The sequence below is a fragment of the Oceanobacter mangrovi genome (assembly GCF_019740315.1).
GTDB classification, from domain to species: Bacteria; Pseudomonadota; Gammaproteobacteria; order Pseudomonadales; family Oceanobacteraceae; genus Oceanobacter; species Oceanobacter mangrovi.
The window spans coordinates 286,174-343,844 of the sequence record NZ_JAHXZR010000005.1; the positions used below are offsets into that span (position 1 = coordinate 286,174).

The window sequence follows — 57,671 nt, forward strand, 5'->3', positions numbered from 1 at the left end:
GGGTCAATGCCAAGGATAATACTCACGACCACTACCGCCCGGAGTGGTAAACATGCCAGGCCAGGCCGGTCATGTCGTTTACCACTTTCAGGGCCTGCCAGTCGTCTGGCAAGCTGATATCCGCACACGGAGACGTCATCACCGCGGCCTGCGCCATACCCTCGGCCGGTTTGCGTTCGATGAAATGGATTTCATAGCCATTTTCAAGCTGGTATTGCGCTGTCACAGCAACGCCGTAACCCGCCGTTGGCCGCGAACCCAGAGCAATACGCACGCGGGTTTGCTCTTCATCCAGAGAAATGCCGGTATTGGCCAAACAGTGCAGATTCTCCACCACCGTCAGCTGGGCTTGCGGACGTTCGACAACCGCCTCCGCTGCAGGTTGGGTATTGGCCTCAGTACCAGCGCAGCCAGTAACCGCCAACAGCATTGCCAGCAACCCACCTGACCATGAAATTCGACCTGACGTCATCACTCTCTCCTTTTCAGACACACTCGCCATCGCGATACCAGATGGCCAAACAGCATTAACGATCAGCGCATGCTAATACAAAGCCCGGCTGTTTTCTTGCCGCATCCATCCCGTTGTGACAGAAACAAAAAAGCCTCCTGAAATCAGGAGGCTTTTACTGTTGGTCAATACCAGTTATCAATACCAGTTAATCAACGCCAGTCAATAAGCGCTGTTTTACCAGAGCCGTCTGGCCAACTCAGTGACGGCCGTTAAACACCAGCACACTGTCACCTTCGCGTTCAACCACATCCGCCATAATGGTATCGCCGGGCATAAATTTGCCTGACAGGATATCCTGTGCCAGCGGGTTTTCGATCCATTGCTGAATCGCCCGTTTCAGCGGACGCGCACCAAACACAGGGTCGTAACCCACATCCACCAGTTTGGTAACGGCGGCATCACTCAACTCCAGCGCCAGCTCACGATCAGCCAGACGCTCACGCAGCATTTGCAGCTGAATATCGGCGATGCCACGGATCTGGTCTTTCTGCAGTGGGTGGAAGACCACGGCTTCGTCGATCCGGTTGATAAACTCCGGCCGGAAATGGGTGCCAACGATTTCCATCACCGCCGAACGCATCATTTCATAGTTGGAGTCTTCATCACCTGCCAGCGCCTGGATCACATCCGAACCAAGGTTCGACGTCATCACCAGTACGGTGTTCTTGAAGTCGACCCGACGCCCTTGGCCATCAGTCAGCTGACCATCATCCAGCACCTGCAGCAGGATGTTGAAGACATCCGGATGCGCCTTTTCAACCTCGTCCAGCAGAATCACTGAATACGGCTTGCGACGTACCGCTTCGGTCAGGTAACCGCCTTCTTCATAACCGACATAGCCTGGAGGCGCACCGATCAGACGGGCAACCGAGTGTTTCTCCATGTATTCCGACATATCGATCCGCACCATGGCGTCCTTACTGTCGAACAGGAAAGTTGCCAGCGCCTTGCACAGCTCGGTTTTGCCCACCCCGGTAGGGCCGAGGAACAGGAACGAGCCGTTAGGACGGTTCGGGTCCGACAAGCCGGCACGGGAACGACGCACTGCGTTGGAAACCGCCTTGATAGCCTGGTCCTGACCGACCACCGAGTCGTGCAGGACCTCTTCCATCCGCAACAACTTCTCACGTTCACCTTCGAGCATGCGCGTCACAGGCACACCGGTCCAGCGAGAGACCACTTCGGCAATCTCGTCTTCGGTTACCTTGTTACGCAGCAGGCTGAACTGCTGGGTGCCCGAGGCTTCAGCTTCGTTGGCAGTCGCCAGCTGTTTTTCCAGTTCCGGAATCTTGCCGTACTGCAACTCGGACATGCGGGTCAGGTCGCCACTACGACGGGCCGCATCCAGCTCCAGCTTGGCCTGCTCCAGTTCTTCCTTGGCCTTGCTGGCACCTTCCAGCAGGGCTTTTTCTTTCTTCCAGACTTCTTCCAGCTCAACGTAGGCCCGACCAGCCTTGTTGATCTCTTCATTAAGACCGCTCAGACGCTGCTTGGCGGCATCGTCCTTTTCTTTCTTGAGCGCTTCGCGTTCAATTTTCAGCTGGATCAGGCGGCGTTCCAGACGATCCATCTCCTGCGGCTTGGAGTCGATTTCCATGCGAATCACAGAAGCCGACTCGTCAATCAGGTCGATGGCCTTGTCTGGCAGGCGGCGATCAGTGATGTAACGCTGGGACAGCTTGGCGGCAGCAATAATCGCACTGTCGGTAATCTGTACACCGTGGTGAACTTCATAACGCTCTTTCAGACCACGCAGAATGGCGATGGAATCTTCCACGGAAGGCTCATCCACCAACACCTTCTGGAAACGACGTTCCAGCGCGGCATCTTTTTCAATAAATTCGCGGTATTCGTCCAGCGTGGTGGCACCCACACAGTGCAGCTCACCACGAGCCAGCGCAGGCTTGAGCATGTTACCGGCATCCATCGAGCCTTCGCCCTTACCGGCGCCGACCATGGTATGCAGCTCGTCGATAAACAGCACGATGCGGCCTTCTTCCTTGGATACGTCTTTCAGTACGGCTTTCAGACGCTCCTCGAATTCACCACGGTATTTGGCACCCGCCACCAGCGCGCCCATATCAAGCGACAAAATACGCTTGTTTTTAAGGGTATCCGGCACTTCGCCGTTCACAATACGCTGAGCCAGACCTTCCACCACGGCGGTTTTACCCACCCCTGGCGGGCCAATCAGTACCGGGTTATTTTTGGTACGGCGCTGCAACACCTGAATGGTGCGACGAATCTCGTCATCACGACCAATCACAGGGTCGAGCTTGCCCGCTTCGGCCCGTTCGGTCAGGTCGATACAGAATTTATCCAGCGACTGACGGCTGTCTTCGGCATTGGCGTCCTTCACGGATTCACCACCTCGCATATCCTTGATGGCCTGTTCAACCGCTTCATCGGTCAGACCAATTTCTTTCAGGGCACGACCAACCGCGCCCTTGTCTTCCAGTGCTACCAGCAGGAAAACCTCACTGGAGATGTACTGGTCCTTGAGTTTCTGGGCCCGCTTTTCAGTCAGGTTCAGCAATCGGCCCAGTTCCGCCGACAACTGAATCTGGCCGTCCGGGCTACTGACCCGCGGCTGATCCTGCAAAATAGCCTGCAGGGTTTGTTCAAGCTGGGGCACATTGGCACCGCAACGGCGAATCACATCCTTTACAGAGCTGTTGGCCTGTTGCAGCAAGGCCAGCAGCAGGTGCACGGTATCAATCTGGTTATGATCCTGCCCCAGAGCCAGACTTTGGCTCTCTGCCAGCGCGTTTTGCATACTGGTAGTCAAACGATCCATACGCATAGGTCATTTCTCCTGACACTTAGGGCTCCGGGGCGGCAGACGGGTCTTGAGCTTCCTTGTCTGAAGCTTTTTGGGGCTGCCTGCTCAGAGCATCAATTCGATAGTCTTTATCTGGGGTCGACTTGAATATCTTTCAAGTTTAAAAAAATAAAATTTAGATTTTCTAATTCAAGATTGGCAAAAGCGCATCGCGAAGTCCTTGATTCAGGTATACTTTGCGCCATTCTCTGACCAGCTGAAACACTCACGCCACTTTCTGGAATGTTATGTAGTGCCTTTCAGCCTGATTTAAACCCTGGAACATCATTTGAGCCACGAATTACGTATCGGCGCCCTCTACCTGTTGCTTGGCGAGGCCCTGCTGGCACTGATGGGTGCCATCATCAAATATTTATCTGACGATCTTTCGACCGAACAGGTGGTGTTTTTCCGCAACGCCTTTGGGCTGCTACTGCTGTTGCCTCTGATCGCCCGCTCTGGCCCTGCCATTCTCAAAACCAGCCATTGGCACTGGCATCTGATGCGCGGCGTTGTTGGTGTGGCTGCCATGTATTGTTATTTCTGGGCGATTGGCAACATGCCATTAACAGAAGCCTTTCTGGTGAAACTGTCGAGTCCCTTCTTTATGCCATTGCTGGCACTCTGGTGGCTGCGAGAGCCCGCTGGCAAGTATAGCTGGCTGGCACTGTTGATTGGCTTTGCCGGTGTTGCGGTGATTCTGCGACCCGGCTCGGCGGACGCCATGACCTGGGCAGCACTGGTCGGCTTGCTGGGCGCCTTTCTGGCAGCGCTGGCCAAGGTCACCATTCGCCGCATGTCCGCCACCGAACCGAGCCAGCGTATTGTGTTTTATTTTGCCCTCATCGCTGCGCTGATTTCTCTGCCACCTGCCTTGCTGAACTGGCAACCCATTCCCGACTCCGCCTGGTTCGGCATTGTTGCCATGGGCGGCGTCGCCACCCTTGGCCAGCTGGCGATGACCAAGGCTTACCGGATCGCTCCAACCGGCAAGGTCGGCGTCTACGTTTACAGCGCGGTAATTTATGGTGCACTGATGGGCTGGTGGTTTTGGGATGAAGTACCAACGCTGGCCACGCTGGCAGGTGCTGCGCTGATTATTCTGGCCGGGCTGGTCAATCTGTGGTCGCCCAAACAAGCCGCCGGGAAAAACTGACAAGTTTCTTGTTAACCCGGATGCAGGCCCTGATGCAACAGGGCCAAAGATGTCATTTATCGAGCCAGTTAAAAGAATACGGCACAAATAGAGCTGATTATTGCCGTCTGTTTAATTATACTTTCGTCAGATTGGTAAACAGATGATTAGTATTCAGCTCATGTCCCGAATCGACACCCTGCAAACGTTCGTTTCCGTTGTTCGCGCTCGCAACTTCACGTCGGCTGCCGACGCCCTTGGCGTGACGCCATCCGCCGTCAGCAAACAGATCAGTGGCCTGGAAGAGCGCCTTGGCGTGCGCTTGCTGAACCGCACCACCCGTTCAGTCAGCCCGACTGAAGCCGGACAGATGTTTTACCAGCATTGTGAAAACATCCTCGAATCGATTTCCGAAGCCGAAAAGCTGGTGACCGACTTCGACGTTACACCACGGGGCCGGTTACGCATTACCGCTATGTCGAACTTCGGCCGTCGCGAACTGGCGCGGATGTTTAATGACTTTTCGGAAAAGTACCCGGACATCAGCTTCGACCTGCATATTTCCGACCGGCCACTGGATATCGTCAAGGAAGGCTACGACTTCGCCTTGCGTATCGGCACACTGGAAGACTCCCGCCTGATCGCCAAGCCGGTTGCGCGCCAGAACATTGTTATCTGTGCTTCACCCCAGTATCTGAAACTGTGGGGTACTCCAACCACACTGGAAGACCTCAACCGCCATCGTATTCTGATGGTCACCAACGCTGAATTCGCCCGCATCAACTGGCTGCGTCAGTTCGAGAAAGACCATGGTTTCACGCTCTCCAGCGTTGAGCGCAAGCTGTCGGTAAACGACATCGACCTGGTCTATGAAGCCTGTCTGGCAGGCATGGGGATTACGGCGATTCCAACCTATATTGCTGATCACCATCTGCAAACCGGTGAACTCGTACGACTGTTCAGTGACGTTGAAATTCCGGTCCGCACCATCAAGGTGGTATTCCCGCAGAACCGTTACCTGGCCACCAAAAGCCGCGCCTTCCTCGACTTTATTACCCAGTACTTCGACGATCTGGGCATCAGTACTGACGAGTCATAAGCCGGCTCGCCAGCACTTCCCTGACCGCGCCGGTTATTCCACCGGCGTCTGATCCGGCGCACAACGCTGATAGAACAGCGCCGGAATCCGCCCCAGTTTACGAGCACCGTAATCAAAAAAGACAATCCCGGTCTTGGCTTCAGCCACCAGCTTGCCATTGTCTTTATTCGATACCCGATACACCACATCACAGCCGTATTTGTTGAAATCGGTAAGGCCGATATCAAAGGTTAATACTTCGCCAATAAAAGACTCAGCCCGGAATACCACCACCAGATCGGTCACCATCAGGCCCAGACCGTCTATGTCCAGTTCCGCAAAATCAAAATGACGCAGGTAACGCAGCCGCGCTTCGTGCAGCAAACTAACCATACGGTCGTTACCCAGATGGTTGCCGTAATTGATATCGGACACCCGAATGTCCAGATCGACACTGAAATCCAGCGTTTCCGGCAGCTCCAGTTTTACTCTCGCCATCGAGCGTTCTCCTTGTTGTTAATGCAGATTCACAGGCGGAATTATTTCCGAATATTCCAATCAAACCACAATTGTCGCGTATTGGTTCAACTTCAGAACCGTTAACTGGCTATAATCAGATACTTGGCACTGCTGTAGGGCTGTTTTATTGTTTGTTCTGATAGCTGATCAAACGAGCGTCACCCGACGGTCACCAGCAGGCAGCAAGCCCGCAGACAACGAACCCTGAAAGACCACTCGATTCATCGGACCCGGCTGTAAATTATGTTTTCAAAGTGTTCCAAAGTACTCGCCAGCACCCTGCTACTGACACTCAGCCTGATGGCACCACTGCAAGCGGCTGCCCAGATTCCCGACGTCAAACCGGGCACGCCGTTTACCCCGCTGGAGCCGACCCGGGTACAGGCCGTCACCACCCAGCAAATTCTCAACAACCTGTTGCGGGGCCATTACGAGTTACAGCGTCTTGACGACAAGCTGTCGGAAAAGGTCTACGACCTATACCTGCAGGACATGGACAGCACCCGCAGCTATTTCCTCCAGTCCGACATCAACGAATTCAGTGCCAGCCGTGACCAGCTTGACGACATCCTGCTGCGTGGTGATCTGAAAGTCCCGTTTGCCATGTACAACCGCTTTGAGGAACGGGTCAACGAACGACTGACCTTTATGCTCAGCGAGCTGGAACACAACGCTGCCAACTACAAGTTCGACAGCAACGAACGCCTCAATCTGGATCGTGAAAATGCACCGTGGGCCAAGTCCATTTCCGAACTGGATGATCTCTGGCGCAAACGTCTGAAGAACTCCATCCTGAACCTCACCATGAGCGGCAAGGACCTGGATGCATCACTGGAACTGCTGAAAAAGCGTTACCAGAACCAGCTTAACCGGGTGCATCAGAGCACTCCGGAAGATGCCTTCCAGACCATCATGAACTCCCTTACCCGTTCATTTGATCCGCATACCCAGTACTTCTCACCGCGCAACACCGAGAACTTCAACATCAATATGAGCCTGTCACTGCAGGGCATTGGTGCCGTACTGCAAAGTGAAGATGAATACACCAAGGTGGTGCGTCTGGTCACTGCCGGTCCGGCGGAAAAAGCCAAGAACCTGCATCCGGCTGACAAAATTGTCGGGGTTGGCCAGGGCAACAGCGGTGAGATTGTCGACGTGATTGGCTGGCGTCTGGATGAAGTCGTTGACCTGATTCGCGGCCCCAAAGGCAGCACTGTGCGACTGGAAATCATCCCATCTGATTCCAACGGCGGTAACAGCAAGGTGATCTCGATTGTGCGTGATGAGGTCAAACTGGAAGAACAATCGGCCCAGAAAGAACTGCTGATCATCAACGACGGCGACAAGCAACACCGCATTGGCGTGATCGACATTCCAACCTTCTATGTCGATTTCCAGGGCAAGATGGAAAACCGTCCGGACTACAAGAGCACCACTCGTGATGTCTCCCGCCTGATTCGCGAACTGCGCACTGAGGGTATTGAGGGCCTGATCATCGACCTGCGTAACAACGGCGGCGGCTCATTGGAAGAAGCCATCAGCCTGACAGGCCTGTTTATTCCGCAAGGCCCGGTCGTTCAGGTTCGCAGCGCTCGCGGCAATGTTGAAGTGCTGCCTGATGAAGATCCAAGCCTGCTGTACGACGGCCCGATGGTGGTGCTGGTTAACCGCCTGAGCGCTTCGGCTTCCGAAATTTTTGCCGGTGCCATGCAGGATTATGGTCGTGCCGTGATCGCCGGTGGCCAGACCTTTGGTAAGGGCACCGTACAGTCCCTGCGTCCGCTGCGTCATGGCCAGCTGAAAATCACCCAGGCCAAATTCTATCGGGTGTCCGGTGACAGCACCCAGAACCAGGGCGTGCTGCCAGACGTGACCTTCCCATCCCTGTTCGACAAGGACAAGATTGGTGAAAGCGCGCTGGACGAAGCCATGCCGTGGGACACCATCCGGCCGGCCCAGTACGTCAAGGACCAGGCCATCAAGTCGGATATTCCGATGCTGCAGCAGCTGCATGAAAAACGTACCGAGAACGACCCCGACTTTGTTTACCTGCGCGAACAGAAAACCCTGATCGACGCCATGCGCAAACAAACCGACGTTTCGCTCAACCGCAAGATTCGTGAAGAAGAACGTGATGCCAACGAATCCGAACGTCTGCAGCTGGAAAACAAACGCCGCAAGGCCAAGGGTCTGCCACTGATGACGCTGGAAGAAGAAAAGGCAGAAGCCGAAGCTGAGAACAATGGCACGGCCGACAGCAAGAAAGACAAGCCAGAAGATGATGCCCTGTTGACGGAAGCAGGCCGGGTATTGCTGGATTATGTCGCTATCGGTCAACAGCAGGCGGCAGCGCGTTAACATAGATACTGTTAACGCAGATGCTACAGCAAGGCATGCCTTGCCCCTACACAGGTGTGTTTAAACAACAAATCAGGGGCGGAGAACTTTACTAATCGCCATCCATAAAAATGCCGGGTCACCCCGGCATTTTTATTTGTCTCTCAAAGCAAAGCGGCTCTCAGGCCAACAGCACCTGGCCCTCTTCCACTCGCACAGACCAGGTTTTCAGGCGTACCAGCGGATCTTCAAAACACTCACCAGTGAGTAAATCGAAGTGTTGTTTGTAGAGCGGCGAAGCCACAAACAAACGATCACCCCTGGAACCCACAATCCCGCGCGACAGTACGTTGGCGTTGCCAAACGGGTCGTGGTTGCTGATCGCAAACACATCGTTTTGACCACTCAGACGGAACAGCGCTACCTGTTCCCCATGATACAGCGCACACACGCCGGTATCTGGGGCGATATCGTCAACGGCACAGACGCGGGTCCATTGTTTTTCAATTGCATTCATCATCATATCTCCAGAATCTTGGGTGTCTGCCGCTGTTATTTACCAGCCAGCGCTTGTTTGTCAGCCGGTGGCAGCTCTACCAGTTCAATCCGTTCGGCTTCGGTAGCCGGACGACGCTGGCCGCGTTCACGGACGTAGTAGAGGTTGCTGTCAGCTTCATCAGCATTGATAAAGTGCTGGAAGCGCTTGAGCTTGTCGGGGTTTTCCAGCGTGGTTTTCCATTCGCACTGGTAGCTACCGACAATGCGGGTCATGTTGTCTTCAAGCTCGGTGCAGATGCCCAGGCTGTCGTTGATCACCACTTGTTTGAGGTAGTCCAGACCGCCTTCCATGTTTTCCATCCACACCGACGTACGCTGTAAACGGTCACCGGTACGGACGTAGAACATCAATACGCGGTCGATGTACTTGATCAGGGTTTCATCGTCGAGGTCTGTGGCGAACAGGTCAGCATGACGTGGACGCATACCACCGTTGCCGCAGACGTAGAGGTTCCAGCCTGTTTCTGTGGCGATAACACCAATGTCTTTCGACTGGGCTTCAGCACATTCACGGGTACAACCGGATACGGCGAACTTGATCTTGTGTGGTGCCCGCAGGCCCTTGTAGCGATCTTCAATGGCGATAGCCATGGAGACCGAATCCAGTACGCCGTAGCGGCACCAGGTTGAACCCACACAGGACTTCACCGTACGCACCGACTTGCCATAGGCATGACCGGTTTCAAAACCCGCAGCTACCAGCTTTTGCCAGATTTCCGGCAGCTGGTGCAGCTGGGCACCAAACAGGTCAATACGCTGACCACCGGTGATCTTGGTGTAGAGGTCATAGTCGCGGGCAATTTCGCCCAGCACGATCAGCTTGTCCGGAGTGATTTCACCACCGGCAATGCGTGGCACGATGGAATAGGTTCCGTCTTTCTGCATATTGCCAAGGAAAATATCGTTGGTGTCCTGCAGGCCGATATGCTCGTCTTTCAGCACGTATTCGTTGTGGAACGAGGCCAGAATGGAGCCGATGGTCGGTTTGCAGATTTCACAGCCATGCCCATGACCATGGCCTTCCAGTACCTGTTCAAAACGGGTGTAGCCCTTGACCCGAATGATATCGGCCAGCTCGCGACGGGTGTGGGCAAAGTGCTCACACAGATCAGTATTCACTTCCATGCCCAGCGACGCCATTTCAGCGTCCATCACCTGCTTCACCAGCGCCGCGCAACCACCACAGCCACTGCTGGCTTTGGTTGCAGCTTTAAGGTCAGGCATGGAGCAACAACCACCCTGCACAGCCTTCTGGATGTCACCCTTGCTGACGTCGAAGCAGGAACAGATCTGGGCAGTTTCCGGCAAGGCAGAAACCCCCAGGCCAACCGGCTCGGCACCGTCAGTGGCAGGCAGAATCAGAGCAGCCGGATTCCCCGGAATATCCATGTCGTTGAGTTTCAATTGCAGCAGCGTGCCGTAGGCCTCGACGTCGCCGACCAACACCGCACCGAGCAATTTTTTGCCATCGGCAGACACGATCAGGCGTTTGTAGACTTCTGCAATATCGTCATTGAACACATAGCTCTGGGCACCAGCGGTCAGACCATGCGCGTCCCCGATCGAGGCAACGTCCACGCCCAGCAACTTGAGCTTGGTGGACATATCGGCGCCCTGAAAAGACACTGCTGATTCTTCGTGAGTAAGCAGGTTGCTGACGATGTGGTTAAACGCCACCTTGGCCATCTGATAGCCAGGAGCCACCAGACCATAAATCTTGTTGTCCCACAGCGCACATTCACCAATGGCATAGATGTCATCGTTGGAAGTCTGGCAGTAGTCGTTCACGACGATGCCGCCACGCTCACCAATATCCAGGCCAAACTGACGCGCCAGCTCATCCTGCGGGCGAATACCGGCAGAGAACAGGATCATGTCGGTTTCAAGGAATGAGCCATCGGCGAAATTCATGCGATAACGGCACTCTTCACCCGCCACAATCTCTTTCGTGTTCTTTTCGGTGTGAACCTGCACGCCCAGCTCTTCAATCTTGCGACGCAGCAACTTGCCACCGCCCTCGTCGAGCTGTACCGCCATCAGCCGTGGCGCAAATTCCACTACATGGGTTTCCAGCCCGGCCTGCTTGAGCGCATTGGCCGCTTCCAGACCCAGCAGGCCACCACCGACAACAACGCCGGTTTTGCTGACTTCAGCCGAAGCAGAAATGGCTTCCAGATCGTCAATGGTGCGATACACCAGACAGTGATCCTGATCTTTACCAGGAATTGGTGGCACAAAAGGAAAAGAACCCGTCGCCAATACCAGTTTGTCGTAGCCCTCTTTACGACCACTGGCAGTAGTAATGATTTTGGCGTGGCTGTCGATTGCCACCACCTTGTCGTTCAGCGTGTAAACAATACCCTGAGACTGATATTCGGATTCGGTAACAAGGGCAAGATCGGCTGCGCTATAGCCGGAAAAATATTTACTCAGCTGCACACGGTCGTATGCGAGGCGAGGTTCTTCAGAGAAGGTAAGGATTTCGAATTCGGATGCGTGGTCAGAAGTAACCAGCGTATTGATAAAGTTGTGGCCAACCATACCGTTGCCAACAACGACAATGCGTTTCTTGCTCATGAGGGTGTCTCTCTATCTGGTCATAGGGCGTATTTCTCCTTTTGTGCATCATTGCGACTGACCACTTCCCCACGCCGTTGTGAGAGAGGGCATCGAAGTCACCCCAGCAATCGATATGCCAGATTGTTTTGCAGCCTCACAAAAGCCGCTTCAGTGGCTAAACGATAGCGCCACAAGCCTTGAATTTACTGGCCTGGCGAGCACTTCACCCAAGATAGCGGCTGTTTTACAGCCGTATCCCGGCTCGACATTCGTTCAATAAATGTACGAATATTTTTGCCCAGCTTTCAGGCAGAGCCATGATTCCAGGCACCACACAAGTGCAAACGGGCATCAGTCTGAAAATCACAGAGCTTGTCGCTGCGGCTGCATGGTTCAATATGAAAGGCGGCTTAAAGCCAGCAAGATCGGCGACCCGTCGGGTCGTCTGTCTACCGGGTTGGAACGGATATCAGAATTAAGTTGGCACCGATATTGAATAGAAAATTTGTAACGATGACTGTCGATGTCAACGTTGTGCTCTCAGCGTACCATCGTGGGTACCGCTTTTTCCTGTTTAGTATTTAACTGAGCATTGGCGCTCACCAGTTTTACTGGTGGGCGCTTTTTTTTGGCCGAATGACAAGATGAACAGCCCTATGAACAGCAGCATGCAACCGACCAGTCTGACCAAAACCACCTGCCCCTACTGCGGTGTGGGCTGTGGCGTGAACATCAACCAGCTGGCAGATACCCTGATGCCAGTCGCAGGCGACAGCCAGCACCCGGCCAACTTTGGCAAGCTGTGTGTGAAAGGCTCATCGCTGCATGAAACCGTCGATAGCGTCGACCGGCTGCTGCAGCCACAGATTCATGGCTCGCCTGCCAGCTGGCCGGATGCACTGGATCTGGTCGCAGGCACCATTCAGCGCGTCATTGCCGAGCACGGCCCGCAGGCAGTTGCCATCTATGCGGCGGGCCAAATCCTCACCGAAGACTATTACGTCGCCAACAAGCTGATGAAAGGATTTATCGGCAGCGCCAATCTGGATACCAATTCGCGGCTCTGCATGGCCTCTGCGGTGGTGGCCCACAAACGCGCCTTTGGCAGTGACACCGTGCCCGGTTGTTATGACGATCTTGAACAGGCCGACCTGCTGATTCTGGTCGGCAGCAATGCCGCCTGGGCCCACCCGATTCTGTACCAGCGCATGGTGGCCGCCAAACAGGCCCGACCGGACACCAAAGTGGTGGTAATCGATCCGCGTAAAACCGCCACCACCGACCTCGCTGATTTGCACCTGGCCATCAAACCCGGCTCCGACGGCCTGCTGTTTAATGGTCTGCTGGCCTGGCTGGCAAATAACTACGCCCTCGACCAGCAATATATCGAGCGCCACACCGAAGGTTTTGCCGAAGCCCTGCAACAGGCTCAACAACTCCCCACCGATCTTGATCAGCTGGCTGAGCTACTGGAAATTGAAGCCGACGACCTCAGAGTTTTCTTCGACTGGTTTCTGCAATACCCCAAAACCGTGACCTTCTTTTCCCAGGGCATCAACCAGAGCAGTACCGGTGTCGACAAGGGCAACGCCATCATCAACGTCCATCTAGCGACCGGGCGGATTGGCAAACCCGGTGCCTGCCCGTTTTCCATCACTGGTCAGCCCAATGCCATGGGCGGCCGTGAAGTGGGCGGTCTGGCCAATCAGCTGGCCGCCCATATGGATTTTTCGGCCGCCGACATCGACCGCGTGCAGCGTTTCTGGAATGCCCCCAATATGGCCACGGCCCCTGGCCACAAGGCCGTTGACCTGTTTAATGCCATCCAGAGCGGCGAGATCAAATTTCTCTGGGTGATTTCCACCAACCCATTGGTGAGCATGCCGGATGCCGATGCCGTCAAAGCGGCACTCAAACAATGCGAACTGGTGGTGGTTTCCGACTGCATGGCCAATACCGATACCACCGCTGTTGCCGATGTGCTGTTACCGGCTGCCAGCTGGGGCGAGAAAAACGGTACCGTCACCAACTCCGAACGGCGGATTTCCCGCCAGCGCAGCTTCCTGGCTGCGGCAGGCGAAGCCAAACCGGACTGGTGGATTCTGACTCAGGTGGCCGAACGACTGGGCTTCAACGAAGCCTTCAATTATCAGCATCCTGCAGAGATTTTTGATGAGTACACCCGCCTGACCGGCTTTGAAAACAACGGCAGCCGCGACCTGGACCTGTCGGGCCTGAGTGGTATGAGCCAACAACAATACGACCAACTGACACCGATCCAGTGGCCCGTCAACGCCAGCTGGCCACGCGGCCGGGCACGGCTGTTCGACGACAACCACTTTTTTACCCCCAGCCACAAAGCCCGTTTTGTCGCGATCAAGGCGCAGCTGCCCGCCAGCCGCCAGCAGGATGGCGAACTGATCATGAACACTGGCCGGGTACGGGATCACTGGCACACCATGACCCGTACCGCCAAATCTGCCCGACTGGCCCAGCATATCCGCGAGCCCTACGTCAGCCTGCATCCAGCCGATGCCGAACGGCTGCGTGTTGAAGCAGGCCAACTGGCGCGCGTCAGCAACCCTCGTGGGGCAATTCTGCTGCGCGCCCAGATCAGCAGTGACCAGCGTCCCGGCGAGGTGTTTGTACCGATGCACTGGACCAGCCGTTACGCCAGCCAGGCACGTATGGGCGTCTTGATCGACCAGACCACCGACCCCTTATCCGGCCAACCCGAGCTGAAATACACAGGTGTGAGTGTCGAACCGGTGGCAATGCAATGGCAGGGCATGATTCTGAGCCACAAAGACCTGGGACCGATTCCCTGCGACTACTGGGCCTATGGCCTCAACGATCTGCAACATGGCTATGAAATAGCGGGTAACCAGTCGCTTGATGAATTGATCAGCTGGCTGCAACACCAGTTCGATGAGCAGGACTACCCCGCTCTGCAATGGCAGATCAGCCGCGATCCGGCACAACAGCAACTGCGTATCAGCGCCATTCATAACCAGCGCCTGCAACTGGTGCTGTTTACCCATCGCACGATGACATTTGAAAGCCGCCAATGGCTGCTCGATTGCTTCCGACTCGACAGTCTCGATGCTGCCAGCCGTAAATCCCTGCTGGCAGGGCGCCCGGCCGAAGGCATCATTGATCAGGGCCGGATTGTCTGCTCCTGTTTCACCACCGGTGAAAAAGCCATTCAGGCGGCCATTGCGGAAGGCTGCGACAGTGCCGAAAAGCTTGGCGCACAGCTCAAATGCGGCACAAACTGTGGTTCCTGTGTGCCTGAGCTGAAAGCCCTGATCAGCGAATACCGCCACACAACGGCCTGATCCATCACAGGCAGCAGTAAACCCGGGCCTGAGGGAGTGGCCAGTTTATCCGCCTGTCGGATAAACGGTCTTCAGCCAAAGGCCCGAATTCCATACTATCTGCCAACAGATGCTGACACGTGGCAACACGCTGAAACGCACAGCTAACCGAGATCGGCAAGTCCCTCATCCATTGGTGGCTGCTGCAAATGATTGACCCTGCTCTGGTTGAACACCTATTCAATCAAAGCTTGCTGGCAATGAAACGCGAGTTATGTCGAAATCCGAAGCACCTGAACAACTGATACCCGACGCAGGCCACACCACTTTGCAGGCCTGCCTGCAGGATCAATAAAAGGATCGTCATCATGGCAGAGACAAAGACCGGCACCCCTGATGCTATGCAGGAGCTGGTCAACATAGGCATTGCGCTTTCAAGCGAGCATAACTCAGCCCGCTTGATGGAACGCATCCTGTTTGAGGCCAGACGCCTGACGGCGGCAGATGGTGGAACCCTGTATCTGCGTATCAAGGACTCCCTCAAGTTTGTCATCCTGCATACCGATTCACTGGGACGTCATCTCAACAACAGCAACGGCCAGACCATTAACTATTCGCCGGTGCCGCTTTATATCAACGGCCAGCCCAACCTTAACCAGGTCGCCAGTCGGGCAGCCTTGACCGGCAAGACCATCAATGTCGAAGATGCCTACGATACCGATGAGTACGACTTTTCCGGCACCATCGTCTTCGATCAGGAACACAACTACCGTTCAAAGTCGTTTCTGACCGTACCGCTGAAAGACCACAACGGCAGCTGTATTGGCGTGATGCAATTGATCAACGCCACCGACAAAAACGGCAACGTCGTCCCTTTCGGTACCAATATCCAGCCCGTTATTGAAGCGCTTGGCTCACTGGCAGCCGTTGCCCTGGGCAACCAGCAACTGCTGGAAAGCCAGCGCTTGCTGCTTGAGAGCATCATTCTGGTGGTGGCCCGCGCGGTGGACGCCAAGTCGCCCTATACCGGCGGCCACTGCCAGCGGGTACCTGTGCTGGCCAAACTGATTACCAGTGAACTTTGCCAACAACGCTCCGGCCCCTTTGCCGATTTCCACCTCACTGAAGAAGACTGGTACGAACTGCACATCGCCGCTTGGCTGCACGATTGTGGCAAGATGATTACCCCCGAGTATGTGGTCGACAAGGCCACCAAGCTGGAAACCATTCATAACCGTATTCATGAAATCCGCACCCGCTTTGAAGTGCTGAAACGGGATGCGGAAATCCGCTGTCTGAAAGCCATTATCGAACACCCGCAAGACAAACAGACGCTGGAAGCTGGCCTGGCAACCGAACTGGCACAGCTGGATGAAGAGTTTGAATTTGTCGCCCAGTGCAACCTCGGCACCGAGTCGATGGGCGAAGCCGCCCGTACCCGGCTGCGCCAGGTCGCCCAGCGTCAGTGGCTGCAAACCCTCGACGACCGCATCGGCATCTCACTCGACGAACAACGCCGTCTGGCGGCTTACCCTGCCGAGCCACTGCCGCGCATGGTTCCACTGTTGCAGGACCGGCCCGACCAGCGTATTCCGTGGGACCGCTACCCGGAAGCCGCCAATCCCAACAACCGCTGGGGGTTCAAGGTTGAGGTGCCAGACCACAAGTTCAATCTCGGAGAGCTTTACAATCTCTGCACCGATTACGGCACTCTCACCGCCGAAGAACGCTTTATCGTCAACGATCACATCGTCCAGACCATTGTTATGCTGGAACAGTTACCCTTCCCGGATCACCTGGCCAGAGTGCCGGAAATCGCTGGCGGTCACCACGAAACCATGCGTGGCGACGGTTACCCACGCCAAATCCCGGCCGGAGAAATGTCAATTCCTGCCCGGGTCATGGTGGTTGCTGATATTTTCGAAGCCCTGACCGCCGCCGACCGCCCCTACAAACCAGCCAAGAAACTCGATGAGTCATTGCGGATCATGGCCAACATGTCCCGTAACGGTCACATCGACCCGGAAATTTTTGCCGTTTTTCTGCAGGAAGAAGTCTTTCTCGAATACGCCCGCCAATACCTCAGCCATGACCAGATTGTGCCAATCGACATCGCAGCTTTGCTGAACCAGGCCAAACCATCTGGCCAGCCCGCCACCGCCAAACCCGCCTGGCGGCGTTGACGCCAGCCGGGTGTAACGGCAAACACTCGCTGCGCCGACTTGCGAGCGCTGGATTACTGACTATAAATTAGCCACAACTGTCGCAGCACAGTAACGTCCAACTCAGATGATGTCACATGCAGTGACTGCTGAACCCGCTCCCTTCAGGCAAGAGGATAGCCGCATGTGGTACAACGACGTTTACACACTGAATCCGGATGCCCTGCTGCTTTCGATGGGCAGTAGCGCGGCTGATAACAGCCACCATGGCGCCAGTACCCGCCACTGGTTGAGTGAATCCGTCGGGCTGGCCATGCGCGCAGGCTGGCTAAGCGGTCAATACGGCTGGCGCTGGCTAGAGAACAATGCCATGGTCACCCCGGCAATTGGCCAGTACTGGCAGAATCTGATGATGGCCCCCGTGCGCCGCTCGGTGGCTGCCGCCCTCAGCACCCATCAAAGCAGCGACCCATTTGCCCAGACCGACCTTTGGCTGGAATCAGCCTATGCCTGGCAGCTGCGCCAGCTGGTAGCAACCTTTGCCAGAGCCGGTGAATTTCAGCTGCACAGCGCCCAGTCCAGCTATCGCAGCAGTAGCTGGCAAATAGTCCCCATATTGGCCCAACTGGCACTGCTGGAGCACAGTTACCACACCGTCGGGCCGAGCCGTTTGGCAGCATTAAAAGAAATGTTGAAAGTCATCCTGATGTGCCTGACCGGCCAGCCACTCAGTGAACAAGCATTGCCGTATCAGCGCCGTAATAGAGAGACCGATGAGACCGAAGATTTCGACGCTTACCTGCAACGTATGGTGGCCACCGTCAATAACCTCTACCAGTGTGATGCCTTCGACCTCAAGCAGTTTTCCGAACACTCCCCGGCCGCCAGACTGGGCGCCTGCGAATACCGGCTGGTAGCGGGTTCCGAATTACAAGGCTGCACACTGCGGCATTACCTGCCACTGCCCGGTGTTACAGCAAGCGGCCGGGTGCTGTACCTGTCCAGCCCGCTGATAAACAAGCCGGAGATTTTTGATCTGGCAGCTGGCAAATCGCTGGTCGAATGTTTTCTGCAACAGGGTCATGACGTTTATCTGGTGGATCATTCCGGTGTTGCTGCTGGACAGTCTCCTGACCTCCGGTTTTTCGCCAAAACCCTGCCCGACCATAATCTGCAGCTGATTCGGCAACAGCACCCTGATGCTCCGCTAGCGGTCGTTGGCTACTGCATGGGCGGTACCCTGATGCTGCCCTATCTGGCGCGCCGCCAGCAGGAAAAACAGGCGCAAGGTGAAAAGCTCGATATCGACAAGCTGGTACTGATGACAACACCGGTACAATTTGACGATGAATCCAGTGGCCACAAGGCCATGCGCGATGTGATTCGCCAGCAATACCTGCCCGACCTTATGACGGCCCTGTTCAGCGACAGCAACATTCCATCGGAAGTCATTGAGTCCGGCATGCACCAGATTCAGCCCGGGGTGGAATATTCAGTCACCGCCGGTTTTTTCAGCCGCGCCGAAAGCCGTGAACAAATTGACGATGCCGCACCTTTCCTTAACTGGCTGTTCCACGGCACCCGCTTCCCGGCCAAAGCCAATCGTCAGTGGATCGAACAGATATTTATCGGCAATGAAATTGCCACCGACCAGTTCTGCCTGCCCTCCAGCGTTGCTGAACTCGATGGCCAACCGGTAGCCATGTCGGCCCTCAGCAACTCGGGTTTGGCAATCTTTGACTACCGCGGCCAACGTGATCCAATCGCACCGGTTGGCTCCTGTATCGCCAGTGAGAAATGGGGCTGTCTGGAAGACAACCGTTGTGCCACCGGCCAACCGCTGAACCGTACGATTGAACGTAACATGGGGCATATTTTTGTGGTCAGCCGCAAACACCTTGCCGATTTTATGGAACAGACAACCGCTTTCCTGCAGCCAGGGGAGTAATCTGTTAGATGGCTGAACAACGCCAGCCGGGCTGATTTTGGCCCGATCAGGGAAGGATTTTGGGTACAGTTTAATGGTTAAACAATGGAGAAGTGGCTGTGTGCTGGCCGCGGTTATGGCAACACTACTGGTCGCTCTTGTGCCAGTAGCATCGGCAAACCAGCTGGCACTGCAAAACAGCCTGCAGCAAGTAATAAAGGCCGCAACCGACAGTAGGTTATACCCCGAGCCCCGACAAGGACAAAAGGAATTTCAGCAGCAACTGCGGGATTACCAGAGCCGATATCTGCGCTACAAACAAAGCAGCATTCCCTCTCCCGCACAATTAGGCCTGCCGCTATCAGTCGCCCCACAAAAGCGCGATCAATCCCGCTCAATAGGAGCACAGGTCTATACGCAGCTCAGCAATCGGGAATACGTCAGCCTCAACAACCTGCTTGAACAGCTGAACAAAGACTCGCTGGTAGACCCTTCACTGGACATCCAGCCGTATCGCTTTTTCCGGGATATTAGCAACGATTTCAGCTCGCAAGATTTTCAGAACTGGATAATCTCCAGCCCGGATCGGGTTCACCCCTATATCGCCAGCGCCTATTACCACTACGGTCTGGCCTGGCAAGCACGCGGCACACGCTCCATCCAGGATACCCCGACCAGCGCTATTCAAAAGATGCAAACGCAATTACAACTGGCTGCCGAGGCCGTGAAGAAGGCCTATACAATCAATCAGGCAGTGCCGGATATTTATTGGCTGAGAATCCGCATCTTCACCATGAGTCCCCAATTGGGCGATCCAGAACAGGCCAGGCAGATGGGCAGACTACTGTTCCCCAGATCTCCGGTACTCATGAAAGCCAGCCTATGGGCAGACAAGCCCAGATGGGGCGGCTCATTTATACAAATGCTTGATACCCTGGAGGCCAGTAAACCGAACTGGCCAAAAGCCCCATGGCTAGCCGGTTTTTATGGCGATATCTGGTATGAATTGGGGTTTATTGCCCAGCAAGAGAAACATTATCAGGCCGCCGAACACTTTTACCAGCGAGCACTTGAATATCGCGAAGACCCGGAATACCTGCTCACCTATGCCAGGATGCAACGGCGGCTGAACAATATCCCGGCGTCCTTGTCGTTGCTTGACCGAGCCCTCTCCGTTGACGAAACCCTGGCGGATGTCTGGCTGCTAAAAGCCAAAGTACTGATGACCAGCCAGCAGCTTGATCAGGCGCTGATGACCACGGAAACCATCCGGCAAATATTACCCGCGGATCGCAATATCGCCTTGTGGACCTTGCAACTGGAAAACTACCTGTTTTATCTGGCGATCAGTCAGGCCCAGTCGCAACCAGAGCAGGCCATTGAACATCTACAACAGGCGTTGCGGCTTCACCCGCAGGATCTGCGGGCCAAGGCCTGGCTTATCGGCATCAGCCAGCGGCACGGAGACACTAACGGTGCCCTGCAACAACTGCAGCAATTACACGCACAAGACCCCGATAGCATCGACGTAATCCGCATCACGGACTACCTGCTGGCCGAGCAAGGCCGCTTCGATGAAATCCTGCCATTCTGGGATCGTTACATCACTCGTCATCCAAACTCAGCCGATGCCTACCAGGAACGCAGTGGCACCCATTTTCACCTGCGCAATCCAGGCGCTGCCAAAGCCGATCTGACACGAGCTTGCGATCTGGGCCTGAGAGAGAGTTGCATGCAATTACAGCGATTACGGGATCAGGGGATCAGGGGATCTGACAGTCATCGTTCTACTAAAGGACCATTGAATGCCGCAATTCAAGACATTGACTCATAACTAACAACAAAGAAAATAAATCTCACAAAGTGGTAACACCAGAGTTACAAATAGTGTTATCTAGTTCACATTATTGCCGTGTGGACTATCAGGATAGCGCTTATGGATATCAAACGTCTGAGACTGAACGAGCCCCTGCAAATGGCCTTGCAGGTACTCAAGCTGCAGCTCGAGCTGCACGACGGCCATGCCATTCGGGTAAACCGCAGCGTTGAAGAAGTGGTTGACTTGTTGGAGCAGGCACTGATTTCGCGTTCAGAACCTGTACTGTTGGCACTGACCCGGCTGATCAGCCTGATGAACGAAAAGCAGATTATTATGTTTGAGATGCTCGGCGTGGACTTTTCACCACTGAAGCAGTGGGCCCGCAGCCAACAGACGAATCGTAGCCAAATTGTCTCTCAGCCACTACATTATCGCTAAACCACCTTCCCGACACTGAATAGCCCTGTCAGCGCTATTCAGCCCCTTTGGCCAAAACATGTTTTTTGGCTCAGGCGTATTTTTTGAATACCAGAATGCGATTATTGGCTGGCATGGCAATATCTTTTACCAGCCGCAGTTTTTCCTTGCGAGCCGCCAATACGACCTGTTCAAAATCCTTGATGCCAGCTTCAGCATCAACATCGGCTTTCAGCCATTCGTCCAGCGCCTTGTTGCCGTCACTGGTGAACTTGCCTTCATAATTGTAAGGACCGTAGAGAAATGCCAGCCCGGAAGTGCGTAATACCCTGCCCATACCGGCAAACATCGAACGCAGTTTTGGCCAGGAAATGTAGTGGGCAACGTTAGCAGAAAAAATGGCATCCACCTGTTTTACCGGCCAGAGATCCTGTGCCACATCCAGTACCAGCGGCGGCAGGAAGTTGGCTTGACCACTGCGCAGACGACGGGCATTGATCACTGACAGACGCTCTGCCAGCTCGGATGGCTGCCAGGTAATGTTTGGCAAACGCTGGGTAATAAAGACCGCATGCTGGCCAGTACCACTGCCAATTTCCAGCACCACGGAATGGGCTGGCAGCTCGGCCTCCAGCACCTCGGCGATTGGCTGCTGATTACGCAGACATGAGTCCGCCACCGGTAAATCGGCGTCATCAATGATCTGGAATTCAGGAAGGTGGTCAGCCGGGGTCATAAGGTTGTTACCCTGAGGTGGTACGTTTCAAAGCAGGCGGCAGAGTATGTCACAGGCCCAGTCTCAAACAAGTAGCGCCATGGCCTTTTGAGCCAAATAATTAGCCAAATTGCCGCGGACTGCTCCAGCCAGTAGAATCGACGCAATTTTCTGAAAGTAACCGGATTTGACAGGCCACCATGCGCGCAACTGAATTTTTACTCGCTACTGAAAAAGAAACTCCGGCCGACGCCGTTGTCGTCAGCCACCAGCTGATGCTGCGGGCCGGTATGATCCGCAAGCTGGCCGCCGGTCTGTATACCTGGATGCCGCTGGGCCTGCGTACCTTGCGCAAGGTTGAAAACATCGTTCGTGACGAGATGAACAAGGCTGGCGCGCAAGAAGTCCTGATGCCAGCAGTGCAGCCGGCAGAACTGTGGGAAGAAACCGGTCGTTGGTTCCAGTACGGTGGCGAACTGCTGCGCGTAAAAGACCGTCACAACCGTGACTTCTGTATTGGCCCAACCCATGAAGAAGTCATCACCGACATGGCCCGCAACCAGCTCAGCAGCTATAAGCAGCTGCCGGTTAACCTGTATCAGATCCAGACCAAGTTTCGTGATGAAACCCGCCCACGCTTTGGTGTAATGCGTGCCCGTGAATTCATCATGAAAGACGCCTACTCGTTCCACGCTAACGAGGAAAGCCTGCAGGACACCTACGACAAGATGCACGCTGCCTACTGCAATGTGTTCAACCGTATGGGGCTGGACTTCCGGCCAGTAATGGCAGACACCGGCTCCATCGGTGGTGCCAAGTCACACGAATTCCAGGTACTGGCTGATTCCGGTGAAGACGATATCGTATTCTCCAACGGCAGCGATTACGCCGCCAACGTCGAACTGGCCGAAGCCCTGCCACCAGTCGGCGAGCGCGCAGCGCCAACCCAGGACATGCACGTCGTCGACACGCCAAATGCCAAAACCATCGCAGCACTGGTTGAGCAACACGGCATCGCCATTGAAAAAACCGTCAAGACCCTGATCGTCCGAGGTGAAGCCGATGAAGACGGCAACTATGAGCTGATCGCCCTGCTGGTTCGCGGCGACCATGAACTGAATGAAATCAAGGCCGAGAAAATCGACGGCGTTGCTTCACCATTCCAGTTTGCCAACGAAGAAGAAATGCGCCCGGTTGTGGGAGCAGGCCCTGGCTCTATTGGCCCGGTCGGTCTGAACATGCGCATCATCGCTGACCACGCCCTCAGCATCAGTTCCGACTTCGGCGCTGGCGCCAACATTGATGGCAAGCACTACTTCGGCATCAACTGGGAACGCGACCTGCCACTGCCAGAATTCGCTGACCTGCGAAACGTAGTTGCCGGTGACCCAAGCCCATGTGGCAATGGCACCATCGAAATCAAGCGTGGTATCGAAGTGGGCCACATCTTCCAGCTCGGCACCAAGTACTCCGAAGCCATGAAGGCCACCGTGCTGGATGAAAACGGCAAGGACCGCACCATGATCATGGGCTGTTACGGCATTGGCATCAGCCGCGTGGTCGCTGCCGCTATCGAACAGAACCACGATGCCAACGGCATTATCTGGCCTGACGCCATTGCGCCGTTCCACATTGGTATCGTGCCGATGAACTACCACCGTTCCGAAGCCGTACAGCAAGCCACTGACAAGCTGTATGCCGAGCTGGTCGCCGCCGGTTATGACGTCTATCTGGATGACCGCGACAAGAAGACCAGCCCGGGGGTCAAGTTCGCCGACATGGAACTGATGGGCTTCCCGCACCGTCTGGTGATTTCCGACAAGGGCCTGGAAGCGGGTACCGTGGAATACAAGGCCCGTCGCAGCGACGACAAGCAAGATATCGACGTTGACGGCCTGATGGACTTCCTGCAGCAACAGGTGCAGTGCTGAACGCCCGTCACTGTCTGACACTCTGCCTGCTGTGGTTGCTGAGCAGCCACAGCCTTGCAGAGGCTATGCCCAACCCTGACCCGGAACTTCGGCAGGCGTTGCTATCGGCGGTGTCGTCCGCCGAATCCTTCCCCGATCGTTTCGACGCCGAAGTCTGGCTGATGGACATGCAGTCCCGTCTTGACCAGATGAAATGGATCAAGCTGAAAAGCAAGGCCAAACGCGTCGAGTTTCTCAAGCACGTCCATCAGGAAGCCAGCCGCGCCGGTATTTCGCCGGAACTGGTATTGGCAGTAATTCAGGTAGAAAGCGCCTTTGACCGCTTCGCCGTCTCCCGCGTTGGCGCCCAGGGCTATATGCAGATCATGCCGTTCTGGAAACAGGAAATTGGCCGCGACGACGACAACCTGATGGCGATGGCCACCAACCTGCGGTATGGCTGCACTATCCTCAAGCATTACCTCGATAAGGAAAAAGGCAATTGGATCCGGGCGCTGGCGCGTTACAACGGCAGCCTTGGCAGAACCGTCTATCCAGAGAAAGTGATGGCAGCCTGGGAAAAATACTGGTTCGTTAACTACTAATAACCCTCAAATTAAGCACCCTGTTGCAACGCTCTGATGCCTGCTGCGTTGCTATATCGACAGAATTCGCCAAACCCGCCGAACAAATAGACAAAACCCAGATAAAAGCTCCCCTTTCAGCCCTTCACTGCCAATATTTTCGAAAAAATAGAATCTATTGATTCAATTTATCCAATTTTATGAAAAGCACTACTGCTTAATACTCCCCGGCACCGAATAACACCGCACCTGGTTACCCAAATTTCTGAAACTCCAAGGAGTTATTTATGAGCAAAGTTCTGGTTCTCTACTACTCTTCCTACGGCCATATCGAAACCATGGCTAACGCAATCGCTGAAGGCGCCGCCAGCGTTGCAGGTACTGAAGTCGTAATCAAACGAGTACCAGAGTTGATGCCTGAAGACGTCGCAAAAGCGGCTGGTGTGAAACTGGAGCAGCAAGCAGATATTGCCACGCCAGCAGAACTGGCCGACTACGATGCCATTATTTTTGGTACCCCGACCCGCTTCGGTAATATGGCCAGCCAGATGCGTAACTTTCTGGACCAGACCGGCGGTCTGTGGGCCGAAGGAAAACTGCAGGGAAAAGTGGGTTCCGTATTCACCAGTACTGGTACCGGTGCAGGAAACGAAACCACCATTACATCGTTCCATAACACCCTGATGCATCACGGCATGGTCATTGTCGGAGTCCCTTATGCGATCCCGGAAATGTTTGATATGTCTGAAGCCCGCGGTGGCTCACCTTATGGCGCAGGTACAATCGCTGGTGGTGACGGCTCACGTACTCCATCGGAAAAAGAAATCACCATCGCAAAATTCCAGGGTCAGCACGTTGCCACTATTGCCGCCAAACTGGCATAAGCGACAACGCCCTGAGACCATCCGTAACAGATACTGATACGAGTGGTATTGCTGCCACAGCACCTCCCAAATAAAAAAGCAGCCAGGATGGCTGCTTTTTTATTGTCCGGGAAAACTTCAGCACCCGAACTTTCAACCCGCCCCAACTTTCAACCTGTTCAATGGCAGCCCGCACTTTTTACGCAGTATGCAAAACGACGGATATTAGCAAGAGCCGGATTCCGAAGTTAACCAACCAAACTCAAATTCGCTCAGAGGCAAAGGCTTTGAAAACAGAAAACCCTGCATTCGACCAACCCCGAGGCTAACGCAAATATCTCGTTGCAGTTCAGTCTCTATTCCCTCTGCCACTGTTTGATAACCCAGAGAATGAGCAAATGAACAGATGGCCTTGAGCAATCTGGCATCACTTTCCTGTTGAATTGATGACACGAACGTCCGATCTATTTTAAGGATATTAAACGGGTAATCCTTGAGATGAGCCAACGACGAATATCCTGTTCCAAAATCGTCCAGCGACAAATTAACCCCAAGATTCGCCAATGCTGTCAGCTGATCCAGCACCACCAGACTGTTCTCCAGACAGCTTTCCGTCAACTCCAGTTCGAGCCTGGCAGGCGGTATCTGGTAATGCTCCAGACAATAATGCAGATGGCTGAGCAAGCCATGATCCTTAAGCTGACGCGCAGACAAATTAGCCGCGATAGAGAACGTCAGTGAACGGGAAAGTCCATATTGCTGTCGCCAACGCCCGAATTGCTGGCAAGCCTTTGTCAGAACCCAGCGCCCCATTTCATTAATAAAGCCGGTTTCTTCAGCGATGGGAATAAACTCTGCCGGGCCAATCAGACCTCGCACCGGATGATTCCAACGCACCAGCACCTCAACACTGGACATCTCACCCGTCGTACCATCAATCAGCGGCTGGTAATAAAGCTCCAGTTGATCCAGATACAGCGACTTCTTTAAATCATTTTCCAGCTGGATGCGGTTTTCCATCGCCGAGTGAAAACGCTGGGAATAGTACTGCACCTGATTACGCCCCAGCTCTTTGGAACGGTACATGGCGACATCCGCTGATTTCATCAGCTCGACCGGATCACTTCCGCACTCAGGGTAGACAGCCACGCCAATACTGACCGAAATATCCACTGGCGCACCATTGATCACAACCGGATCTGCCAGCGAGTCAAACAGACGTTTGACCAACAGGCGAATCTGATCAACACGCTCCAGATCGTGCACCAGGATGGCGAATTCATCACCGCCCAACCGACACAAATTGTCACCATCACGAATCGACAGCTCCAGCCGGCGGGCAACCTTGACCAGGTACTCATCACCCGCGACATGCCCCAGGGTGTCGTTGATATTTTTGAACTTGTCGAGGTCGAGCAATAACAACGCCAGATTGCGGCCGTTGCGCCGGGCTTGTGGAATCGCATCTTGCAGAGCCTGATCAAAGAAATAGCGATTCCGCAAACCGGTCAGGCTGTCATGCTCGGCCAACTGGCGCAATTGCAGATGGCTTTCCGATATCCGTCGTTCCAGTTCGTAACGTTCGGACGCCAGTAGAATCGAACGTTTCAGCCGTATTCCACTCAGCTCCCCTTTCATCAGAAAGTCCTGCGCACCCGCCTCAACACATCGCAGCGCCAACTCCTCGTCATTGCTATGACTGACCATCACCACCGCTGCCGAGAAGCCTTGCAGACCACGCAGCTCCCGCAGAACCTCGATACCATTGGATGGTGGTAAGCGATAATCGAGCAGAATGACGTCGTACTGTTTATCCCTGGCCCAGGCGATTCCCTCTTCCGGAAAGCCGGTCTGATCAATCTGACCGATGCTCAGTTCCGATTCTTTCAACGTGCGTATTGCTGCCATCCGGTCGATTACATCGTCGTCGATGATTAATATTTTCATACTGGTATTCTGCAGTCCTGATAAGCCACTAACTTCATCATCTGGCTGACAGCGACGTGTCGGCTCCAACCACGCCGTCGGTACTGTCCGTGTCCTTTGTGCTTAGCCTGCGAGGCTTGATTTCGCTGGGCCAGTCAAACACAAATGAGGTGCCTCGTTTACCGTCGGATTGGACATAAACATGGCCGTCGTAGCGCTCAACAATTTTCTTCACAATCGCCAAACCCAGGCCACTGCCTTCCACCTCATCTCTGGGCTTGAGGGTATGAAACAATTCAAACACGGCATCCTGATATTTTTGGGGAATTCCCGGCCCATCATCCGATACCGAAAAATAGTACTTGCTGTTGGCCGCCCAGCTTTTGACCTTGAGGGTGCCAAACGCCTTGTCGTGGTGCTTCAGGGCATTGGCCATCAGATTGCGCATGACCTGATCAAAAGGCGCTGACAGGGTTGTGATTTCTCCAACCTTGTCGTCACAAACCAGCGAAAAACTTTCTGGTGGGGCCAGCAGCACAAAAAGCTCCCTGATTCTGTCTGCAATGATGAAAGTTTCTGGCTTGCCCTCATCGCGGCCAATTCGGGAATAGCCCAACAGGCCATCCAGCAAGGATTCCAGCCGCTGGATACGACCTTTCAGCAGATCCAGATAATCCCGGGTTTGAGCCGACAAGGTGCCTCGAAGATCGTCTTCAATCCATCCCGCCAGCTGGCCTATGCCACGCAGCGGCCCCTTGAGATCATGGGAAGCCACGAAAGCGAACTGGTCCAGTTCCTTATTGGCTTCCAGTAATTCGTTGTTGCGTTGCTGCAATCTCTCACGCGCCAATTCCAGTTCTTGCTGGCGGACTCTTAAATCCCTTGTCACCTGATGTGAATAATCAATAGCGTTTTGGCGACTCCGTCCCAGGACAACGAAGATCAGCAACAACATGCTATCGATGAGAATACCGCCTGCCAGGATGAACCAGGGTTGCACGTGATTTTGCTGATTCCGAAACAGCGTCGAAGACTGCACCACAAAGGTCCACTCACGACCATACAGTTCAATTGTCTGGCGGGTTGTGAACAAGGGGCTGGCATCGTAGTTTTCGGAGCGCTCAGTCAGCTCGTTGTAAAGCTCTACCTCGCCATCAGCAATACTGAAGTTCACCTGCCGGTTGCTGTTGGCCAGGGTCCCGCCCATCAGCTTGTGCATGATAAAGGGTGAATATACCAGGCCAAGAAAGTTGCCCTTACCGTAAAGCCGTTCCCGGCTGTCCTGGGAAAACCAGGGCGCATAAAACAGGAATCCAGGCGTTTTACGAGTGTCCTGGACCAGAGTAATTGGCCCGGTTATCTGTACGCTGGCGGTCTTGCGGGCCTTGAGCGCGGCGTTATAGCGGTTCGCTTCATGAGCAACGTCCAGGCCAACCGCTTTTAGGTTGTCCGACTGAGGCTCGATGTAGGCAATGGGCCAGAATTCAGGGTTTGAGTGTTCAGGGTGAATCGTATAATCCGGCATTTCAAGGCGCAGCCAGGACAGGTAAGCGTCTTTCTTGGCGGGAGGTACATAGTGAATCACACCGATACCGTTAATACCGGGATAACGATCCTGAATGTGCAAGGTATCGGCAAATTTTTTCCAGTCAGAGCGGGTAAACTCATCTTTGACATTGAGGGTTGCGACCCCCGCCCACAGCGCTTCTTCGTATTTAGCCATGCGCTCCTGCACCAGATCGATAATCTGGCTGGCCTGATATTCAAACAAGGCTCTGGACTTTTGCTCCGCGTTTTCCGCTGAAATGTACCAGGCACTGACAGTGAGGATCAGCGATAAAACCAGTACAGCCCAATGGTACCAATGCAAGCGTCCCGTTGATGGGACATCACTGGCGAGCGGCGCTGGCGAATTTTGCATCAAGACATACCTGCCGGTGAATAGCTGCTGTTAATCCCAGACTAGTATGAAAACCGCCGGATACCAACATTGGGCAGTATAGGCGCCAACAGGCGAGCTGGCGGCCTGAGGTGCCACCAGCACTGTGGATGTGACATTTAAAAAGTACGGTGGCTGGTTGCCAGCAATCACCCCGCAGTATCAGGATTATTGCCCGATCAGTCGTCGGAAATCTCAATGGTCGGCATGTCGGCCGCAGCTACTCCGCCACGAGCCAGCGCCACGGCCATCCGCCGTGCGGCATGCCGATACATCATGGCGACTTCCGAGCTGTCATCCGCAGCCACAACCGGTGTACCCGCATCAGCCTGTTCGCGAATATATTTGGCCAATGGCAAGGAACCCAACACTTTGGTGTTGTAGGTTGCCGCCAGCCGGTCGGCGCCGTGTTCACCAAAGATATGCTCTGCATGACCACAGCTGGAGCAAATGTGCATGCTCATGTTTTCAATCATACCAAGCACCGGAATGCCAACCTTGCGGAACATCTCGACGCCTTTTTTGGCATCCGCCAGCGCGATGTCCTGTGGCGTGGTCACAATCACGGCACCGGCAACCGGGAATTTCTGGCTCAGCGTCAGCTGGATATCACCCGTGCCCGGCGGCATGTCGATCAGCAGGTAATCCAGTTCGCCCCACTGGGTCTGGTTCATAATCTGCATCAACGCACCGGCAACCATGGGGCCACGCCACACCATCGGGGTGTCTTCAGTGACCAGGTAAGCCATCGACATGGTTTTGATGCCATGGGCTTCAATCGGCACAAACCACTTGTTATCAATGGTTTCCGGCCGGGTACCATCGGCTACGCCAAGCATAATGCCCTGACTGGGACCATAAATATCGGCATCCAGCAGACCGACTTTGGCGCCGTCCTTGGCCAGCGCCAGCGCCAGATTGACGGTGGTGGTCGACTTGCCAACACCGCCTTTGCCGGAAGCAATGGCAACAATATTTTTCACCCCGGCCAGCGCCTCACCACCGTCGTGGCTCTTGTGGGAATCCACATGCCAGCCGATGTTAACCGTCGCGGCGTCACAGCCGTCGAGGTTTTCCAGTGCAGTTTGCAGCAGCTGGGCAACCCCGCCCTTGAGGAATTCGGAGGGATAATCCAGCTCCAGCTCGACATCCACCCGCGTCCCTTCGATCTGCACCGAGCGCAACGCACCGGCACTCAGCAAGTCAGTTTCCAGATAAGGGTCGGTGTAACTTGCCAGGGCGCTTTCCACCTGGGCTTGGGTCAGTTGGCTCACAGAATTCTCCATCAGGCGACAGCCCTGGGCGGGCTGCCGTTACAAAATCAGTTTCGAGGTTATGGTGGCGGACGGTGAGGATTCAAGTCCTGCCGGAATATTTCCGTGTTGGGCAGTCAGGTATACGCCGCAAGCCGGCAAGTTTGCCCGCTTCAGCCAAGCGCCTGAATCACCGGCGCCGCCGCCAACAGTGCCTGGGTATAAGGGTCCTGCGGCTGATTCATCACCTGATCACACAATCCCTGTTCCACCAGTACGCCGTTTTTCATCACCGCCACCCTGTGGGCCAGATGCGGAATGATCGACAGGTCATGGGTGATAAACAGATAACTGAGGCCCATTTCCCGTTGCAGCTCCAGCAGCAACTCCATCACCTGCCCACGAATGGAAACGTCCAGCGCACTGGTTGGTTCGTCACAGATGATCAGCTCTGGCTCCACGGCAATCGCCCGGGCGATGGCAATACGCTGGCGCTGACCACCGGAAAACTCGTGCGGATAACGATCCAGATGCTCGGCCGCCAGCCCAACCCGCACCAATAGCTGGCTGAGTTTTTCTTCCTGGCGGCTTTTACGCTGACCTGACGTTTCAGCCAGCCCCAAGCTGCGCATGCCTTCGGCGAGAATCTCGCGGATCGTCATACGCGGGTTCATCGACGAAAACGGGTCCTGAAAAATCACCTGAATACGTTTTCGATAAGGCAAAAACGCTTTTTGATCCAGTTCACTGATCGCCTGACCGTCAAAGCTCACCCGACCTTCGGTCGCTGCTTCCAGCGCCAGAATCGCCCGCCCAACGGTGGACTTGCCCGAGCCGGACTCACCGACCAGAGCCAGGGTTTCGCCTTTATGAATGCTGAACGACACCCCATCCACAGCCTTGGTGTAACCCGCCACCCGCTGCAAAATACCCTGGCGTTGTGGAAACCAGACCTTGAGGTTGTCGACTTCCAGTAACGGCTGTGGCTCGGTGATGTGAGGCCGGAACTGGCGTTTGGGCAAGGAATGAATCAGCTGCTGACTGTAGTCGTGCTGCGGCGCGGCAAAAAATTCCTGACAAGGGCGGTATTCCAGAATGTCGCCGTGACGCATCACCGCCACCCGATCGGCCATTTCCGCCACCACGCCCATATCATGGGTAATCAGCAACACCGCCAGCCCACGAGCCCGGCGCAACTGATTCAGCAGTTCAAGAATCTGCTTCTGGATCGTCACATCCAGCGCGGTAGTTGGCTCATCGGCAATCAATAAATCCGGCTCACAGGCCAGTGCCATGGCAATCATCACCCGTTGTTTCTGACCGCCCGACAACTGATGCGGATACCAGTCGAGCCGCTGCCGGGCGTCCGGAATGCCGACTTCTTCCAGCAACCCCAGCACCGCCTGCCGACGTGCCTGGCCGCGCAGTTTTTTGTGCAGGGTAAGCACTTCGCCAACCTGCTGTTCGAGGGTTTTGACCGGATTCAGTGCCGACTGCGGCTCCTGAAAAATCATCGCCGCCCGAAAGCCCCGCACCCGGTTCATTTCGCTTTCGCTGAAGCTGAACAGTTCGTTATCACCAAGGCGCACGGAACCAGCCGTAATTGCCAGCGCATCCGGTAACAAACGCAACAGCGCCAATGCCGTCAGGGATTTACCGGAACCACTTTCGCCGACCAGCGCCAGAATTTCACCGGCATCAATATCAAAGCCGATGCCTTTCACCAGCGACCGCGCCGGGCTGGCGTCCGGGCCAGTGCTGGCGGGCAATTCAATGGTCAGGTTGAAAACATGTAACAAGGCCATTTTTACCCCACAGTCCTTGGATCAAAGGCATCACGCACCTTGTCGGCAAACAGATTGGCCGCCAGTACCAGCACAAACATCATGCTGAAGGCTGCCGCCACCGACCACCACACCACCGGCTCCCGTGACAGCTCGGCCCGGGCTTCGTTGATCATGTTGCCCCAGCTGGCCATCGACGGATCGACACCCACGCCTATGTAGGAAAGAATCGCTTCCGCCAGCACAAAGCCGCTGAAATCCAGCACCAGTGCAATCAGCACAATATGAGTGACGTTGGGCAGAATATGCTTGCCGATAATCCGGCCGTTACTGACGCCAAAGGCGCGCGCGGCCTGCACATAATCAAGCTGGCTGACCTTGAGGGTTTCGGCCCGCAACAGCCGACACAGGCCTGTCCAACTGGTCATGCCGAGAATGAAACACAGCGCCAGGAACTGGAAGTCCGCGCGCTCGGCAGTGAGCTGGAATTGTTCGGGATGGGTTTCGATATAAACGTCGATCAGCAGCACCGACGCGGCGATCAGGAGAATGCCCGGAATCGAACTCAAGGTGGTGTAAACGTACTGCACCAGATCGTCAACCCAGCCCTTGAAATAGCCGGCGGCAATGCCAAGACCGACCGCCAGTGGCAAGGTTAGCAGGGTCGCCAGAGTGCCAATCAAAACGCCGGTTCGCACCGCTTTAATGGCCTGAAACAGCACGTCCTGGCCGACCTTGTTGGTGCCCAGAATGTGGTAATAACCTCCCAGCTGCATCACCCAGGTGCTGACCAGCACCAGCGCGCCAAGTGTCAGCAGAATGCTTTTCCACGGCAGCCAGGCACTGGCTTGCAGGCCTTGCCCACTGGATAAACCCAGGCCCCAGCGTAAAACCCAGATCAGCAGCCACAATGCCAGCGTCAGCAAGGCCCCCACCACCAGAGCATGCATGGTGCGCTCAAATATATCGGCGCTGGCGGGTTTACCGGTGGGCAAATGACTGCCTGCGTGTTCCAGCCGTGGAAAATCGCGAACCACCTGACCACTGTCCAGGGTGCGGTTTTCTTTCGCAAACGAATAGATGGCAAATGGCTCAGAGTAGGTTTTCTCGTCGTTGCCCCGCAGGTCCTGCAACGTCAGATCCAGCAGGCTGTTGACTTCCTGGCTGTAATGCACCGTATCCGAACCTTCCAGCTGTTGTAATGGCAGCCGGAAGTGCACCGAATCCAGAAGAGCGATGGCCACATAAAACACAATCACCAGAAAGGAGGCGCTGCCCAGAGGTGAGACAAACACCTTGCGCCAGCGTTTACGTGTCACTGCATCACGCGCCAGATTGATAAAAAAGATCGCCAGCGTGACCACCAGCAAATAGATCAGCCAGTCGCTCCAGAGAATCGTCAGTTTGAAATCAGCCATCACGACAACCTCACGCGAGGATCAACCAGGGTGTAGGAAATGTCGGTCAGAATCAGCCCAACGATGTACAGCAGCGAACCCAGGAATACCATGCTGCGAACGATGGCAAAGTCCTGTGCCTGAATGGCATCGAGGGTATAACTGCCCAGCCCGGGAATGCCAAAGAAGGATTCAACCAGCAAACTGCCCATAAACAGCGATGGAATCACCACTACCACGCTGGTCAGAATCGGAATCAGGCCGTTAGGCAAAATATGCCGGAACAGTACAGTCAGCTCCGGCACGCCCTTGGCGCGGGCGGTACGCACATAATCCTTGCCCGCTTCTTCCAGAAACAGGGTGCGGTACAGCCGGGTGCCGCTGCCGATGCCCCCAATAACGCCAATAATCACTGGCAGAATCAGGAATTTGGCGGCATCCAGCCCTGCCAGATAGCCGGAAATCGGCACCAGATTCCACAGTTTGGCAAACAGGTACTGGCCAGCAAACACATAGAAAACACCGGAAATCGACATCAACACCACACAAGCCACCATGGCTGCGGTGTCAAACAGACTGGCGCGGAACATCACCACAAACAGCGCCAGCGCAATATTCACCGCCAGGCCGATCACAAAGGTTGGTAATGCCACCGCCAGACTGGGCCACATGCGCTGATAGATATCGGCGCTGATCGAACGGCCTTCATCCGACTTGCCAAAGTCGAGGGCAAACAGGCGAATCGACTTGTCGAAGAAAATGGTGTCTGTGAGTAACCCCTCACTTCCCTCACGGTCGTTCAGGAACAAGGGTTTGTCGTAACCCCGCTGGCTTTTCCAGGCTTCAATGGCTTGCGGATCAACGTACTTGTCGCCCAGCTGCACCCGAGCCATCTGGTCGGGGGTATTGACCATAAAAAATAGAGCAAAGGTCAGCAGGTTAACGCCGATCAGAATCGGAATGGCGTAGAACAACCGCCGGATAATATATGCCAGCATCAGCCTTGCCCTCCGTTGCTGTCGGTCGTTTGAGAAGAATTGGCTGGCGCGCCTGACGACCGTTTGAAAGCATCCATCACACGATAATTCTGTCGTTGCCGATAGGCCCGGTAACCTGGAATCATCAGCACCAGAATCACCAGTGCCACCAGAATCAGCGGCCACAATACCGGCTGATTACGTTGTTCGCGCAGCTCGGCCCGCATGTCGGTGTCGATCTTGCGATATTTCAGCGTCGCCGCACTGATGCCATGGGGTTTGGTATTTTTCACCCAGGGGTTGTCGAGCACGTAGGAATGCAGATGCAGACCCGAAGCCCAAGGTGCATCGTGCTGATAGATGGCTATCATGCGTTTGATAATCGCCAGTCGCTCCGGTGAATCCGGCATCAGCTTCATTTGCTCAAACAGCCGGTCGTATTCCGGGTTATGGTAATTGCTGGAGTTGACTCCGGCCCCGCCCGTCACCACCTGACCGTTCTTGCTGTACAGCAGGAACAGGAAATTCTCCGCATCCGGGTAGTCTGCCGACCAGCCCCACTGGAACATCTGGGCGTTGCCGGTGACCATTTTTTCCTTGAAGCGATTGTAGTCAGAGCCACGAATATTGAGCTGAATACCCAGCTTTTTGAATTGTTTGATCAACCAGATTTGCTGGGCACTGGCGGCGCCACCGCCAGTTGGGGTATCCAGATTCAGTACCAATGGCTCACCGGTTTGGGCGTCACGACCATCCGGATAACCGGCCTCGGCTAACAGCTGTCTGGCAACCTCAATGGATTTTCGTACCGGCGCACCCGGCTCGCTGGCACCCTCCTGACGAATGTTCGGGTCCCAGTCAAAGACATAGGAATTGATACCGTCCTGGCCTTGCTGGTAACCGAAAATCCCCGGCGGAATCGGGCTCTGGGCGGTTTCACCACGACCGTTGAGGAAGATCGAGATACGCTCTTCCTCGTTGTAGGCGATGGCAATGGCTTGTCTCAGCTTGCGGGCTTTTTCCTGCGCGACCGGGTCGGCTGGCTGATCCGAGTCCGGCAGCGGCTGGCCGCCAACAATCGGGTCGAGCATGTTAAAGCCGAAATAGTAGGTCACTGGCAGCACCTCAACGTTGAGTTTGATGCCCAGTTGTTTGAGTTCATCGCTAAGATCCACGCCAGTGGTGCCAATCGACACCGCCTGATCAAAGCTGTCACTGCTGATCCCCGAACGGTCGTAATAGCCTTGCAGGAACTTGGTCCACAGAGGAATGGATTCTTTTTCGAGCCGGAAAATCACCTCATCAATCATCGGCAGGCGTTTACCCGCGTCGTCCAGCAAACCGGCTTCGGCGTCGCCCGGTTCACCTTCTGTGGGGTAAAAATCGTCGCGATAATTCGGGTTACGTTGCAGCACAATGGCTTCATTGGGATCGTTCAAGGTCATCATAAATGGCCCACTGCCAACCGGGTGCCAGTCCAGCGTGATATTACGATCCGCCAGCCCGGGTTGATGATAAAACTCGTCCACCAGTTCAGGCACCGGCGCCAGGAACCGCATTGCCAGCCAATAGCGGAATTGTGGGTACTTGCCCTTCAGCTGAATACTGTAGCGATACTTGTCCAGCAGTTTGACGCCACTGAAGTCATAGTTGTCCAGATTCAGCCAGCGGGTTTGCTGATAACGCGGCTCATCGGCCAGTTGTTTGCGGGCCGCGGTCACCTGTTCGGCAAATTCATTCATGCCAACAATGTATTCCGCCAGCAGGCCGCGAATCGGCGATAAATTGGCCGGATCTGCCAGTCGTTTCAGCTGGTAGACGTAATCAGCCGCCACCAACTCACGGGTGTCAGACTCGGTGAAATCATCCAGCGTTTTAAAAGCCGCCGAGTCTGCCGCACTGGCAAACCGGTAGCGCGGTTGCGTGTCCTCACCCTGCTCTGATGAAGCCTGAGTGGCAAAGGCCGGATGCGGCTGGTAATAGGTCCCAGGTTTGAGCGTCAGTACGTAGGTGCTGTAAACCAGCTCGGGCGAATCTTCCGCCACCGGATTGCCATTGATGTCGGAATACACCACTTCCGGCATCGCCGTCAGGGTATTCGGCACCAGTTCGTAAGGACGCTTGAGATAGTGGTATTGCAGCGGCGGATCATAGATTTGATCAATAAAAACGCCTTCGTCAGCACTGTAGGAACGTACCGGGTCGAGATGTTTGGGGCGCTCGGAAAAGCTGGAATAGGCGATGATTTTCTGGCTGTCTTCGCCAGCCGGATGGGGGCTGTTCAGTGTAGTATCCGAGCAGGCCACCAGCGACGCCAGCAGAGCCAAGGCGATTAACCGCCTACCTGGCTGGCAAACGAACTGGTAACCACGGCTGACCTTGCAGCAAATATCCTTGACGATAGGCTTCATAAACTCCGCTGTTTCATCCCCAACGCGATGTTTGTCAGTGTGCCAGCAAATCAGATCGAGACAAGCCTTGCCATGCTGGACCAGGCGATGTGACCTCAGCAATGCCGCCTTATTCCCCAAGCCCGTCAGACACTGATGGCAAAGCGGCAACCGCCCGTTAAAACCGTCTATTGGTTCACAGTTCCGGGTTTTACTCCAACATCGCGGCTTGATTAGTATTCATCTCATCATGTGGTGGCCTGTATGGCGATATGATCCCGGCCATCCGATCAGCGACCCGCTTTCGCTATCTAACACTTATTAAGGAAGTATGATTGTGTCTAATCCGGCTGCCGCACTGCAACAACTCCACAAGAACCTTGCCACGGTCGTGCAATGCCAGCCGCAATCGCTGCTGTTTACCCTGGCGACGCTGTTGTGTCGCGGCCACCTGCTGATTGAAGACGCCCCCGGGCTGGGTAAAACCACCCTCGCCAAGGCGCTGGCCAAATCGGTACAAGTGGATCTCAAACGCCTGCAATGTACGCCGGATCTGATGCCATCGGATATAACAGGCGTTAGTGTCTACAACCAGAATAGCCATGAATTCCAGCTCATCAAAGGCCCGGTTTTCACCAACCTGCTACTGGCGGATGAAATCAACCGCACTACCCCGCGCACCCAGTCGGCATTGCTGGAAGCCATGGCCGAGTCTACCGTCAGCATCGACCGCGAGATTCATGCCCTGCCAGACGTGTTTATGGTAATCGCCACCCAGAACCCGCTCGAGTTCAGTGGCACCTACCCGTTGCCGGAAGCCCAGCTCGACCGTTTCCTGATGCGTATTTCACTGGGTTATCCGGACGAACAGCAGGAACTGAAAATCCTGCTGGGCCAGCAAAGCGGCCATCCGCTGGATCGTATCGAACCCGTGATGACCGAAAAATCCTTGATCGCACTGCAAAAACATTGTGAAAAAATCCCGCTGGCAGAAAACCTGCTGGGCTATATCAACCAGCTTGTGCGCGCCACTCGTGAACACCCGCAGGTACAGCTGGGTGCAAGCCCGCGCGGTGCGCTGGCACTAATGCGCACTTCCCGCGCCATGACGCTGTTGACCGGTAAAAAGCAGGTCACGCCCGCCATCATTCAGATGCTGCTGGAACCGGTCTTGAGCCACCGACTGATTTTCCGCGATCCGCGCCTGAATCAGCCGGAAACCCGTGCCGAGTTCTGGCAAAAGCTGATTGCCAGCATTCCACTGCCCGACCAGAACCAGGCTCCAGCCGATATCAGCGCGACCAGCGAAGCCGTCTAATGGACAGCCCGCAGGCAAATCAGGCAACCGGCCTGTTAATCCGCTATCTGGGCGGCCATCGACTGTTGCTGTTATTGGCGGTCGCTAGTTTTCTGGTGGCCTGGAACCGCGGTATTGCGCTGTTATACGGCATGTTCACGCTGGTTATTGCGTTATGGTTGGTAAGCTGGCTGATGCCCTTGTTGACCCTCAACAAGGTGCAGCTGACATTACGCCAGCTGGGCGAAACCACGGTCGGCGGCAAGCTGCGGCTGGAATACCGCTTTGAGCAAGCCGAAACCCTCGCGATGCTGGAAGTCGAAGCCTTGTTACCGTTTGCTGAACTGCAGCCCAGCCAGCGTTTGGCCGTGGCTGCCGCAGGTGATCGCCTGGAGCTGGAGTGTGAAGTCCACCAGCGTGGCGAATTCACCGTCAGCCAGGTAAGAGTCGGCTGTAGCTGGCCGTTTGGTCTCAAAACCCATTACCGCATCATCGATATCGAACCAGCCGTCATACGGGTTTACCCGGAGCGCTTTCGCATTCGTCAGCTGCCCGACTTCGCCAGCCAGATGGACGATATTCACGAACACCAGTTCGCCAGCCAGCAATTTGCCGAACACGAATACGCCGGTCTGCGTGAACACCGCCATGGCGATCCGCTGCGCAAGATTCACTGGGCCGCATCAGCCCGGTACCAGCAATTAATGGTGAAGGAATTCGACAGTTACGCCGATGCCGAATTTTTGCTGGTACTCGACACCCAGCCAGCTTCCAACCTTGGTGAAGCCCCCAGGTGCAGCTTTGAACTGGCAGTTTCGATTGCCGCTTCGCTGATGCAATGGGCTCAGCACCATCATATGCCGATGCGACTGATTGCCGGAGGCAGTCGGCCGATCGACTGCTCAGTCGCCAGCCACAGCGGTGGCACATCCGACTATATGGCAGCGCTGACAGCCGTTCAGGCCGATGGCCTGCAAAACTATCAACAGGAGTTCGACCGTGCCTTGTTACTGGCCGGGCAACGCGTCATTGGCATCAGCATCCGTAACAACAGCCAATTGCCGGAGTTACCGGCCTGGCGCGGTGCCCATCTGGATATTCGTCTCGAAGACCAGAGTTTTATTTATCCGCTGCAAAGCTATCCCGAAGGCTGGCAAAGCCTGCAGGATCAGCACGCAGTGATGGCCATCAGTGCCAACAGTCAGATGGAGGCGCTGTTTCGCCATGCCGTTCGAGTTTCCTGACAACCCTGCCAGCAACCTGGCTCGCAACGCCAATCTGAGGCTGGTGTTATGGCACAGCCTGCAGTTCAGCCTCGGCGTTGCTGGCGCTGCAGCGGCATTGAGCAATGTTGGTCTGGCACTGTTCGCTGTGCTGATTACCCTGCCTCTGACGCTGGCAACACTGACCATTGGCAGCCGGGCAGACGGCGAAAACGCCTTATTGACCACCTTTGCCAATGCCATCGCAGTCAGCGGCATGCTGTGCTTTGTGGCACTGTTATTGATGCTGTCGCTGCTGCCAGCACTGCTGGTATTGCTGTGGTTTGCCCAGCTGGCGATCAACCTCACGACCCGTAAGCCGCTGCAGCTCTACTTTGGCTTGCTGTCCGGTTTTGTCGCCCTGATGTTGGGTGCTGCGGAAACCATTAGTGGCAGCTATATCCTGTTGTTGGCGGTCTGGGGCTTCTGCATCAGCCAGCTGCTGCCGCAGTTATGGGTGCAGGGACGGGCCAGCAGTCTGCTGCTGATCAGCAATCAGCGCAGCACACCATCGGTGCTGAAACCGGCGCTGCTGGTGGTAGCGATTGCCGGACTGATTTATCTGCTGATGCCTCGACTGCCCGCCGCCAATGTCGGCGGTCGGCTGGCACATTCCAGCCAGCCACAACAAAACGCCGCCTGGCAAAGTCAGGCCGGTTTGCAGGACGGTACGGAAAATCAGAGTGATGATCAGATCAAGCGCGACGACAAGCTGTCAGAAGCCTATCAGGATGGCCCCAAGCCACTCTGGCAAGGCGATCATGACCGCCGCAGCGAATACGATTACCCCGGTTTTCGGGAGAGCTTTTCACTGGCAGAAGCCGCTGACAGTCGGCGTCAGGGCGATGGCCAGGATCTCAATGCCCTGATTGCAGTCATGCAGGCTCCGCACGGTGCGTATTTGAAAACCCGCACGTTCAACTATTTCGACGGCAGCAGCTGGAGCGTCAAGGGCGACCGTTTCCATAAATACCAGACCGACATCTCGGGTCATCTGGTGCTGCCGACAGCAGCACCTGCCGGCCCGGAAGCCGAGCAATACAGCCAGCAACTAACCTTCAAACAAACCATCAATGCCTGGATTCCTGCGGCGGGCGACCCGCAGGAAGTCTGGTTACCAAGCAATGTTATTGCGCTCGACCGCTGGAACCACCCGGTTGCTCCCGGAGCACTGCGGGCTGGTGACATCATCACGGTCAAATCCAGCCTCAATACCGTTTCCGGACGTATTGCCAACAGCGCTCCGCCGCCAGACTTCCGTGACCAGCAGTTGCCCCAGGATCTTGACCCCAGAGTGATTCAGCTGGCCTATCAAGTCACCAGCGGAGCCAGTTCACCACTGCAAAAAGCCGAACTACTGGAGCAACACCTGCGCAACAATTACCAGTACAGTTTTGACTCAATTTTTGCGTCGCAAGGGGTTACCCCGGTGGCCGAGTTCCTGTTTGAAAGCCGCCAGGGTCACTGCGAATATTTCGCCAGCGCCATGGCCATCTTGCTGCGTAGTCTGGAAATTCCGGCGCGACTGGTCACCGGCTTTTCCGCCACCACACAGAACCCGGTTACCGGCTATTTTGAAATTCGCGGGCTCGATGGCCACGCCTGGGTAGAAGCCTGGATCAATGGCCGCTGGCTGACGTTTGAACCGACGGCGTTTTATCAACTGCCCAGCCCCCAATCCGATAGCGAGCTGCAATCCAGTGCCGATCTGATTGATCACTACGTGGAACAACGCCAGCGTCAACAGGCGGCCACAGGAGCAGCTGGTTTTTCGATTTCCGCCATGCTGCGAGGGCTTTGGCAGATAATTTATCTGGGTTTGCTATTGCCTGCTGGAGTGCTGATCAAAACCCTGTTCTGGTTTTGGCCCGCCTGGCTGCTATTGGCTGGTCTGCTGGCAGCCAGCTGGATCTTCCGCGACCGGTGGTGGCCACAGAGCTACAGTCGCTGGATTCTCTGGCGTTTGCAGAAAGGTAAGCCAGCTGCGCGTCAGCATGAATTGCAGTGGAGTCAGCAGTGGCTGGAGCGGTTGGCAACCTTGCTGAAACAACCCCGTCAGCGCGGCGAGCCGGTAGAACAATGGTTGCAGCGCTTAAAAGTGACGACGGGCGATAGTGCCAGCGAGGAACTGGAGCAATGGAGCCGGTTCTACAACCAGCACTGGTATGGCACTGAAGGTGCCGATGTTGAAGCGGCCAACGCCAGTGCCGCATCCATACGGGCACTGGCGTTAAAACTGGCAATCCGGTTACAGCAAAAAGTGGCCGGTTTTAACAGCACCAAACGACGTTAACAGCCATGGGGCCCGCATGCCGGGACCCGGCAATGTTCGTGAGCGCTCAGTCTTCAATCACCCGACCGCGGTAAACACGGCGGGATTTTGGCTGGCTGTCAGCCGGTTTGGCTTCCACAGCAGACGCGCTGGCTGCGGTTGGTGCCGCCTTGCTGCCGCGATAAACGACCTTGTCAGAAGCTGATCCGGCGGCAGCACCACCGACATCAAAACGGCGGCTGCCACGATAGGTATTGGCGCCGTCAGACAGCACAAAACCCCGCGCCTGAAGTTCATTCAGAACCGCTTCAGACAAATGCTCAACAACGGTATTGGCGAGCTTGATCAGCTCCGGCTGACCGGAATGAAAAGACAAGTTAAGGATCGCCGCCATCCCGGCAGGTGCATCGCGCCAACGAATCTTGTTGCCGGTTTGCAGTTCAAATTTGAGTGCCAGATTGGCCATATGATGATTTGCAGCTGCGGACACATCAACCATTGCTATCTCCCTTTACCAAGTAACCACACTAGTAGCATGTCTATTCTGTCAGTCAGGGCGCCATTGTTGTCAAATTTTAGCCAGAAACAATATCTCTGAACACTTGCTAACCAACATTTCAGACAATTCCTGAATAACCATATATGGAATCACAAATTTGATTGATGCCAGTCTGGGAACAGTAAAAGTGACCTGGCTATCATGCCAATCCATCTGGCAGACGATAGAGTCGCTATTTGTTACAGCCACAGGTGATCAGTAATCATATGCTTATTACCAAAACAACTTAAAACCACCAATTCCATGCTTGAGGGAAATAATGCAAGTTTGGGATAATGCGCCCCCCTATTTTTCCCCTGGCTGTTTTTTGCACACATCAAACAGCCACGACCCGGAGCCCTGAATGACTGAGTATCTGCTGATTCTGGTAAGTACCATTCTGGTGAACAATTTTGTGCTGGTGCAGTTTCTCGGCCTGTGTCCGTTCATGGGTGTATCCAACAAACTGGAAACCGCTATTGGTATGGGCGCAGCCACCACCTTCGTGCTGACGCTGGCATCACTGTGCAGCTATGTGGTGTACAACTACCTGCTGGTGCCGCTCGATCTGGTGTACCTGAAAACCATCAGCTTCATTATGGTCATTGCCGTAGTGGTCGGTTTTACCGAATTGGCTATTCGGAAAACCAGCCCGATGCTGTATCGGGTTTTGGGTATATTCCTGCCGCTTATTACAACCAACTGTGCAGTTTTGGGTGTGGCCTTGCTGAATATCAAACGCGATAACAACCTGATCGAATCCATTCTGTATGGTTTTGGCGCTGCAGTTGGTTTTTCGCTGGTAATGGTGCTGTTCGCCGCCATGCGCGAACGTATTACCGTTGCCGACGTTCCCAACCCGTTCAAGGGTTCCGCCATTGCCATGGTGACTGCCGGACTGATGTCGCTGGCATTTATGGGCTTTACCGGCCTGGTCAGCATCTAATCCGACAAACGAGGCTCCTTCATGACCACTGTCATTATTGCTGTTAGTGTGCTGGCCATTCTGGCGCTGATTTTCGGTGCCGTACTGGGCTTTGCCGCTGTTCGATTCAAGGTAGAAGGCAACCCGATTGTCGACCAGATCAACGATCTGCTGCCACAGACCCAGTGCGGCCAGTGTGGCCATCCGGGCTGTAAACCCTACGCCGAAGCCATTGCCGCCGGCGACAAGATCAACAAGTGCCCGCCGGGTGGTGAAAGCACGATTCAGGCACTGGCCGACCTGTTGGGCGTGGAAGCTGAACCGCTCGATGCCGAACACGGTGCCGAAGCCGCTGGCCCGAAAGTCGCGGTGATTCGTGAAGATGAATGTATCGGTTGTACCAAGTGCATCCAGGCCTGCCCTGTTGATGCCATTATTGGTGCGGCCAAACAAATGCACACCGTGATTGCCGATGAGTGTACCGGTTGTGACCTGTGTGTTGAGCCCTGCCCGGTTGACTGTATCGACATGGTGGCCATTCAGCCGAATACCAGCAGCTGGTACTGGCAGACTCCCAAATCCGCTGTCGAGCTGATTGCGACCGACAGACAGCCTGCCAATTCCGACCGCTCATCCAGCCAGGATGACGACGACCCCGGTGACAATTCCACTGACGACGATTCCAATGACAACTCTGGCAAGGGGCAAGCCGCATGACCCATCTGATTCAGCTACACAGCTTTGATGGTGGTATTCATCCGGCCGAGAACAAGCAGCAAAGCACCCGCAAACCGGTGCAAATTGCACCCCTGCCAGCCGAACTGGTGTTGCCACTGGGCCAGCATATTGGCGCGCCAGCCGACCCCTGCGTCAGCGTTGGCGAACGGGTTCTGAAAGGCCAGAAGATTGCCGAGCCACACGGTTTTGTCAGTGTTGCCCTGCACGCACCAACATCTGGCGAAATCATTGCGATTGAAAAACGCGCCATTCCGCATGCTTCCGGGCTGCAAGATCTCTGCATGGTGATTCGCCCCGACGGCGAAGAACGCTGGATTGAACACCAGAGCCTGCTGACCGAACTGACGGTTGACGACCTCACGGACATCGAACCTGCCAAAGTGGTTGAACGTATTCGCGACTGCGGTATTGCCGGCATGGGCGGTGCGGGTTTCCCAACCTCGGTGAAACTGACCGTCAAGCGTGACGAACAGGGCAGCACCCCAATCGACACCCTGATTCTCAACGGTGCCGAGTGTGAGCCCTACATCACTGCCGACGACATGCTGATGCGCGAACGGGCAGACGAAGTGCTGCGCGGCGCCCAGGTCCTGCTGTACCTGTTGAATGCCGAGCGTTGCATGATCGGCATCGAAGACAACAAGCCGGAAGCCATTGCCGCCCTCAATGAAGCGGCCAAATCGTTGAATGAAGAACACCACATCGACGTGGTGACCATTCCGACCAAATACCCGTCAGGAGGTGAAAAGCAGCTGATCCAGATTCTGACCGGCAAGGAAGTCCCTTCTGGCGGCATTCCGGCCCAGCTGGGCATCGTCTGTCAGAACGTTGGTACCGCAGCAGCAATTTACCGCGCGGTTTACCACGGCGAACCCTTGATCAGCCGTATTGCCACCATCACGGGTGACGCCACCCGTGAGCCAGGCAACTGGGAAGTACTGCTCGGCACGCCGGTGTCACATCTGTTGCAGCTGGCGGGCTATCAGCCGCAACAGCAGCCACGGGTCATTATGGGCGGTCCGATGATGGGCTTCGCGCTGCCGCATACCGAACTGCCAGTCGTCAAAACCACCAACTGTCTGCTGGCCCCTTCCGAACAGGAAATGCCGGTCAACCAGATGGCAATGGCCTGTATCCGTTGCGGCATGTGTACAGAAGCCTGTCCGGCGCAACTGCTGCCACAACAACTGTATTGGTTCAGCCGCGCCGAAGAATACGACAAGGCCGAGCAGCATCACCTGTTCGACTGTATTGAATGCGGTGCCTGTTCCTACGTTTGCCCAAGCCAGATTCCGTTGGTGCAGTACTACCGTCACGCCAAGGGCGCCATTCGCGAAGAAAAGGCTGCCCAGGCCAAGTCTGAACGCGCTAAAGAACGCTTTGAACGCCGCCAGGCCCGCCATGAGCGTGAGCTGGAAGAGAAAGAAGCCAAGCGCAAGGCGCGTGCCGAAGCAGCCGCCCAGTCCGCCGCTGCCAAAAAAGCTGCTGGCAGTGATGACGCAGCCCCTGCTGCTGGAAACGCCAGTGCAGTCAGCGCCGATGCGCCGACAACCAGCCCGCAGCTGGAAAAACTGCAGAAGCAATTGACGGCCACCCAGACCGCCATTGCCAAAACGAAGGAAAAACTGGCCGAAGCCCAACAAGCCGTTGCGGCCGGTGATGAAGCCATGCAGACCAAGGTTGATGCCTTCACAGCGGCGCTGGAAAAATCCCAGACCAAGATGAAAGACATCGCCAGAGACATGGCCGCCGAGAAAAAAGCTCTCAAGGCTCAGGCGGCGGCACCCGCTGGCAACGCAGAAGGCGGCCCGGACAAGGGCGACCCGAACAGCCCGGATCGTCTGAAGCGCAAGTGGGAAACGGCCCAGGCTCGACTGGATACCGCGCTCAAGCGTCTGGCTGAAGCCAAAGCCGAGGGCCTAGACACGGTTGAGACTCTGCAAAGCGGTATCGACAAACAGCAGGCCCGTGTTGATGAAGCCAAAGCCGCTTACGAGGCGGCGTTGCAGGCTGAGCAAGACGGATCATCAGCCCCAGACGCTGCCGCCACCGAACAAGCCCCTGCAGCGGCGGATAGCGCTGCCGAAGCTGACTCGCTCAAAAAGAAAGTCCTCGCCCAGCAGGATCGCCTTGCCAAGGCCACTGAACGCCTGAACATGGCACAACAACAAGGTCTGGATACCGTTGAGGCGCTCGCCAAAGGCGTCGACAAGCAACAACAAAAGCTCGACGAACTGCAGCAGCAGCTGGCATCACTGACAGAAACAGCGGCCGCCTCGACCGCCAAAACCACTGAAGACGGAACCGTATAATGGCCTTGCTGACCTTATCGTCCCCCCACGCCCACGGCAGCAACAGCACCAGCAAAGTGATGCTGACCGTTATTCTGGCGACCTTGCCGGGTCTGGCGGTCACCACCGGCCTGTTTGGTTTTGGCACACTGGTGAATCTGCTGCTGGCTTCCGTAACCGCGCTGGTGACAGAAGCCTTGATCCTGAAAATCCGCAAGCGCCCAATCGGCTTTTTCCTGCGTGACTATTCTGCCCTGCTGACTGGCGTCCTGCTGGGGCTGGCTTTGCCACCGTTGGCCCCTTGGTGGATTACCGTGGTTGCCACCGCCTTTGCGATTATTTTTGCCAAGCAACTGTACGGCGGTATGGGCAACAACCCGTTCAACCCGGCAATGGTCGGTTATGCACTGGTGCTGGTGTCGTTCCCGGTGCAGATGACAACCAACTGGGCGGCCTCCAGCCAGATGGGTGTGGATCCAGCCGGTCTGGGTGATGCCTTGAATGCGATTTTTGGTGGCCATGTCAGCGATGCCTTTACCGGCGCGACGCCGTTGGATGCCTACAAACACCAGATTGCGGCCAAAACAGCCGAAGAAGTTTTGAAAGACAGCACCTTTAACGGCTTCCTCAACGGTGGCTGGGCCTGGGTCAACCTGGCCTATCTGGCTGGCGGCATTTTCCTGATATGGAAACGTATCATCAGCTGGCACATCCCGGTATCCATGCTGACAGCGCTGGCTCTTTGCTCACTGCTGCTGGGCTGGGACTCCGATATGTACACCCCGCTGTCACTGCATTTACTCAGCGGCGCCACCATGATTGGGGCCTTCTTTATTGCTACCGACCCGGTATCTGCCGCGACCACCCCGCGCGGGCGGCTTATCTATGGCGCCGGTACCGGTATTTTCCTGTATCTGATCCGTACCTGGGGCGCTTACCCCGACGCGGTCGCCTTCTCTGTGCTGCTGATGAACTTTGCCGCCCCTTTTATTGATGCCTACACCCAGCCACGTACCTATGGTCACGCCAAAGCGGCTCGCGGCCTGAAAAAACCGGGAGCCAAATAATGAAAGAATTACTGGCTTCGATCCGTAAAAACGCCATTGGCCTGGGGCTGTTTGCTGTGGTTACCGCTGGTGCCATTGCGGTTGCCCAGGTTGGTACGGCCGATCGTATTGAGCACAATCTGAAGCTGGCCCAGGCCAAAGCGCTCAATGAAATTGTACCGCTGGGCAGCTACGACAATGACCTGCTGGCCGACACCGTAGCGGTTGATGAACGCTTCAACCAGCAGCTGTTAGGGCCGATTGGTGAAAAAGCCCGCATCCATATCGCCCGTCAGGATGGCAAGATCAAAACCCTGATTTTGCCGGTGGTTGCTCCTGATGGTTACACCATGGAAATCGGTATGCTGGTTGGCGTCAACGCTGATGGCACTGTTGCTGGCGTACGGGTTATCAGCCATCGTGAGACACCCGGGCTGGGTGACAAGATTGATCTGAAAAAGTCCAACTGGGTGAGCGAATTTGAAGGTAAGTCACTGGCTCAAACCGGTGAAGACAAATGGGCGGTAAAAAAGGATGGCGGCGTCTTTGACCAGTTCACCGGTGCCACCATTACGCCTCGCGCAGTAGTCGGTGCGGTAAAACACGCGCTGATGTTTTTCCAGCAACACCAGACCCAGCTGTTGAATCTGCCACAGCCCGTTCACGCTTCGGAGGCGAACTGATATGGCCAAGTCATTACAGGATATTTCCCTCGACGGTTTGTGGAACAACAACCCGGCACTGGTGCAGCTGCTGGGCCTGTGTCCACTGCTGGCGGTGACCGGCTCGGTGGTTAACGCACTGGGCCTGGGGCTGGCGACTACGCTGGTTCTGACCGGCTCCAACTTTTCCGTCTCGCTGATTCGCAATCACGTGCCCGATGCGGTGCGCTTGCCAGCATTTGTGATGATCATTGCCTCATTTGTGACCGTTGCTGAATTGCTGATGCAAGCGTTCACATATGAGCTGTACGCGGTGTTGGGCATTTTTATTCCACTGATCGTAACCAACTGCTCCATTTTGGGCCGCGCCGATGCTTTTGCCTGCAAAAACCCGATCATCCCCTCGGTTATCGATGGTTTTATGATGGGTCTTGGCTTCACAGTGGTGCTCTGTCTGCTGGGGGCCATGCGGGAGATTCTTGGCCAGGGCGTCGTCTTCTCCAACATGCAGCTGCTGTTTGGCCCTGACGCCGAACACTGGAAAATCGTGTTGTTCAGCAACTACCCGGACTTCCTGTTCGCTATCCTGCCGCCAGGCGCTTTTGTGGCCATGGGACTTTTGATTGCACTGAAAAACGTCATCGACAAGCGCATCAAGGACGCCGCCGCCCGAGTTGAAAAAGTACCAACCGAAGCGGTCAGCAAACGGGTACGGGTTACGGGCAAAATCAGCTGATTATCAATTGGCAATTAACTGACGTACATCAGCGTCCGCTGCACTGGCAGCGGGCGCGCTGCTTTCAAACTGATCACAATTCAACCAGTGTTACGCTTTTCCCCAGCCCCACGCACCGGCATTACACACCCTGACACACTATTGCCCCAATAAAGAGCACAGCTTTCCTACCATCAGGCCCTATTCCCGAAAATCCCCTGAAGAAGATCTGCTTTTCAGAAGAATCTTCTATAAAAATCTTTTTTTTATTCTTTTATTCCGTTTGAGCGCCTAATTTCGCTGCTGATTTCGTATTGGCACTTTCCTTGTATTTAAACCGCTGCATAAGAACCGATGACAACACCTTAAAATATACAGGGAGCAACACTTATGTTGAAAAAGCTGACGACCGCAGCCGCAGTTCTGACCATGGGTTTCGCAGCAACTGCACAAGCTGGCACGCTCGACGACGTGAAAAAGCGTGGCACACTGACTTGTGGCGTAAGTACTGGTTTGGCCGGTTTCTCTCAGAAGGATGAGAAAGGTAACTGGAGTGGTATCGACGTTGACGTTTGCCGGGCAGTTGCTGCTGCCGTATTGGGCGACGCTGGCAAGGTTCAGTACAAGCCACTGACTGCCAAAGAGCGTTTCACCGCGCTGCAGTCTGGCGAAGTAGACATGCTTTCCCGTAACACCACCTGGACTCTGACCCGTGACGCTTCTCTGGGTCTGAACTTTGCCGGTGTTAACTATTACGACGGTCAGGGTTTCATGGTTTCCAAGAGCCTGGGCGTGAAGAGTGCTCTGGAACTGGACGGTGCTGCCGTTTGTATCCAGGCCGGTACCACCACCGAGCTGAACCTGGCTGACTACTTCCGTGCCAACGGCATGAAGTACACCGCCATCACTTTTGATACCTCTGACCAGACCCGTCAGGGCTTCGAAAGCGGCCGCTGCGACGTGCTGACTTCCGACCAGTCCCAGCTGTACGCCCTGCGTATTGGTCTGCAAAAACCAGAAACAGCGATTGTTCTGCCAGAAGTAATCTCCAAGGAGCCTCTGGGCCCGGTTGTTCGTCAGGGTGATGACGCCTGGTTCAACGTTGTGCGCTGGTCTCTGGCTGCCATGATTGAAGCTGAGTACCTCGGTATAACCTCCAAGAACGCTGCCAAGCTGGTAACTTCCGGTTCTCCTGAACAACAGCGTCTGCTGGGCAACGGTGGCGACTCTGGCGACAAGCTGGGTGTCAGTGCTGACTGGGCCAAAAATATCGTTACCCAGGTTGGTAACTATGGTGAGTCTTTCGAAGCGAACGTAGGTTCTGGTTCTCCCCTGCAAATCGCTCGTGGTCTGAACGCCCAGTGGAATAAGGGCGGCATCATGTACTCCAACCCAATTCGTTAATTCGAATTAAAAAACCGCTATCTCACCCGCCACGTTCTGTGGCGGGTGCATCCATCAAGAGAGAACTATGACAAACGCAACCAGCTCCTCAGCAAAAGGGCAAGGGTCTGCCCCGGCGTTTTATAACAATCCCCATAATCGGGCCATCTTCTACCAGGTCGTGCTGGTTCTCGTCCTCGGTTACTTTATCTACACCATCATCAACAACACTCTGATCAATATGGAAGATCGGGGTATCAAGACCGGCTTTGACTTTCTGACGACCACTGCCGGTTTCGATATTTTGATGTCATTGGTGGAATACGACGCCAGCCATACCTATTTCGATACCTTTATCGTCGGCCTGCTGAATACGATTCTGGTCAGTATCATCGGTATTTTTTTCGCCACGATTATTGGTTTCATCATGGGGGTTGCGTACTTCTCCCATAACTGGCTGATTCGCAAGCTGTCGGTGGTTTACGTCGAAATTTTCCGCAATATTCCGCTACTGCTGCAAATTTTCTTCTGGTACTTCGCGGTGCTCTCAGCACTGCCCAATGCCCGTAACAGCCTCAGTCTGGGCGAAGCCTTGTTCCTAAACATTCGTGGTTTCTATATGCCCAAACCACTCGAAGAAGCAGGAGCCTGGGTGGTTTATGCGGCCATTGTGGTGGCGATTATTGGTACCTGGTTGTTCCTGCGCTTTGCCCACAAGAAACAGGATCTCGAAGGTACCCAGCTGCCAACGTTCTGGATTTCGCTGGCGATTCTGTTTGGCTTGCCGATTCTGGCAACACTGGTTATGGGAGTGCCCTTCACGCTGGAATATCCTGAACTGAAAGGCTTTAACTTCCGTGGTGGTATCACCGTGATTCCGGAACTGATGGCACTGGTGATTTCGCTGTCGATCTATACCGGAGCCTTTATTGCCGAAGCGGTGCGTGCCGGTATCCAGTCGGTTCCGAAAGGCCAGACTGAAGCGGCTCGCAGCATTGGCCTGAAAGAAGGCAAGATCATGAAACTGATCATTGTGCCTCAAGCCATGCGCGTGATCGTGCCACTGCTGAACAGCGAATATCAGTCGCTGGTGAAGAACTCCACCCTGGCAACCGCCATCGGTTACCCGGATCTGTTTACCGTGTTTGTGGGTACCTCCCTCAACCAGACCGGTCAGGCCATCGAAATCGTATTCATGACCATTGCGGTGTATTTCGCCGTCAACATGTGCATTTCGTTTGTGATGAACCTGTTTAACCGCCGCGTCGCACTGGTAGAGAGGAAATAACCATGACTGATACCACTAGCCGTTTCGGCAAACCGGCGCGGATCTTCCAGCCTAGCGCGGCCCAACCAGCACCGATCAAGTCTACTGGTGCCTATGCCTGGCTGCGCCAGAACCTGTTTTCATCTGCGCTCAACACCATAGTCACCATCGCTATTGTGGCCTTTCTGGCGACGATTATTCCGCCGATGTTCAACTGGCTGTTCCTTGATTCAAACCTCAGCGGTTCGACCCAGGCCGACTGCACCGGTGATGGCGCCTGCTGGGTGTTTATCAAGGTGTGGCTGCAACCACTGCTGTACGGCAGCTATCCGGATGGCCAGATCTGGCGTATCAACCTCTGCCTGCTGTTGCTGTTTGTGACCCTGGCAGCGCCTTTCTGGTTGCCACACCGGATGCGCAACAAGGTCGATATCGCCATGCTGCTGGTACTGCCTTTTGTTGCCATCGTGATTCTGGACGGTCGTTTGCTGGGACTGGAATACGTTTCTACCGACTACTGGGGTGGCTTTGCGCTGAACCTGTTCCTGGCCTCTGCCAGTATCATTCTGGGTATGCCACTGGGTTTCCTGTGGGCACTCGGTCGTCGCTCGCAAATGCCAATGGCACGCAGTATCTGTGTGATTCTGATCGAGTTCTTCCGCGGTACCCCAGTACTGGCGCTGTTCTTCATGGGCTCGGTGATGTTGCCGCTGTTTTTCCCGGAAGGTACTACGGTGGACAAGCTGTTGCGGGTCTGGATTGTACTGACGCTGTTTATGGCCGGTTACATGGCGGAAGTGTATCGCGGTGGCTTCCAGGCCATTCCGCAAGGCCAGTATGAAGCTGCGGCTTCGATTGGTCTGAGCTTCTGGCAAACCACCCTGCTGGTGATTCTGCCACAGGTAATCAAGGTCTCCATGCCGAACATTCTGGCAACAGCAGTCATGCTGTTCAAGAACACCACCTTCCTGATGATTATTGGTGTTTTTGAAGTTCTCAGTACCGCCCAGAACGCCCTCACCAACTCTAACTGGCTGGGTGGCTTCTCGACCGAAGCCTATCTGTTTGTAGGCATTGTGTACTGGATCTGCTGCTTCAGCATGTCCTCGGTCGCCTCTTATATTGAACGCAAACTCGACACCAGCCATCGCTCCTGAAGCAGGGACTATTTTTATGACAACTGAACAAATTGCATCGGCAGCTGACAGCTCAGAGGAACACATCATCACCATCCACAACCTCAACAAGTGGTATGGCGATTTCCACGTCCTCAAAGACGTAAACCTCAAGGTGAAGAAAGGCGAACGTATCGTAGTCTGTGGGCCTTCCGGCTCTGGCAAGTCGACCATGATTCGCTGTATCAACCACCTCGAAGAGTTTCAGCGTGGCACCATGTTCGTGAATGGCATCGAAATGATTGATGACGTCAAGAACATCGAAGCCATTCGCAAGAACGTCGGTATGGTGTTCCAGCACTTCAACCTGTTCCCGCATCTGACCATTCTGGAGAACCTCACCATTGGTCCGATCTGGGTGCAGAAGAAGCCCAAGGACGAAGCAGAAGCCATTGCCATGAAGTACCTGGAGCGGGTCAAGATCGCCAACCAGGCACTGAAATATCCCGGCCAGCTGTCTGGTGGTCAGCAGCAGCGTGTGGCGGTCGCCCGCTCACTCTGCATGTCACCGGAAATCATGTTGTTCGACGAACCCACCTCCGCCCTCGACCCCGAGATGGTGAAGGAAGTACTCGACGTCATGGTGGAACTGGCCGAAGAAGGCATGACCATGTTGTGTGTGACCCACGAAATGGGTTTTGCCAAAAAAGTCGCCGACCGGGTGATCTTTATGGATGGTGGTGAAATCGTCGAAGAAAACACCCCTAATGAGTTCTTCGACAACCCTCAAACCGACCGTCTGCAACTGTTCCTCAGCCAGGTGCTGCAGCACTGATCAGTGGGGCATTTGCGACAAGGCAAATGTGACCAATTGTTACAAAACGGCCCCTCGGGGCCGTTTTTGTTTGTTTCGCATCACAACAATAGTTTGATCCATGTCACATAATGTCCTTTCCTTGTCAGTTTTATTACAAAACCGACAACCCAAAAAAACATAACCCTTTGATTTAACAATAGTTTTTCATTGGAACGATTCATGCTTAATCTAAAGTATGAAGGTCATATGATCAGATGGGAGATGATTCTATGCAGCAATTCCAATGGGTAGCCGCTTTCGAAACCGGTATCGATGTTGTCGACTCACAACACAAGCGTATCTTCGAGTACCTGAAAGAGGTCGATAACGCAATCAAGCTGCAGGACAATGACGCTATCAAGGCCGTTGCCAAAGCGCTGATTGACTACTCCATTTCACACAACGCTTTTGAAGAAACCCTGATGGAGCGCGCCAAGTACCCGGTACTGGCTGCCCACTCCAAGGTTCACGAAGCCTTCCGTGCCCGTGCCCTGAGCTACGACAAGCGCCTGGAAGCCGGTGAAGATCCGATCAAGGTAGCCAAGGAAGTACGTTCAGACATCGGTCTGTGGCTCACCAACCACATCCAGCGCGATGACAAGGACTATGTTCCTTACGTGAAAAAATCCCTCGAAGGTGGCTTTGTCAGCCGTATGATCAAGCGTTGCTTCGCCTGATCAGATTGACTTGACCCTGTCGCAGGCCAACCCCGCTATCAGGCGGGTTTGGCCAGCTTCTGAATCCCCAACCCCACCACAATCAGCAGCAGCCCGGCGATGGTCGCCATATGAATGGGCTCACCCAGAATCCGGCTGATAAAAATCAGCGAAATAAACGGACTGAGAAAAATCAGTGAGCTGATGGCTGCCGTACGCTTGGTCAGGTTCATGGCCGATTGCCACAACAGGAAGGTGATCCCCATTTCGAACAGACCAATGTAAACCGATGCCAAAATGCCTTTGAACAAGTGTGGTTCGATCCACTCACCGGGACCCAGCTCCCCCACATCGGCCGCTGGAAATGGCGCACCATCCCAGACAATTGAGATCACCAGCAATAGCGGAATCGCCAGCATAAAACTGGCCCACAGGCTCACGGCCGGTTCCAGTTGCTGGCGCTGCTGGGCTGCACGGGTATTGAGAATCCAGTACAAGGCCCACAGCAAGGTGCTGATCAGCGCCAGCGCAACACCCGGCAGAGAATCAAATTCCAGCCCCAGCGGATCGCCTTTGGTAGCAATCACCAGCACGCCCAGATAAGCCAGCAGCAACGCCAGCATGTCGCGTGGATACAGTTTATGGCCCAACAAGGGCACCGCCATCAGGCTCATGGTAATCGCCCAGGTGTAATTAATCGCCTGCGCCTGCTGGGCGGGCAACAGGTCATAAGCCTGAAACAGGATCAGGTAATAGATCACCGGGTTGATCAGCCCCTGGCGACAATAGCTGAGCCAGTGCTGTCGAAACGAACGCAGCGCCAGCCCCAGCTGCTTGCGTTGCCACAGCACAGCCCCCAGCACCAGCCAGGAACTGATCACGGCAAAAGTCAGCATCCAACGTGGACTCAGTTCAGCCAGTGCCAGCTTGAAAGCAGTCGCCACCGTCGACCATAACAGCACCGCAGACAGGGCGAACATTACCGCCCGGCGTTCGTTGTTCATCCCTTGCAAACTCCTGCTGACAATAAGATGGGGAAATAGAAAGCCAGAACATGAGATGGATTCCAGGTGGAATCGTTCTGACGAGGCGAGGTTAACGGGACATTAAAACAAGGGCCAGCGGGATTTGGCGGCATTCTGAACAGCCGCTGCAAAATAAACCTAACGCCTGCTTCAGGAACAGAAAACAGGCGTTTTGGCTAACAGGCCAGTGACCTGCGAAGCCTGTAATGGCTAACTTGCCGTGAGCCAATCATGAGCGGCTTCCAGATCCTCAAAATGGGCTATTTCACCAGCGATAAACCAACTGCCGATTTTTGCTGCCCAATCCTGCCAGGCACCTTCGCCGACCATGGCAATGCGCTCAAACTCCCTGCCATATTTCATGCCCAGTTTGAAATCATCCCAGGCAGCCCGCAGCTCCCAGCCATCAAATTCGCGCAGGTCCACCAGCATCCGGATATGAGGATCTTCGACCGACGCAATGCTGTTCTCCAGAATCGGCGTCATGACTTCGTAGTCGTTGTGGGTCAGCTTGCCAATGGCGGTTAATACCACCCAGAAGCGGTCACCCTTGCGCTGAATGCCCAGCGAAATACCGTGAGTTGTTGAATCAGACATAATGGCCTCCTCCCTGCAGGTTTCGATTTCATGGGCAAGAATGTCTTGCCCATGGTTTATTCAAGCACTCTGGCTACCAGGCATATGGCCACAGATCAACAACACGGTTCAATCTGCTATCCGCGCCAGCCAGGCGGAAATCTCTGTTTACCTCAGGCCCCACAATCCATCAGCAAGACATCTGCTGATTTGCCGTACACTGATCCTAACCGTCACGATAATAACTGAGGCAGCGTATGAGTGAATCAAGCTACACACCACCCAAAGTCTGGCACTGGGATGCCGAAAACGGTGGCAAATTCGCCAGTATCAACCGCCCCATCGCTGGTGCCACCCACGAGCAACCACTGCCCGTCGGCAAGCACCCCTTGCAGTTGTATTCCATGGCGACGCCTAACGGGCAGAAAGTCACTATCTTGCTGGAAGAATTACTCGAAGCCGGAATCAGCGCAGCGGAATACGACGGCTGGTTAATTACCATCCTCAATGGCGAACAGTTTGGCTCCGGCTTTGTTGAAGTGAATCCGAACTCGAAGATTCCGGCACTGATGGACCACAGTGTGAATCCGCCACAACGGGTGTTCGAATCCGGCGCCATCCTGATGTATCTGGCCGAAAAATTTCATGCCTTTATTCCAGCCAGCGCCTCCGGCCGGACTGAATGCTTCAACTGGCTGTTCTGGCAGATGGGCAGTGCTCCCATGCTGGGCGGCGGCTTTGGCCACTTCTATGCCTACGCGCCAGAGAAATACGAATACCCGATCAACCGTTTCACCATGGAAGTAAAACGGCAGTTGGATGTGCTCGACCGTCATCTGGCCAACCATACCTTTATGTGTGGTGACGATTACAGCATCGCTGATATTGCCATCTGGCCCTGGTACGGTGGTCTGGTATTGGGACGCCTGTACGATGCGGCTGAATTTATCCAGGCCGACAGTTATACCCACGTCAAACGCTGGGCCAAACAGATCGACGCTCGCCCGGCGGTGCAACGCGGGCGGCGAGTGAATCGAACCTAGGGTGATGATATTCCGCAGCTGGCAGAGCGTCACAGCGCTGAGGATTTTGCCAATCCGTCTGGATCCTGAAGCAAGTTCAGGAAGACGATGGTCCAGGCAGAGCGGGCGTCCTGCCCGCATTTGGCTTGCTGGCAAGGCATGCCTTGCCCCTACGACAATCGATTTTTATAAAACTGCGTGGAATCCGAACGGTGATTAAGACAACGCCTGCACTCCGGGACTCATTCGCTGGTTAAAAAATTACGCCCGCTGACGGAGCCAGCGTCCAGCGCATCATCCGCCCCTGAACGGTCTTTCAGCCCAACGCCAGACAACTCCAGCTTGCGCGCTTCGCGCAGCAGATACATCAGCTTGGCAACCGCATCCGGGTACACCAGGCCGGCCTGACGGACGTTGGAAATACAGTTGCGGGCAGCATCGGTCAAACCAATGCCGGGGTTCCAGGTCAGATACAGCCCGAGGCTGTCGGGGGAACTCAAACCCGGCCGTTCGCCCACCAGCAGCAATACACAACGAGCATTTAACAGCTCGCCCACTTCATCGCCAATGGCAACACGTCCCTGCTGTACCAGCGTCAAGGGCGCCAGCGACCAGCTCTGACTGTCGGCATCAAGCGCTTTGGTCAGCTGCTGCAAGAACGGCACAGTATTCTGCTGAATCGCCAATGACGACAGGCCATCCACAATCACGATAGCCAGATCATGAGGTTCGGTTTCAACACCAGCAGACGCCTGCTGCTCCATAAAGTCTTTCAGTCTTGCCACGGAATCGGCATTGAGCCGACGGCCATAATCCGGCCGTTGCAAATACTCGGCACGGTCGCTGGCACGGCTGTGCAGAATCAGGCTTTGGCCCTGCTGCTCAAGCCCGGCCTGCTGTAATTCAGCCACCAGCTCATCGGTGTCTAACGGTAGATGCACAGCATCCTGCGCCTGCGCGTGGGCCAGCTGAAAGGCCAGCAAATGTGCCGTTGGAATACTGATCCCACTGCGGCCCAGGCCAATACGAGCATCGGTGAAGTCACGCAATTTACGCCAGGGATTTTCAATCACCAATTTCGATAGCACTCCGGATACCTGATCAGAATCAGACATGGGTACCTC

45 protein-coding genes (2 of these 45 only partly in view) are annotated in these 57,671 nt (G+C 55.0%); 26 read left to right on the top strand and 19 right to left on the bottom strand.

Features of this window, described 5'->3' with window-relative positions:
* The 3 genes from ruvC to clpB all read right to left on the bottom strand — a co-directional run.
* Nucleotides 1–26 carry the beginning of a crossover junction endodeoxyribonuclease RuvC gene (gene ruvC, locus K6123_RS12935; protein ID WP_221798349.1) on the bottom strand. The gene continues 538 nt to the left of window position 1, outside the view, so 26 of the gene's 564 nt are visible here — the first part of the coding sequence; its start codon is at nt 24–26; the stop codon falls past the left edge of the window.
* A 5-nt stretch (nt 27–31) separates the two neighbouring features.
* Entirely contained in the window at nt 32–472 is a 441-nt protein-coding gene (locus K6123_RS12940; RefSeq protein ID WP_221798351.1) for a protease complex subunit PrcB family protein, read from the bottom strand.
* Nucleotides 473–710: 238 nt separating this feature from the next.
* A complete protein-coding gene (gene clpB / locus K6123_RS12945; protein ID WP_221798353.1) occupies nt 711–3,317 on the bottom strand; it encodes an ATP-dependent chaperone ClpB in 2,607 nt (868 codons plus the stop codon).
* A 307-nt stretch (nt 3,318–3,624) separates the two neighbouring features.
* Here clpB and K6123_RS12950 point away from each other — a divergent pair, with 307 nt between their 5' ends.
* Nucleotides 3,625–4,491, top strand: a complete 867-nt coding sequence (locus K6123_RS12950) for a DMT family transporter (protein ID WP_221798356.1) — start codon at nt 3,625–3,627, stop codon at nt 4,489–4,491.
* 160 nt (nt 4,492–4,651) lie between these two features.
* Nucleotides 4,652–5,569 carry a LysR family transcriptional regulator gene (locus K6123_RS12955; RefSeq protein WP_221798358.1) on the top strand — a complete coding sequence of 306 codons (918 nt, stop codon included), beginning with the start codon at nt 4,652–4,654 and terminating at the stop codon, nt 5,567–5,569.
* A gap of 33 nt (nt 5,570–5,602) precedes the next feature.
* Here the strand turns inward: K6123_RS12955 and K6123_RS12960 are convergent, their stop codons facing one another.
* The gene (locus tag K6123_RS12960; RefSeq protein WP_221798360.1) at nt 5,603–6,046 is read right to left on the bottom strand and encodes an acyl-CoA thioesterase; all 444 of its coding nucleotides are present in this window, start codon (nt 6,044–6,046) and stop codon (nt 5,603–5,605) included.
* Between the two features lie 264 nt (nt 6,047–6,310).
* Here K6123_RS12960 and K6123_RS12965 point away from each other — a divergent pair, with 264 nt between their 5' ends.
* Entirely contained in the window at nt 6,311–8,425 is a 2,115-nt protein-coding gene (locus K6123_RS12965; protein WP_221798361.1) for a carboxy terminal-processing peptidase, read from the top strand.
* 160 nt (nt 8,426–8,585) lie between these two features.
* Here K6123_RS12965 and nirD read toward each other — a convergent pair whose 3' ends face one another.
* Both nirD and nirB read right to left on the bottom strand, forming a co-directional pair.
* Nucleotides 8,586–8,927: a nitrite reductase small subunit NirD gene (nirD, locus tag K6123_RS12970; RefSeq protein WP_343223994.1), complete on the bottom strand. Its 342-nt coding sequence runs from the start codon at nt 8,925–8,927 to the stop codon at nt 8,586–8,588.
* 29 nt (nt 8,928–8,956) lie between these two features.
* A complete protein-coding gene (gene nirB / locus K6123_RS12975) occupies nt 8,957–11,539 on the bottom strand; it encodes a nitrite reductase large subunit NirB (RefSeq protein WP_221798363.1) in 2,583 nt (860 codons plus the stop codon).
* Between the two features lie 638 nt (nt 11,540–12,177).
* Between nirB and K6123_RS12980 the strand changes: the two genes are divergently transcribed.
* The 5 genes from K6123_RS12980 (at nt 12,178) to K6123_RS13000 (ending at nt 21,184) form a co-directional block, all read left to right on the top strand.
* Nucleotides 12,178–14,859 (top strand): nitrate reductase, encoded by a 2,682-nt coding sequence (locus K6123_RS12980; protein WP_221798365.1) that lies wholly within the window; start codon nt 12,178–12,180, stop codon nt 14,857–14,859.
* 347 nt (nt 14,860–15,206) lie between these two features.
* Entirely contained in the window at nt 15,207–17,021 is a 1,815-nt protein-coding gene (locus tag K6123_RS12985; RefSeq protein ID WP_221798367.1) for an HD family phosphohydrolase, read from the top strand.
* A gap of 163 nt (nt 17,022–17,184) precedes the next feature.
* A complete protein-coding gene (locus K6123_RS12990) occupies nt 17,185–18,948 on the top strand; it encodes an alpha/beta fold hydrolase (protein ID WP_221798369.1) in 1,764 nt (587 codons plus the stop codon).
* 115 nt (nt 18,949–19,063) lie between these two features.
* The gene (locus tag K6123_RS12995) at nt 19,064–20,761 is read left to right on the top strand and encodes a tetratricopeptide repeat protein (protein ID WP_221798371.1); all 1,698 of its coding nucleotides are present in this window, start codon (nt 19,064–19,066) and stop codon (nt 20,759–20,761) included.
* 102 nt (nt 20,762–20,863) lie between these two features.
* Nucleotides 20,864–21,184 (top strand): hypothetical protein, encoded by a 321-nt coding sequence (locus K6123_RS13000; protein ID WP_221798373.1) that lies wholly within the window; start codon nt 20,864–20,866, stop codon nt 21,182–21,184.
* Between the two features lie 70 nt (nt 21,185–21,254).
* On the opposite strand, the gene K6123_RS13005 is transcribed toward K6123_RS13000, so the two are convergent.
* Nucleotides 21,255–21,899 (bottom strand): DUF938 domain-containing protein, encoded by a 645-nt coding sequence (locus tag K6123_RS13005; RefSeq protein ID WP_221798375.1) that lies wholly within the window; start codon nt 21,897–21,899, stop codon nt 21,255–21,257.
* Between the two features lie 179 nt (nt 21,900–22,078).
* On the opposite strand from K6123_RS13005, the gene K6123_RS13010 reads away from it, so the two are divergent.
* The 3 genes from K6123_RS13010 to wrbA all read left to right on the top strand — a co-directional run bounded on the left by K6123_RS13010 (nt 22,079) and on the right by wrbA (nt 25,256).
* Complete coding sequence (locus K6123_RS13010; RefSeq protein WP_221798377.1) at nt 22,079–23,809, top strand: proline--tRNA ligase; 1,731 nt, start codon at nt 22,079–22,081, stop codon at nt 23,807–23,809.
* Complete coding sequence (locus K6123_RS13015; RefSeq protein ID WP_343223995.1) at nt 23,803–24,393, top strand: lytic transglycosylase domain-containing protein; 591 nt, start codon at nt 23,803–23,805, stop codon at nt 24,391–24,393. Before K6123_RS13010 ends, K6123_RS13015 begins: the two co-directional genes overlap by 7 nt.
* Before the next feature lie 266 nt (nt 24,394–24,659).
* Entirely contained in the window at nt 24,660–25,256 is a 597-nt protein-coding gene (wrbA, locus tag K6123_RS13020; RefSeq protein ID WP_221798379.1) for an NAD(P)H:quinone oxidoreductase, read from the top strand.
* A 204-nt stretch (nt 25,257–25,460) separates the two neighbouring features.
* Here the strand turns inward: wrbA and K6123_RS13025 are convergent, their stop codons facing one another.
* The 7 genes from K6123_RS13025 to K6123_RS13055 all read right to left on the bottom strand — a co-directional run bounded on the left by K6123_RS13025 (nt 25,461) and on the right by K6123_RS13055 (nt 36,922).
* A complete protein-coding gene (locus K6123_RS13025) occupies nt 25,461–27,182 on the bottom strand; it encodes a putative bifunctional diguanylate cyclase/phosphodiesterase (RefSeq protein WP_221798381.1) in 1,722 nt (573 codons plus the stop codon).
* Between the two features lie 37 nt (nt 27,183–27,219).
* Nucleotides 27,220–29,082 (bottom strand): CHASE domain-containing sensor histidine kinase, encoded by a 1,863-nt coding sequence (locus tag K6123_RS13030; RefSeq protein WP_221798383.1) that lies wholly within the window; start codon nt 29,080–29,082, stop codon nt 27,220–27,222.
* A gap of 197 nt (nt 29,083–29,279) precedes the next feature.
* Nucleotides 29,280–30,374, bottom strand: coding sequence for an iron-sulfur cluster carrier protein ApbC (gene apbC / locus K6123_RS13035; RefSeq protein WP_221798385.1), 1,095 nt, complete (start codon nt 30,372–30,374; stop codon nt 29,280–29,282).
* 152 nt (nt 30,375–30,526) lie between these two features.
* A complete protein-coding gene (locus K6123_RS13040) occupies nt 30,527–32,158 on the bottom strand; it encodes an ABC transporter ATP-binding protein (RefSeq protein ID WP_221798386.1) in 1,632 nt (543 codons plus the stop codon).
* Nucleotides 32,159–32,160: 2 nt separating this feature from the next.
* Nucleotides 32,161–33,555 (bottom strand): ABC transporter permease, encoded by a 1,395-nt coding sequence (locus K6123_RS13045; protein WP_221798388.1) that lies wholly within the window; start codon nt 33,553–33,555, stop codon nt 32,161–32,163.
* Nucleotides 33,555–34,532 (bottom strand): ABC transporter permease, encoded by a 978-nt coding sequence (locus K6123_RS13050; protein ID WP_221798390.1) that lies wholly within the window; start codon nt 34,530–34,532, stop codon nt 33,555–33,557. The genes K6123_RS13045 and K6123_RS13050 overlap by 1 nt, the downstream gene beginning before the upstream one ends.
* Entirely contained in the window at nt 34,532–36,922 is a 2,391-nt protein-coding gene (locus K6123_RS13055) for an ABC transporter substrate-binding protein (protein ID WP_221798392.1), read from the bottom strand. Before K6123_RS13055 ends, K6123_RS13050 begins: the two co-directional genes overlap by 1 nt.
* Nucleotides 36,923–37,238: 316 nt before the next feature.
* On the opposite strand from K6123_RS13055, the gene K6123_RS13060 reads away from it, so the two are divergent.
* Genes K6123_RS13060 through K6123_RS13070 form a run of 3 tightly spaced genes read left to right on the top strand, consistent with a single transcriptional unit; the run spans nt 37,239 to nt 41,753 of the window.
* Nucleotides 37,239–38,219, top strand: a complete 981-nt coding sequence (locus K6123_RS13060; RefSeq protein WP_343223996.1) for an AAA family ATPase — start codon at nt 37,239–37,241, stop codon at nt 38,217–38,219.
* On the top strand, nt 38,219–39,442 hold the full coding sequence (locus K6123_RS13065) for a DUF58 domain-containing protein (RefSeq protein WP_221798396.1): 1,224 nt from the start codon (nt 38,219–38,221) through the stop codon (nt 39,440–39,442). Before K6123_RS13060 ends, K6123_RS13065 begins: the two co-directional genes overlap by 1 nt.
* Nucleotides 39,423–41,753 carry a transglutaminase TgpA family protein gene (locus K6123_RS13070; RefSeq protein ID WP_221798398.1) on the top strand — a complete coding sequence of 777 codons (2,331 nt, stop codon included), beginning with the start codon at nt 39,423–39,425 and terminating at the stop codon, nt 41,751–41,753. Before K6123_RS13065 ends, K6123_RS13070 begins: the two co-directional genes overlap by 20 nt.
* Nucleotides 41,754–41,799: 46 nt before the next feature.
* On the opposite strand, the gene K6123_RS13075 is transcribed toward K6123_RS13070, so the two are convergent.
* Nucleotides 41,800–42,231 carry a hypothetical protein gene (locus K6123_RS13075; RefSeq protein ID WP_221798400.1) on the bottom strand — a complete coding sequence of 144 codons (432 nt, stop codon included), beginning with the start codon at nt 42,229–42,231 and terminating at the stop codon, nt 41,800–41,802.
* 403 nt (nt 42,232–42,634) lie between these two features.
* On the opposite strand from K6123_RS13075, the gene rsxA reads away from it, so the two are divergent.
* The 11 genes from rsxA to K6123_RS13130 all read left to right on the top strand — a co-directional run bounded on the left by rsxA (nt 42,635) and on the right by K6123_RS13130 (nt 53,945).
* The gene (gene rsxA, locus K6123_RS13080; RefSeq protein WP_221798402.1) at nt 42,635–43,216 is read left to right on the top strand and encodes an electron transport complex subunit RsxA; all 582 of its coding nucleotides are present in this window, start codon (nt 42,635–42,637) and stop codon (nt 43,214–43,216) included.
* Between the two features lie 21 nt (nt 43,217–43,237).
* Nucleotides 43,238–43,912, top strand: coding sequence for an electron transport complex subunit RsxB (gene rsxB / locus K6123_RS13085; RefSeq protein WP_221798404.1), 675 nt, complete (start codon nt 43,238–43,240; stop codon nt 43,910–43,912).
* Nucleotides 43,909–46,245 carry an electron transport complex subunit RsxC gene (gene rsxC, locus K6123_RS13090; protein ID WP_221798407.1) on the top strand — a complete coding sequence of 779 codons (2,337 nt, stop codon included), beginning with the start codon at nt 43,909–43,911 and terminating at the stop codon, nt 46,243–46,245. The genes rsxB and rsxC overlap by 4 nt, the downstream gene beginning before the upstream one ends.
* Nucleotides 46,245–47,291, top strand: a complete 1,047-nt coding sequence (rsxD, locus tag K6123_RS13095) for an electron transport complex subunit RsxD (protein ID WP_221798409.1) — start codon at nt 46,245–46,247, stop codon at nt 47,289–47,291. The genes rsxC and rsxD overlap by 1 nt, the downstream gene beginning before the upstream one ends.
* Nucleotides 47,291–47,953: an electron transport complex subunit RsxG gene (rsxG, locus tag K6123_RS13100; RefSeq protein WP_221798410.1), complete on the top strand. Its 663-nt coding sequence runs from the start codon at nt 47,291–47,293 to the stop codon at nt 47,951–47,953. The genes rsxD and rsxG overlap by 1 nt, the downstream gene beginning before the upstream one ends.
* Before the next feature lies 1 nt (nt 47,954).
* Nucleotides 47,955–48,668: an electron transport complex subunit E gene (locus tag K6123_RS13105; protein WP_221798412.1), complete on the top strand. Its 714-nt coding sequence runs from the start codon at nt 47,955–47,957 to the stop codon at nt 48,666–48,668.
* A 369-nt stretch (nt 48,669–49,037) separates the two neighbouring features.
* Nucleotides 49,038–50,051 (top strand): amino acid ABC transporter substrate-binding protein, encoded by a 1,014-nt coding sequence (locus K6123_RS13110; protein WP_221798414.1) that lies wholly within the window; start codon nt 49,038–49,040, stop codon nt 50,049–50,051.
* Between the two features lie 67 nt (nt 50,052–50,118).
* Nucleotides 50,119–51,318: an amino acid ABC transporter permease gene (locus K6123_RS13115; protein WP_221798416.1), complete on the top strand. Its 1,200-nt coding sequence runs from the start codon at nt 50,119–50,121 to the stop codon at nt 51,316–51,318.
* 2 nt (nt 51,319–51,320) lie between these two features.
* Complete coding sequence (locus K6123_RS13120; protein WP_221798418.1) at nt 51,321–52,454, top strand: amino acid ABC transporter permease; 1,134 nt, start codon at nt 51,321–51,323, stop codon at nt 52,452–52,454.
* 16 nt (nt 52,455–52,470) lie between these two features.
* Nucleotides 52,471–53,247, top strand: coding sequence for an amino acid ABC transporter ATP-binding protein (locus K6123_RS13125; RefSeq protein WP_246624773.1), 777 nt, complete (start codon nt 52,471–52,473; stop codon nt 53,245–53,247).
* Between the two features lie 251 nt (nt 53,248–53,498).
* Nucleotides 53,499–53,945, top strand: a complete 447-nt coding sequence (locus K6123_RS13130; RefSeq protein WP_221798420.1) for a bacteriohemerythrin — start codon at nt 53,499–53,501, stop codon at nt 53,943–53,945.
* A 38-nt stretch (nt 53,946–53,983) separates the two neighbouring features.
* Here K6123_RS13130 and K6123_RS13135 read toward each other — a convergent pair whose 3' ends face one another.
* Both K6123_RS13135 and K6123_RS13140 read right to left on the bottom strand, forming a co-directional pair.
* Entirely contained in the window at nt 53,984–54,928 is a 945-nt protein-coding gene (locus K6123_RS13135; protein WP_221798422.1) for a DMT family transporter, read from the bottom strand.
* 231 nt (nt 54,929–55,159) lie between these two features.
* Entirely contained in the window at nt 55,160–55,546 is a 387-nt protein-coding gene (locus K6123_RS13140; protein WP_221798423.1) for a SpoIIAA family protein, read from the bottom strand.
* A gap of 236 nt (nt 55,547–55,782) precedes the next feature.
* On the opposite strand from K6123_RS13140, the gene yghU reads away from it, so the two are divergent.
* Nucleotides 55,783–56,568 (top strand): glutathione-dependent disulfide-bond oxidoreductase, encoded by a 786-nt coding sequence (gene yghU / locus K6123_RS13145; protein ID WP_221798426.1) that lies wholly within the window; start codon nt 55,783–55,785, stop codon nt 56,566–56,568.
* A 221-nt stretch (nt 56,569–56,789) separates the two neighbouring features.
* Here the strand turns inward: yghU and eutC are convergent, their stop codons facing one another.
* A complete protein-coding gene (eutC, locus tag K6123_RS13150; protein WP_221798428.1) occupies nt 56,790–57,662 on the bottom strand; it encodes an ethanolamine ammonia-lyase subunit EutC in 873 nt (290 codons plus the stop codon).
* A protein-coding gene (locus tag K6123_RS13155; protein WP_221798430.1) for an ethanolamine ammonia-lyase subunit EutB crosses the window boundary here: on the bottom strand, nt 57,655–57,671 show its end. It continues 1,399 nt past the right edge of the window; only the last 17 of its 1,416 coding nucleotides appear in the window; its start codon lies off the right edge, out of view; it ends in the stop codon at nt 57,655–57,657. Before K6123_RS13155 ends, eutC begins: the two co-directional genes overlap by 8 nt.

What these genes read in the sequence shown, in the direction of transcription:
- K6123_RS12940 (WP_221798351.1), bottom strand. Translation starts at nt 472, where the DNA reads ATGACGTCAGGTCGAATTTCATGGTCAGGTGGGTTGCTGGCAATGCTG.
- clpB (WP_221798353.1), bottom strand. Translation starts at nt 3,317, where the DNA reads ATGCGTATGGATCGTTTGACTACCAGTATGCAAAACGCGCTGGCAGAG.
- K6123_RS12955 (WP_221798358.1), top strand. Translation starts at nt 4,652, where the DNA reads ATGTCCCGAATCGACACCCTGCAAACGTTCGTTTCCGTTGTTCGCGCT.
- K6123_RS12960 (WP_221798360.1), bottom strand. Translation starts at nt 6,046, where the DNA reads ATGGCGAGAGTAAAACTGGAGCTGCCGGAAACGCTGGATTTCAGTGTC.
- K6123_RS12965 (WP_221798361.1), top strand. Translation starts at nt 6,311, where the DNA reads ATGTTTTCAAAGTGTTCCAAAGTACTCGCCAGCACCCTGCTACTGACA.
- nirD (WP_343223994.1), bottom strand. Translation starts at nt 8,927, where the DNA reads ATGATGATGAATGCAATTGAAAAACAATGGACCCGCGTCTGTGCCGTT.
- nirB (WP_221798363.1), bottom strand. Translation starts at nt 11,539, where the DNA reads ATGAGCAAGAAACGCATTGTCGTTGTTGGCAACGGTATGGTTGGCCAC.
- K6123_RS12980 (WP_221798365.1), top strand. Translation starts at nt 12,178, where the DNA reads ATGAACAGCAGCATGCAACCGACCAGTCTGACCAAAACCACCTGCCCC.
- K6123_RS12985 (WP_221798367.1), top strand. Translation starts at nt 15,207, where the DNA reads ATGGCAGAGACAAAGACCGGCACCCCTGATGCTATGCAGGAGCTGGTC.
- K6123_RS12990 (WP_221798369.1), top strand. Translation starts at nt 17,185, where the DNA reads ATGTGGTACAACGACGTTTACACACTGAATCCGGATGCCCTGCTGCTT.
- K6123_RS12995 (WP_221798371.1), top strand. Translation starts at nt 19,064, where the DNA reads ATGGCAACACTACTGGTCGCTCTTGTGCCAGTAGCATCGGCAAACCAG.
- K6123_RS13000 (WP_221798373.1), top strand. Translation starts at nt 20,864, where the DNA reads ATGGATATCAAACGTCTGAGACTGAACGAGCCCCTGCAAATGGCCTTG.
- K6123_RS13005 (WP_221798375.1), bottom strand. Translation starts at nt 21,899, where the DNA reads ATGACCCCGGCTGACCACCTTCCTGAATTCCAGATCATTGATGACGCC.
- K6123_RS13010 (WP_221798377.1), top strand. Translation starts at nt 22,079, where the DNA reads ATGCGCGCAACTGAATTTTTACTCGCTACTGAAAAAGAAACTCCGGCC.
- wrbA (WP_221798379.1), top strand. Translation starts at nt 24,660, where the DNA reads ATGAGCAAAGTTCTGGTTCTCTACTACTCTTCCTACGGCCATATCGAA.
- K6123_RS13025 (WP_221798381.1), bottom strand. Translation starts at nt 27,182, where the DNA reads ATGAAAATATTAATCATCGACGACGATGTAATCGACCGGATGGCAGCA.
- K6123_RS13030 (WP_221798383.1), bottom strand. Translation starts at nt 29,082, where the DNA reads ATGCAAAATTCGCCAGCGCCGCTCGCCAGTGATGTCCCATCAACGGGA.
- K6123_RS13040 (WP_221798386.1), bottom strand. Translation starts at nt 32,158, where the DNA reads ATGGCCTTGTTACATGTTTTCAACCTGACCATTGAATTGCCCGCCAGC.
- K6123_RS13045 (WP_221798388.1), bottom strand. Translation starts at nt 33,555, where the DNA reads ATGGCTGATTTCAAACTGACGATTCTCTGGAGCGACTGGCTGATCTAT.
- K6123_RS13050 (WP_221798390.1), bottom strand. Translation starts at nt 34,532, where the DNA reads ATGCTGGCATATATTATCCGGCGGTTGTTCTACGCCATTCCGATTCTG.
- K6123_RS13055 (WP_221798392.1), bottom strand. Translation starts at nt 36,922, where the DNA reads ATGAAGCCTATCGTCAAGGATATTTGCTGCAAGGTCAGCCGTGGTTAC.
- K6123_RS13065 (WP_221798396.1), top strand. Translation starts at nt 38,219, where the DNA reads ATGGACAGCCCGCAGGCAAATCAGGCAACCGGCCTGTTAATCCGCTAT.
- K6123_RS13070 (WP_221798398.1), top strand. Translation starts at nt 39,423, where the DNA reads ATGCCGTTCGAGTTTCCTGACAACCCTGCCAGCAACCTGGCTCGCAAC.
- K6123_RS13075 (WP_221798400.1), bottom strand. Translation starts at nt 42,231, where the DNA reads ATGGTTGATGTGTCCGCAGCTGCAAATCATCATATGGCCAATCTGGCA.
- rsxA (WP_221798402.1), top strand. Translation starts at nt 42,635, where the DNA reads ATGACTGAGTATCTGCTGATTCTGGTAAGTACCATTCTGGTGAACAAT.
- rsxB (WP_221798404.1), top strand. Translation starts at nt 43,238, where the DNA reads ATGACCACTGTCATTATTGCTGTTAGTGTGCTGGCCATTCTGGCGCTG.
- rsxC (WP_221798407.1), top strand. Translation starts at nt 43,909, where the DNA reads ATGACCCATCTGATTCAGCTACACAGCTTTGATGGTGGTATTCATCCG.
- rsxD (WP_221798409.1), top strand. Translation starts at nt 46,245, where the DNA reads ATGGCCTTGCTGACCTTATCGTCCCCCCACGCCCACGGCAGCAACAGC.
- rsxG (WP_221798410.1), top strand. Translation starts at nt 47,291, where the DNA reads ATGAAAGAATTACTGGCTTCGATCCGTAAAAACGCCATTGGCCTGGGG.
- K6123_RS13105 (WP_221798412.1), top strand. Translation starts at nt 47,955, where the DNA reads ATGGCCAAGTCATTACAGGATATTTCCCTCGACGGTTTGTGGAACAAC.
- K6123_RS13110 (WP_221798414.1), top strand. Translation starts at nt 49,038, where the DNA reads ATGTTGAAAAAGCTGACGACCGCAGCCGCAGTTCTGACCATGGGTTTC.
- K6123_RS13115 (WP_221798416.1), top strand. Translation starts at nt 50,119, where the DNA reads ATGACAAACGCAACCAGCTCCTCAGCAAAAGGGCAAGGGTCTGCCCCG.
- K6123_RS13120 (WP_221798418.1), top strand. Translation starts at nt 51,321, where the DNA reads ATGACTGATACCACTAGCCGTTTCGGCAAACCGGCGCGGATCTTCCAG.
- K6123_RS13125 (WP_246624773.1), top strand. Translation starts at nt 52,471, where the DNA reads ATGACAACTGAACAAATTGCATCGGCAGCTGACAGCTCAGAGGAACAC.
- K6123_RS13130 (WP_221798420.1), top strand. Translation starts at nt 53,499, where the DNA reads ATGCAGCAATTCCAATGGGTAGCCGCTTTCGAAACCGGTATCGATGTT.
- K6123_RS13135 (WP_221798422.1), bottom strand. Translation starts at nt 54,928, where the DNA reads ATGAACAACGAACGCCGGGCGGTAATGTTCGCCCTGTCTGCGGTGCTG.
- K6123_RS13140 (WP_221798423.1), bottom strand. Translation starts at nt 55,546, where the DNA reads ATGTCTGATTCAACAACTCACGGTATTTCGCTGGGCATTCAGCGCAAG.
- yghU (WP_221798426.1), top strand. Translation starts at nt 55,783, where the DNA reads ATGAGTGAATCAAGCTACACACCACCCAAAGTCTGGCACTGGGATGCC.
- eutC (WP_221798428.1), bottom strand. Translation starts at nt 57,662, where the DNA reads ATGTCTGATTCTGATCAGGTATCCGGAGTGCTATCGAAATTGGTGATT.